The organism is Streptomyces sp. NPDC042102, assembly GCF_055582305.1.
Window position 1 is genome coordinate 857581 of the sequence record NZ_JBVJDL010000004.1, and the last position, 41344, is coordinate 898924.

The following is a 41344-nucleotide window of genomic DNA, read 5'->3' on the forward strand; positions in this document are numbered from 1 at the left end:
GCGCGGGTGCTGCTGCACGCGCCGACGGAGGGCCCGCGGGCCATGGGCGGGGAGGACGCGCGATGACCGCGATCCAGTTGCTGATCGGTCTGGCGACGCTGGTCGTCAACGCGTTCTTCGTCGGCGCGGAGTTCGCGCTGATCTCGGTCCGGCGCAGCCAGATCGAGCCGTACGCCGAGCGGGGCGACCGGCGCGCGCGCAGCGTGCTGTGGGCCCTGGAGCACGTGTCGGCGCTGATGGCGACGGCCCAGCTGGGCATCACGTTGTGCACCCTGGTGCTGGGCGTGGTGGCCGAGCCGGCCATCGCCCATCTGCTGACCCCGCTCTTCGACCTGGTCGGCGTCCCGGGCGGGCTGACCCACGCCATCTCGTTCGTGGTGGCGCTGGCCCTGGCGACGTACCTGCACATGCTCTTCGGCGAGATGGTGCCCAAGAACGTGGCGCTGGCGGAGCCGGTGCGCACCGCGCTGGCGCTGGGCCCGCCGCTGGTGACGCTGACGCGGGCGCTGCGGCCGGTGGTCTTCGCGATCAACGCCTTCGCCAACACGCTGCTGCGGCTGCTGCGGGTGGAGGTGAAGGACGAGGTCGGCGCGACCTTCTCGGACGACGAGCTGGCCCGCATCGTGAGGGACTCCAGCAACGCCGGGCTCATCGACGACCGGGCCAGCGAGCGGCTGCACGACGCCCTGGAGCTGGGCCGCCGCCCGGTCACCGATGTCGTGCTGCCCTCCGGCCAGGTGGTCTCGGCGCAGTGGGGGATCACCCCGGAGGAGCTGGAGCGGCTGTCCGCCGAGAGCGGCTTCTCACGCTTCCCGGTCGTCGACGACCAGCGGATGATCCTCGGATACCTGCACGTCAAGGACGCCCTGGACGCGCCGGCGCGCGACGAGGCGTTCCCGCTGACGGCGCTGCGGGCGATCGCCCAGGTACGGGCCGAGACCCCGCTGGACGACGTCCTGACCGCGATGCGGCGCAGCCGTACCCACCTGGCGGCGGTGCTGGGGGCGGACGGGGCGCTGGCGGGACTGGTGACCATGGAGGACGTGCTGCGCGAGCTGTTCGGCAAGCCGGCCGCCGGTTAGGGCGGTCCGCCCGGTTCCCCTCGGCTCTGCACGCCCGGGGGAACCAGGCGGTAACATCGCTGGCGCCATGGAGATGAATGCGTCTTACACCAGTTTCGTCGCGATCGGCGACTCGTTCACCGAGGGCATGTCCGACGCGCTGCCGGACGGCTCCTACCGGGGCTGGGCCGATCTGCTCGCCGCCCGCCTCGCGGCGCGCGAGCCGGGCTTCCGGTACGCGAACCTCGCCGTGCGCGGCAAGCTGATCGGACAGATCGTGGACGAGCAGGTGGACGCCGCGGCGGCGATGGGTGCCGACGTGGTGACCCTGGTGGGCGGACTGAACGACACGCTGCGGCCCAAGGTCGACATGGGCCGGGTGCGCGCTCACCTGGAGGCGGCCGTGGAGCGGCTCGCGCCCAGCTGCAAGACGCTGGTCCTGATGCGCTCCCCCGGACGCAACGGGCCGGTCATGGAGCGGTTCCGCCCGCGCATGGAGGAGCTCTTCGCAGTCGTCGAGGAGCTCGCGGCGCGGCACGGCGCGCTGGTCGTCGACCTGTACGGGGCTCCGGTGCTCGCCGATCCCCGGCTGTGGGGCGTGGACCGGCTGCACCTGACCGACGAGGGCCACCGGCGGGTCGCCGAGGCCGTCTGGCAGGCCCTGGGCCTGCCCGCGGCCGAGGACTGGCGGACACAGCTGCCGCCGGCGACGGCGCCCGGCTGGGCGGTACGCCGGGCCGACGACGTGAAGTTCGCCCGCGAGCACCTGCTGCCGTGGGTCGGACGACGGCTGACGGGCCGCTCCTCGGGGGACGGCCTCGCCCCCAAGCGTCCGGAGCTGCTGCCGTACACGCCCTTGCACTCGTAGCAACACACAACCTGGGGCGGGGCGCGGACCTGCGTAAACACACAGCCCCGGCGCAAGTAGAATCCCTACACTATTCTACCGTCCCACTGATTCTTCCTGCTCAGAGGCAATGTGAGAGACCTCTTTGGAGATCATTTCTCACAATTTCTCACACAGGGGTTTTCTGGTCACCCCCGTGGAAGTTGTCCCAAGCGGTCGCCGCGGTCCGCAGATCCTCGACGCCCACGTGCACGTACTTCCGCTTGGTGAAGCTGGCGCTCGTATGGCCGGCCCACGCAGCGAGCATGACGTCCGGCACGCCGGACACCGCGAGGTAGGTCAGGCAGGAGTGCCGCGCGTCGTACAGCCGCACCCGTCGCACCTTCAGCTCATGCATGAGCCGGTAGGCGTGCTCGCGTAGCTGCCGGGTGTTCCTCGGCACACCGAGGCAGTCGACTACGACGTAGCCGGAATCGGTGTAGCCCTCACCAGCCGCCAGCTTCTCCCGGGCCTGAAGCGCCCGGAACTTCTTCAACGCGTCCAGCACGGCGCTGGGAAGCGGCAGCACACGCTCGCCGGCCTCGGTCTTGGCGTCCTTCTCCAGCACCGTGCCGTTGCCGAGCATCGTGCGGGTGTTGACTGTCTCCAGCGTGGCCAACTTCAGGTCGAGGTCGGTCCAGCGCAGGCCGACGACTTCCGCAGGGCGGAGCCCCATGAGGGAGAGCAGCAGCGGCGCGTACAAACGGTCACGCTCGATGCCCGCGATGAACTGCTGCACCTCGGCCACCGTCCACGGCTTGGCCTTCGGCCGCTCACGCTTGTCGGTCTTCTTGTCGGCGAGGCTGACCCTCACGTACCGGGCCGGGCTCGCCGGGATCAGCTTGCGCACGACCGCGCGGCCGAGCGCCTCTCGGAGCCGGGTGAGCACGCCCTCGGCGGTCGAGACGGCGAGGCGCGTGCCGGCCGTTCCGCCGCGGCGTCGGCCAGTGGCCACGAGGGCGTCCATGAACTCCTGCACGTGGTCCTCGGTCAGCTCCTGGAGCCGGATGTGGCCGAGGCGTTCGTGCACGTGGACGAGGGCGAGGCTGTACGTGCGGATCGTCGTCTCTTCGACGTCGCGCCGCTTGTACTCCAGCCACGTGTTGAGCCACTCGCTGACGGTCAACTTGCTGGGCAGGATCAGAGTGCCGGCCGAGCGCTGGTGCTGGATTCGGGACCGCTCGTTCGCCACCTCGGTCTTGGTGTCCTTGGTGATGGTGAGCTGAATCCGCTTGCCGGTCTCGTCGCAGCCCGCGTCCACGACCGTGCGGTACCGGGTCTTGCCGTTCTTGAGCGTGATCTTCTTGATCTCAGCCACGGTCACCCCTCCCGATGGGTCACTTGTCCAGGTGGGCGAGTTCCTCGGGAAGCCGCGGAGGCCGCAGGCCGCGCATCCGCATGGTGTCGCGCGTCTGCTTCAGAGTTTCTTCGATACGGCCGCGGAGACGCGCCCGCTCTGCGCGCTCCTCCAGCTCAGTGAGCCCCATCCTGCGGGCCACGGAGGGCACGTCGAACCACTCGGAAATCTGGTCAGAATGACGGCGCCACAGGGCCACCGGCGCCGCCCCAGCTTCCCAGCCCGCTTCAGGATCCTCGTACCACTCGGGAAGACCTGTGGTCGGGTCCACGGCACCCTGGGGAATCAGGTTGTCCAGGGGAATCCGGCCTTCACCGGCGAACCAGCGAAGGGCCTCCCACGGGGAAGCAGTGGCCCCCGGCAGGAACTCGACTTCATCCGCCTCGCCGACCGGGTAGAGCAACAGCGCCGGCGGGATGCGGAGGGCCCTCGCAATCACGGCCAACTCCGCAACGCTGATGGACTGCCTCAGCCCCTTCTCGATCTTCGCGATCACAGATCGGTCGATGCCGTGCCCGACCTGCACCGTCGCGTCTGCAAGTGCCTGCGCGGTCATCCCGCCACGACGCTGACGCGCCTTGGCGATGGCCTCACCCACTCGCTTGGTCGTGAGGGCATTCCAGTCTTGTTCCATAACGGCACAGTACGAGACGCCATCGAGCACAGGCAACCCCACACACCAGCTCATGGGAAGATCATGTTCTGATTCAGAACAGATTCTTGGGGGGTTTGACCGTAGCGACTGGACTCCATGGACGGAGAGTGTCATGCTGGCCGTGTTCGGAGACGCTCAACACGTCCGAATTCATCGACCATCTCAGAACAGGAGTGGGGTCGTGACCGACCTGCCCACGCTCGATGAGGTCCGCGGATGGCCCGCCACCTGCGAAGTGACCAAGGCCGCCAAGGCGCTGGGCTGCTCCCGCGCTCAGCTCTACGCCCAGATCAAGCGGGGCGACGCCCCGGTGCGCGTGCTGACCTTCGGCACGCGTGTCCGCGTCGTCACCGCCAGCCTCGTGAAGCTGCTGGAGGCCGCCTGACCGCGTTCCAGCGCGGCGCAGACGACCTCCCATCCATCCCAAAACGGCCGAAGCCCCGGGGCTCAATCGCTGTCCAGGCGACCCCGAGGCTTCAACACAGAGAACGGATGTCTCTGATGATGACACAGCCCGCTTCCACCGCGCTCGCCCTCCGAGACGAGACCGACGACATCGTCTACAGCGGCGACGCCCTCCACACCAACCCCGCCGCTCCTGGGCCCCGCGCCATCATTTCGACCACCGAGCACTCGTTCGCTGCCGACGCCGTGGAACGCATCGCCCGCCGTGTCGAGGCCCTCGCCGCCGCCAACACGCCACCGATCACCCCGCGCGGCGCCCGCGTCCTCGAAGGCATCGAGAAGGCCAAGGAAGGCCAGCCGCAGAACTACTGCGCCTTCCTCGACCTGGTCGCCGTCGAGATCCGGCAGGCCGGCGACTCCGAGGCCGTCCTCGCACGGGTGCTGGAGATCATCACCGCAGCACGTGCCAAGGATGCGGAGGCCACCCCGGCTGCCTGCCCGGTCCACACGTGGTGCGTCGAGCACGGCGACCACGTCGAGCACACCGGCGCCACCCTCGAATCGGCCTGCACGGACGGCTACGGCGAGCAGATCCTCCCCGCGCTCCTCACCGACTGGGGCACGAAGGGCGTGACGGTCGGGTTCCTCGACCTCGACCTCACCCCGGCCGAGGCCCGCGACCGCATCGCCGAGCTGCGCGCCCACCTCGACGCCGTCGAGGCCCTCGTGGCTATCGCCGAGGCCGGCGAGTGACCACCGTCCCCACGCCCGATCGCCCCGCCACCCCGGCGGGGCCTTCGGGCGTGCTCGGGGCCTGGCCGTACACGGACCCCCTGCTGGTCCGCGGACGCGCCGAACACGCCCGCCGGGTCCTCACCCTCGGCTCGATCCGCGCCTCACTCGAAGACCAGCCATCCGCGCGCGCCGTACGAACCGCCGCCCGACGCTGGATCGCCGATGTCCTCGCTGTCGCGGAGGACGTCGTACAGAACACGCAGGAGCCCCGCACGTGATCGCTTTCAACCGGCTCGCTGACATCCTCCGCGACAGAGGCGAACCCACCCGCTACCAGGGCGGAGCCCTGCGCACCCGCGGACTCTGCCACGACGGCGACGCCCCCAACACCGTGGCCATCCGCCGCGGGACCAACGGCGGCGTCGTCATCCACTGCCACAAGTGCGACGGGAACGCCGGCTTCCTCGCCGCCATCGGCTGGACCGAGTCCGACCTGTTCGACGAGCCCCTCGAAGCCCGTGAACGGCACGCAGACGACCTCTGGTTGCCCTGCGGGCGGCACGGCCACACTCGCGTCGCCCAGTACCTCTACCGGGCCGCCAACGGGGCCGTGGTCCACGGGGTCACCCGGTGCGACCACAAGGACTTTGCCCAGTGGCGCCCCGACCCGTCCGCGCGGTCGGGGCGCCGCTGGTCCTTGAACGACGAGGAAGGCAACCGGCTGGTGCCGCTCGTCCCGTACCGGCTCCCCGAACTCCTCGCCGCGAAGGAAGCGGATCAGGTGATCTGGATCGCCGAGGGCGAGAAGGACGTCCACGCGCTCGTCGAGCGGGGGCTCGCCGCTACCTGCAACGCGGCCGGCGCCGGGAAGTGGACGAACGAGCACGCCGCGTATCTCCAGGGTGCCGACGTCACGGTGGTCGCCGATCGGGACGAGAAGGGCCGCCAGCACGCCGTAGCCGTGGTGGACAGCCTGCGGGGCGTTGCCCGGACGGTCTACGTCGTGCAGGCCCGCACGGGCAAGGATGCGTACGACCACTTCGCGGCTGGCCACAAGGACGCCGAGTTCTTGCAGGTGTGGGTACCCGTGCCGCACCCGGAAGACCCGGGGGTAGCGGCATGACGACTACTCCGGAGTGGGCCGAGGACGTCAAGGCCGAGTCCGACGCCCACACAGCCGCGGAGAACGCCGCCGAAGGCGACGAGCTCCCGAAGTCGTTCACCCCCGGCGGCTCGTTCTTCCTGCGCGCCCCCAAGACGCCCCCGGCCGTCTGGGGCATCGACGGCGACGTCCTGTGGGCCGAGGGCGAATCGCTCGTCCTGGCGGGCCCCCAGGGCGTCGGCAAGACGACCATCGCGCATCAGCTCGTCCGGGCCCGGATCGGCCTCCAGGACAGCGTCTTGGGCATGCCGGTGCAGCCCGGGAAGCGGGTGCTGATGCTCCTCATGGACCGTCCGGCGCAGGCCCGCCGAGCGGGGAACAGGATCTTCGGCAAGGACGTCGAGGACTACCTCGACGAGCACGTCGTCGTCTGGGAAGGGCCGCCGCCGTACGACCTGGCCAAGCGCCCCGAAATCCTCGCCGCGATGTGCGAGAAAGCCCGCGCGGACACCGTCCTCGTCGACTCGATCAAAGACGGCGCCATCGGCATCTCCAACGACGAAGTCGGCGCCGGATACAACCGGGCCCGACAGAAGGCGCTCGCCGAAGGCGTCCAGGTCATCGAGAACCACCACGTCAAAAAGGCCGGGACCAACGGCGGCGAGCCCAACACCCTCGCCGACGTATATGGATCCGTCTGGATCACCGCCGGAGCAGGATCCGTGATCATGCTGTGGGGTGAGGCTGGCGACCCCATCGTGTCCTTCCGGCACCTCAAGCAGCCGATGAACGAGGTCGGCCCGTTCCAGCTCCTGCACGACCACCCGACCGGCCTCACGACGGTCCGGCACCTCGTCGACCTCGTCGACATGGCGCGAATCAAGGGCACAGCCGGCCTCACCGCCACGGACGCCGCGGCAGCACTCGCGGAGACGAGCAAGCCGACCGCCCCGCAGCGGGAGAAGGCGCGGCGCAAGCTCAACAAGCTCGTCGATCAGGGCCTCTTGATCCGTGTTGAGCCGACCGGCCCCGGCGAGCCAACGCGTTGGTACCCGGGACGGCCCTATGTACCGGCGCAACAGGCTTCGTAGCCTCACGGACCCCCTCACGCACCCTCACGGTGCAAGGGGGTCATGGAACCCTCACGGACCCTCACGCAAAACACAAAAGCGCAGCTCACAGCCTCACGCACAGCCTCACGCGCCCTCACGGCCGGGGGTCTCACGTTCCCCCCTCCTCTTAAGGGGAGGGGAACGTGACCCCCCTCGGAAACGGACTCCTCATCGCCGGCCCCGCCGAACTCATCACCCTCGTCGTCGCTATCTACCGCTGCGGCCACTGCAACAGCGAAACCGAAGCCCGCACCGACGACCACGGAAACCCCCACCTCCTCATCCACCACGGACGGATGCCCCGTCCTCGAAGGCACGCTCAGCTCCATCCCCGACGCCGTCCGCGCCGTCGGCATCCCCGACACAGTTCGAGCCCACTGACCGCGCCGATCCGGTTCCCCGGCCCTCGCGCACAACACGCGCGTACACGTACGAGAGGACACCCCCCCATGCCAAACACGCCCAGCAAGCCCGGCCCCTACCCCGGCCGCGCCGAACTCGACGCCGCGAACGCCCGCTTCCGCCGCGCCGTCACCCGGCTCCTGAAGGAGGCAGTACGCCACGACCCCGACCTCATGCCGGCCCTGTCCGGGATCGTCTCCGAGGCCGCCGAGCACCTCTCCCGGCTGGCGAGCGACGCGGAGGCCGCCGAGTCCAGCAGCACCCGCAACCGGCGCGAGCTGGCCGCGGCCGAGGCCAGGCAGCGCAAGCAGTTGCAGGCCGCCGCCCGCCGCGGCAGCACCCGCGCGGCCGCCCTGCTGGTCCGCCTCGACGAGCGGCAGCGGCGCCGCGAGCAGCAGCAGGGACAGCGCGGTGTCGGCGCGACCTGACGGCCTTTGGGGCCTCGTCCGCACCGATGGTGCGGTTCTGGTCCCCCCGGCAGTGGCGGGCGAAGTGCTGCGGGCGCTGATGCGGGACCTGACCGCCCGCGTGCGGGCCGACGGAGGCGAGGTCTCCCCAACGGTCCGCCGCCTGCTGTACGCCCTGCACACGGCTGACGAGCAGCACCAGCAGGCCGGTTCCGTCCCCGGAACCTCTCCCTCACTGCCTGCCACGGTAGAGGTGACCACGCAGCAGGCGGCCGCGCTTTTGGAGTGCAGCCCCGAGTACGCACGGCGCCTGGCCCGGTCCGGCCGGCTGCGGGCTCGCCGTGCCGGCCCGGTCTGGCTCGTCGACAGCGCGTCTCTGGACGCCTACCGAAGGAGACGCCCCGAATGCTCAGCACCGACCCCCTGAGCCCCGACGAGGCTCGTACTGCCCTGGAGCAGGCCCACACCGAGACCAGGGAAGCCCGCGCCCTCGCGGAGGCCCTCGCCGAGCGCGTCCGCGACGGCGATCCGGAGGTGAGCCCCCAGCAGCTCGTCGAGGCCCAGCAGCTCGCCGAGTTCGTCGGCCTCCGCATCACAGCCGCGGAGCGCAAGCTCGCCGCCGCCCTGGACGCAGACCGGGCGGCCCGAGCCAGCACGGCGGTCGCCGATGCCCGCGCCCTGGTGGACAGCGATGACCCGGCCGGAGTGGCCGTGGCCGTCCGCGCTGTTGCCGAGGCCGTCGCGCGCCTTGCGCACCTGGCCGCGGCCCGACAGGACCGCGTGCGCGCGATCGGTGAGGCCGTGGAAGCCATCACGGACGAACTCCACCAGGACCACCCCGACGTGTCGGAGCGCCGCCGCTACATGCGTTCCCAATACGGGGTGCTCGGCGACGCCCGGGCGATCACCCTCTCGGCACCGCACGCCACCGTGACCGCCGTGACGCCGGCCGAGCTGGTGGCGGCCGCGGTGACGCTGGGCGCGCCCGACCTGGGAGCGATGGCTGATCTGCCCGCCCTCCTCGCGGCAGCAGGACCGAACGTCGCCAGGGTGACGGAGGCGGTTCCGGCTGTGGCCGAGGACTGGCGCCACACAGCCGCCGAGTGGGCAGGCCTTGACGTCGAGGCCAAGGCTCGTGCGGAACAGTTCGGCCTCGGCCCGCAGAACGTCACCGACCGCGGAGCGGCGTAGTGCACGGCGGGCAGGATCCAGCACCCGCTGCGGTCATCACAGTCGGCGGCGTGTTCCTGCCCGCCGAGGTATGCCACCCCTTGTGGCTGGCCCTGCGCGCGCACACCAACCGGCACCGCGCCGACGGCGGCCGGGTCCGCCCCGAGGTGGCCGCCGCCCTGGACGCCCTCCGAGCAGCTGGCCTCAACCACCTCATGTCCACCAACGGACATCAGGAGCGGACGCCAGCGGACATCCCTGCACCCTCGGAACGTGACCTGATCACCACCGGGGAGCTTGCCGACCGCCTCGGAGTGACCGGCCGCCACGTCCGGCGCCTGGCCGCGGCTGAGGGAGTCTCCTCCGCCGGCCGCGGCCTCTGGCACCCCGACGACGCCGAACACCTCGCCCGCACTCGCAGAGAGGCCGCCTAATGACCGTCCCGGAGAATCCGTTCGCGACCCACCCGAACGACGACCCCGACCACCTCGCCGCCCGGCAGGCCCGGGCCGAGTTCGCCGCCGCGGCGGAGCGGATTCGCAGCTCCAACGTCTGGTCCGACGACCACAAGACGGTCAAGCTGGCCGAGCTGTACGAGGCGCATGTGCGGGACATCGCAGCTGGCCTCGCACGCGTACGCGGCCGCCGCCAGGCCCGCCTGGACTACCTCCGCGGACTCGTGCCCAACGGCCCCGCTGTCGGAGAAGTCACCACCCCCGCGGACCGGGCCGTCCTCGTCGCAGCGTTCCGGGTGGCTCTCGCCGAGGTCAAGGGCGCGAAGCGGGAGCAGCACCGGCAGATGCTTGCCGAGGCCATGCGGTACGGCGACGAGGCCATGCAGCGAGCCGTACTTCAGCACGCCAACGAAAGCGGGGACCTCGCCCTGGTGGCGGACTGGGCAGCTCAGGAGCACGACGTCCCCGACTGGCGGGCCGAGGTTCTCCAGCTGGCACCCACCGCCATGGAGACCACGCAGCTGAGTGGCTGGGACTACAAGGACTTCGCGACCCCGGCCATGCCGCCGGAGGTCGCTGCCGCGCTCGCAGCCTGACTCGGCCCTACGGGGCAGGCGTCTCAGAAGGGCTCGTCCCCACTGCCTACAATCGAGATCCGGAACGTCCCGGGCGGCGATGCCATCCAGTCACTGATGTCGGGCCGGATGAATGCCCCCTCGTGCTGGCCGATGCGAACTCGGCCAGCGGGCAGGTTCACCATCTCCGCTGGCTGGCTGCTGTGCGGGACGGAAAGCGTCCCAGCCCACGAAGTGCGAAGCCCCGAAGGGTGGCTCGCCAGGTTCGCCGTGACCGGGTACTCCCGACCTACGTCCGTGATCAGTACGGCTGGACCGCTGTAGCTGTTCATGCCCGGGAACGTAGCCAGTCAGCCGGCTCCTTACACCTGGTCCGCGTCGCTATATCCAGACCGACCAGACGCTGGCTGCCGTCGCCGCGGCGAGGCCCATCAATGCCAGGGTGATCGATGCGGTGTTGTCCGCTGCCTGTCTGAGGACGGCAAGACGGGTCACCTGGTGCAGGTAGTTCACGTCGTTCCAGGTTGAGGTCGGCTGGAGGACCTGCTCCCGAAGCTCCTCCTGTGCCTCGGCGGACAACTCGCTTCGCATGATGATGTCGACGCCGCGCAGGCGCCACTCAAGATCCCGAAACTCGCGGCGCAGATGACGAACACCGCGCGTGACCCCGGCTGCTGCCACGATGCCCGCCACGATGGCCAGTGTCGCGTTGCTGACCCTGAGGCCGGCCGTTGCTCCTGCGATGAGCGGCGCGGCCACGAGCACTGCGATCCCTGCCCCGATGATGGTTCTGTCTCTCATCGGCGGAACCTACCGAGGGCACAGCCCCATTGGGAAGATCCAGTGCGCCGGGAGCAACAGCTACCGCAAGGCCGCAACCGCGCCCATCACGAGCGCGCGGGCGTCCGCGCCGTACACGGCCATCGCCTGGAGCCCAGCGAACGCCTTCTCGTAGAGGGCGATCTCGCTGGGCTGGGTGACCGTGACGCGGGCGGAGAGCAGTTCGACGGACACGAGGGTGTCGTCGTACATGTGGAACGTTTCCAGCGGCCACTGGGCGCGCTGCGGGATGCCCATGGGGATGATGCCCAGGCTGACGGACGGCATGGCGCCCACAGTCATCAGGTAGCCGAGCTGAGCGGCCATGGCTTCGGCGCCCGCCAACTGGTGGCGGAGCGCAGACTCCTCGATGAGGAGGACGTACCGGCGGCCGGGCTCGCGCAGGATCTGGTTGCGCTGCATGCGGGCGGCGACGGCCTCGGCGACGTCGTTTGGGATCTCCCGGAACTCGCTAATCGCGGTGAGCAGGCCGGTGGCGTAGCCCTCGGTCTGCACGAAGTGCGGCAGGAGCGTCGCGGAGTACACGCGGAACAGGCGGGTGGACCGGAACAGGGGGACGTAGCTGTGCTGGAGCTGCTTGAGGCCGGTGCGGGCGCGGCGGCGCCACTCCGTGTATAGCGACTCGGCGTTCTGGGACTGGGCGATGATGTCGCGGGCCTGGCCACTGGCGCCGCAGGCCTCGCACCATCGGCGGATGTCGTCCGGGGTGGGCGGCGTGCGGGCGTTTTCGATGCGGGAGGACTTGGAGTGCGTCCAGCCGCAGCGGGTGCCCAGCTCGCTGCCGCTGAGACCCGCCTCCGCGCGCAGCTCACGCAGGCGGTGGGCCACGCTGAGGCGGGCGGCCTGCGCCGCGGATGACGGGGATACCGGCATGAGCTGGGCTCCGCCTACCTGATCTCGTAGCTGTCGTGCGGGACCGCCCGCGACCAGACCGCCTCGAACGCGTCCGCGCACAGCTTGGCCGCGGCCGGGTCTTCGCTCATCTCGCCGCCGGCGGACTCCCCGTCGCCGGTGAAGTGGTTCCAGCGGATGAGCCGTCCGTCGACGAGCCAGAAGTCGTTGCCGGGCAAGGCGATGTCGCTGGCCTGTCGCCGGGCGAGCCAGCGCACGTCCTCGCCGGCTGCGACGTTGGTGAACGTCCCGTCGTACAGGAATCGGGTGTACTCGCTGACCGGCTCTGACACGATCCGGGCCCGGCGCACGGTGACGCCGCGGGCGACGGTGGCGGCGATGAGGTCAAGCCAGGGCCGCCACCACGCTGCCCGGTCGGCCAAGTCGTGGCGGTGGCCGGCTCGCCAGTCCGCGAACGGGCCGGTCTCGTAGTCGACCGCGTAGGCGTCGCGGGTCTCCAGGTGGACGACTGAGTGTTCGGCGGCGCCGAGGAGGTCGGCCCAGCTAGGGACGTTCAAGGGCATCGCAGGCCTCCCTGATCATGTGCACCATGCGCGCGGGGATCCGCACCACGGCCTCTCCCTCCGGGATACCGGCGCCGTGCCCGGGCAGTTCGAGGGCCGCGCACTCGGCCTCCAGCTCGGCGCTGGGCTTCCAGCCCTGAAGTACGAGCTCGTTGTGCTCCTCGTCAACCCACACAGTGGGGCTCTCGCCGTCGCTGCTGCTCGGGTCGATACCCACGAAACGTAGCGCCATGGTGTCCTCCGTTGCTCGGGTTGTGCACGGATGAACACCACAGTCCTGGTCGCAGGTTGAGCGGTCAAGAGGGTGTGGGCAGGGTCGTCCGAATCGGGTTGCGTCGTGAACATCGGTGCACAACCGTGGCGACCGCAGTGCTCATCTCGTCACGCTCTGATGCACCACACGCTGACGACGGTAGGGAGCATCGACATGAAAGCCCGCGCGGACGGCCCGTTCGGCCACACGGACCACCTCCTCATCGGCCGTCGCGTCGTGGACACCCGATCCCTGCGGGAGGGCGAGCTGCGGGCGGTCCTCATCGAGGACACCGGCGGCCTCACGGCGTACATCCGCGGAGATGACCACCGCGAGTTCGAGACCCCCCTCAACTGCGTCCGGGCTGCCCAGTGAGTCGCCGGGACGTGGCGGGCCAGGTCCTGTACTGGCTCGTGGCGCTCGGCGTCCTCGCCACCATCGTCATCGGCACCGGAACACGCGGGTGATCATCCAGCCCCGGGCCGTCACCCCCGGACCAGAGTTCCTCGCCGAGGTGGCCACCTCGTACGCCATGGGCGCCGACGGCTGCCCGTCCGTGATGCTGGGCCACGCCGAGGCGGACGTCCGCCGACGCGGCGGCATCGACCGGTACCTCCGCGGTATCGCCGCCGGCCTCGGGCTGCACATCGGGACCGCCTACCCGCGCACCGCCCACACTCTCCAGTACGTCGGCGGCGCCTACTGCCTGGACTACGGACACCCTGACACCGCCCTGTGCCTGCCCCAGCCGCCCCGGGACTGGCAGTTGGCGGCCGCCCGAGTTCGTGGCGCGCACGTGGGCGTGTGCCTGGACCCCGGGGTCCCGCCGTCCGCCGCCGACCGTGTGCTGACGGGACTGATCGGCTACCGCGCCGACCGCCGCGTCAGCCCGTTCCTCTGACCGCCACAGACTCCCGCCCCGCTCGCGCATTTCCCTGCCAGGACGGCGACCGGGGCGGGCTCCAGCACCTCCGCCAATCCGAAGGAGGCACCACCGCATGAGTACCACTTCTCTCACGACCACAGCCATCAAGGACCCACGCGCCCTCATCTCCCCCGAGGCCTTCACTCGCGTGCAGCGCACCGTCCTCGGCAACAACCCCGGCATGGATGTTCACCTCGCCGAGCGGATCACCGCCGAGGGCCTCGCGTTCGTCGCGACCTGCGCCGTGACCCGCGATGACGCACTCGCTCCGTCGCCGGTCGTCGATGAGGGCTGGCACGCGCTGATGCTCCACACCGCCCTGTACCGCGAGCTGTGCGACCGGCTCGGCCGCTTCGTGGATCACTACCCCGAGAGCCCCGAGGAGACCGGCGGCTTCGATCCGGAGATCATCAACCGGACCCTCGCCGCCATGGGGGCGCACGGCTACCAGCCGGACCTGGAGCTGTGGCGCGGCCCGGCACAGGAATCCATCCCGGTGACCGCCCAGACCTGGCACTCCCCGACCTGCGGAATCAAGCCCATGCCCAGTCCGCAGTGCCTGTCCGACCCGCAGCGGCCGCCGCAGCCGCCCGTGACCCCCGCCTGACCGGCGCTACGCTGCGTACCGACGGAAGGAACCACGATGCCCGAGCAGGAGTGGACAGACCCTCGGTACGCAGAGCTCGTTCAGAGCTGGCGCGAGTCACAGCAGCCGACGTCCCGTGACCCGGACGCCCGTCCGGCCCGCGGGTTCATCGTGCAGCCGCCCAGCTCGTAGCTGGCCCGCCCGCCGGCCCCGGCTTCCCTCTCGGGAGCCGGGGCCACCGGTATCCGTGGAGGTTCCTGCCGTGCTCTCCCCGTGGGACGAATACGCCGTCCGCGCCCACGCCGACCCGCTCACGCCGTTCTCCTGGACTCCGCACCCCGGACACGGACCTGGACTTGAATACCTTGATCTCGCACCGGGTGACACGGTGCTCGAACTCGGCTGCGGGCGCGGCGACCGTCTCGCGCACTGCGCGAATGCCGGGTTTCGAGCAGTCGGCGTTGACGTTTCCGCCGTCCAGGTGCACGCCGCGCGCGACCGGTGGGGGCACCTGATGAAGCTGTACCACGGCACCGCCGTGGAGTGGCTGGACGCCGGCGCCGCCAAGTTCGATGCGATCTACTCTGCCTTCGGCGCTCATTGGTTCACCGACCCAGCTGTCTTCCTGCCCGCTGCCCGGCGTCGGCTCCGTGAGGGGGGCGTGCTGGTGCTCGCACATCTGCCGCCCGGTGCAGGCGTCGGGTCGGCAGCGCACGAGGGCCAGACCGTCCTACGGTGGGAGGGTGAGGCGTACCAGTGGGCCGAGTCTTTGATCATGCACGGGTTCGTACATCCCAGTGCCACGGGCATCGGCACCCCGCGGGGAGCAACCGGGGACACCGTCGTCATCCGAGCGTGGGCGGGTCGGACGCCAGCAATGCTGTCCCCGGGCCTGCCGCCAATGTAGAGACCGCCCACGACAAACCTGCTCGACCGGCACCCGTGCAGGCAGCCGGACCCCGGGCAGCCGACGGCCCCCGACGCAGTCCGCGTGCGTCGGGGCCGTCGTGTACGGGGTACGGCAAGGCGTCCAGCGCGGCGAGGCCAGCCGCTGTCATTGCGGCGAACAGCGGCCGCGCAGCATGGGTGCTTCGGTCAGCCGGTGGCGCACGGGTAGTAGTCCGCGAACGCCTCCGCCTGCGCCAGCAGCAGCTCGCCCGCAGCCCTGAGGTCGGCGCACCAGCGCTGTGCCGTTGCGTCGTCCGCGAGCGTGTACGCCGGGCGGGCCTCCGCCACCGACTGAGCTGCGGCGCATACCTGGCGCACCGCGTCCTCAGCCTGCCTCAGCCGTGCCGCGCGCCGCAGCGCCGGTGTCTCAGCCAGTGCGCCAGTGCGGGCGAGGTCGCGGCGCACGGTGTCCTTCGAGACGCCGAGCTGCGCCGCGATCTGCCGGGTGGATGCGCCGGCCTGCGCCAGCTGGTGCGCCAACGCGCGCCGATCGTCGATGCTTGCGGGAGCGGTCACCGGGGGTCCCCCTCGCCGAGGGCCGCCAGGTCCTGAGCGAGATCCCGCAGGCGGCTGGCGTGTACGGCGTACGCGGCCGCCAGCTGCATCAACCCGTCCGCGTCGAGCGTGCGGGCGAACTGCTGCTGTTCGACGTACAGCGCGGTGCTGCGGCGCCAGGCCGGCCCGAAGGGGTCCGCGGAGAGCATCGTGACGAGGAGCGGGGTACCGCCGAAGGAGAGGGATTCCTCCGGCCCGGTGTGGGAGATGTCGGCCCGGTACTCGGGGGTGGTGTGCGGCTCGACGCACCACGGCGGGCATTCGAGGGTGACCGGACCGTGGTCGAGGGTGTGCACGGTGACCGTGCGGAACCCGGTCATCCCTCGGCCCCGGCAGCGCGGCGGAGCAGGCGGGCGTACTGACCGCGGCTGACCCCGTCCGGGACGGCCGGCGCGTGGCCGAGGAGCAGGGCCTCGGCCCGGTCGGCACGGTACGTCTGGCCGTGACAGCGGACGGCGAAGGTGAGGGCGAGCGCTTCGAGGACGCTGCGGCGCATGGGCTCGCCAGGCCGCTCCGCATTCAGCTGGGCGGCGAGGGCCAGGAGGAGAACGCGGGTGTCCGCGTCGGGCAGGGGTGTAGCGTCGCGCATGGGTCTGGACTCCTTGATCAGAAGGGTCTGGATCAAGGCCCCGGTCAGCGTTGCAGTCGCTGGTTCGGGGCCGCCCCGTCTCACACACGTCTCACAGACGACGCGGCGCGGCGGGGAATCAGACCTCTGACAGTGGAATCTGTGGACGGTATGGACGCTCCGGAGGGGCCCCGGACAGCCGGTATGCTCCCTACACGTGACAGCCAAGCCCCGCATCCCCAATGTCCTGGCCGGCCGCTACGCTTCCCCGGAGCTCGCCGTCCTGTGGTCCCCCGAGTACAAGGTGACGCTGGAGCGGCGGCTGTGGCTCGCCGTGCTGCGCGCCCAGAAGGACCTCGGAATCGAGGTCCCGGACGCGGCCCTCGCCGACTACGAGCGCGTCCTGGAGAACGTCGACCTGGCCTCCATCGCCGAGCGCGAGAAGGTCACCCGGCACGACGTGAAGGCCCGCATCGAGGAGTTCAACGCCCTCGCCGGCCACGAGCACGTCCACAAGGGCATGACCTCCCGGGACCTGACCGAGAACGTCGAGCAGCTCCAGATCCGGCTCTCGCTGGAGCTGGCCCGCGACCGTACGGTCGCCGTCCTGGCCCGGCTGGGCAAGCTGGCCGGCGAGCACGCCGAGCTGGTGATGGCCGGCCGCTCGCACAACGTCGCCGCCCAGGCCACCACCCTCGGCAAGCGTTTCGCGACCGCCGCCGACGAGCTGCTCGTCGCCTACGGCCGCCTGGAGGACCTGCTGGGCCGCTACCCGCTGCGCGGCATCAAGGGTCCCGTCGGCACCGCCCAGGACATGCTCGACCTGCTCGGCGGCGACGCCGGCAAGCTCGCCGACCTGGAGCAGCGGATCGCCGCCCACCTGGGCTTCGGCCAGGCCTTCACCTCCGTCGGCCAGGTCTACCCGCGCTCGCTCGACTACGACGTGGTCACCGCCCTCGTGCAGCTGGCCGCCGCCCCGTCCTCGATCGCCAAGACCATCCGCCTGATGGCGGGCCACGAGCTGGTGACCGAGGGCTTCAAGCCGGGCCAGGTCGGCTCGTCCGCGATGCCGCACAAGATGAACACCCGCTCCTGCGAGCGCGTGAACGGCCTGATGGTCATCCTGCGCGGCTACGCCTCCATGACCGGCGAGCTGGCGGGCGACCAGTGGAACGAGGGCGACGTCTCCTGTTCCGTGGTGCGCCGCGTGGCCCTGCCGGACGCCTTCTTCGCCTTCGACGGTCTGCTGGAGACGTTCCTGACCGTCCTGGACGAGTTCGGCGCGTTCCCGGCGGTCGTGGCCCGCGAGCTGGACCGCTACCTGCCGTTCCTGGCGACCACGAAGGTCCTCATGGGCGCCGTCCGTGCCGGGGTCGGCCGTGAGGTGGCCCACGAGGTCATCAAGGAGCACGCGGTCGCCTCCGCCCTCGCCATGCGAGAGCAGGGTGCCGAGCGCAACGAGCTGCTGGACAAGCTCGCCGCGGACGAGCGCATCCCGCTGGACCGCGCCCAGCTCGACGCGCTGATGGCGGACAAGCTGTCCTTCACCGGCGCGGCGGGCGACCAGGTCGCCACCGTCGTCTCCCGCATCGAGGAGATCGCCAAGCGGCACCCGGAGGCGGCGGGCTACACGCCCGGCTCCATCCTCTGATCCTCTTGTGTCGTCGGGGCGCCGCCGTCCGGCGGCGCCCCGCCGTCGTTCCCGCCGTCGGTCCCGCCCTCCTTCGGGAGCCAGGTGAGGGTGACGGTGATGGCGGCCTTCGCCTCGCCGTCGGCCAGCACGGCCACGGCCTTGCCGGGCTTGACCGCCAGTTCTATCCCGAAGGTGGCGCTGATCTCGTCGGGTGCGGCGGCCTCGGCGGCCCGCAGCACCGCCGTACCAAGCCCGGTCACCAGCTCGCCCAGCTGGTCCACCCGCGCGGCGAGCTGGTCCAGCGCCCCGACGTCCTGGTAGCCCACGTCCTGGTAGCTGTAGTCCTCCGGCTCCGGCAGGTCCTGCGGCGCGAGCACGCTGACCCGGGCCAGTATCTTCTGCCCGCCGGGCAGTTCGATCTCCTGGATCCTTCGTTCCATGGTCCCCCCAACCGTCGGCCCGCCCGGGGCCATTGTTCCCCCTACGGCGGATCGGTCACCGTGACCGCCGCCAGCAGTTGCGGCGAGTGGTCGGCCCCCCACCGGGCGGCGCACACGACGACCCACCGATCCTCCACCCGCCACACGTGCACGTGGTCGGTGACGCCGCTCAGCTCCCCCCACGGCTGCGCCACCTCCTGCGTGACCGCCCGCAGCCGCACACTGCCGAGGCTGAACACGTCGGCCGTCCCCCAGCGCTCGGTCAGCGCGTGCGTGAGCGCCTCGTAAGCGGCGGATGTCCGCTCGGCCTCCTCGGCCCTGCCGACCGCGTCCTCGTCCCCGAACCAGCGGCTGTCGCCCAGCTCCGCGAGGTGGTACCCGGGGCCGCTGGTGCCCACGTCGGACCTGCCCTGCACATCGGGAAAGTCACGCGTCCGGAGCCGGTCGATGGTGTCGAGATGCTCTGCCGTGGTCATGCCGTCAGTATCCAGGGGACCACTGACAACTGGCCCTGCGTCACGCGTCCCGCCGACGGACGGCGATCCAGCCGCAGGCCACCGCGGCCACCGCCCACAGCGCCAGCACGCCCAGCCCTCCCCAGTGCCCCAGGTCGCCCTGCGCGGCACTGCGTATGACCGTCTGCCCAGCCCGGTCCGGCAGATAGGGGGCGATTCCCCCGGCGGTCGCACCGACGACGAAGGGGACGACCAGGACGAAGGGTATGAGCAGGCTCAGCACGGCCGTTCCGCTGCGGAGCAGTGCCGAGAGTCCGGCGGCGAACAGGGCCATGAGCGCCAGGTAGCAACCGCTGCCGAACACGGCCCGCACCGCCCCCGGGTCACCGATACCGATGGCGCGCTCCCCCATCAACGCCTGACCGGCGAAGAACGTGACCACTCCGGTGATCTGCCCCGTCAGGAAGGCCAGCGCCCCGACCATCGCGACCTTCGACAGGTAGAACCGGGTGCGGCCCGGCACCGCGGAGAGCGTGGTGCGCAGTGCTCCGTTGTGGAACTCGACGGCGAACGCGCTGGTCCCGAAGGCGATGGCGGCTATCTGACCGAAGTTGATGCCGTAGAAGGCCGCGAGCAGCGGGTCGTCGCCCATGGCACCTTCCTCGCCCGATCCGGTGAGCGCGGCCGTCAGCGTCTGTATGCCGACGGTGGCGACCAGGACCGCTATGAGTGCTCCGAAAGTGCCGCGCAGCGACCGTATCTTGATCCATTCCGACCGCAGGACGGGTGCGGTGGGCAGAGCGGTGATCATGGTGGAGCCTCCTGGGTGGCGGGGGGGCAGGTGGTGGGTCAGCGGGTGGTGGCGGCGAACTGGGCATGGTCCGCGGTGAGGTCGAGATAGGCCTGTTCCAGCGAGGCGCGCTCGTCGGAGAGCTCCAGCAGGGCGATGCTCTCGCGGGCCGCGATACCGCCGAGGTCGGCCGCCCGTATGCCGTCGACGCTCCAGCGCCCTTCCTCGGCCGCGGTCATCTCGAAGCCGTCGCGGGCCAGAGCCGACCGGAGCCGGTCCGGGTCCGCAGTGCGCAGCAGCACCCGAGGAGCACTGCGGGCGTCGATGAATTCCTTCATGGAGGTGTCGGCGAGCAGCCGACCCCGGCCGAGCACGACCAAGTGGTCGGCCAGGGCCGCTGTCTCGGACATCAGGTGGCTGGAGACGAGGACCGTCCGGCCCTCCGCGGCCAGGGTGCGCATCAGTTCGCGGACCCAGATGATGCCCTCGGGGTCGAGGCCGTTGGTCGGCTCGTCCAGCAGGAGCACTCCTGGGTCGCCGAGCAGTGCGGCGGCTATGCCGAGCCGTTGGCGCATCCCGAGTGAGAAGGTCTTCACCCGCCGCCCGGCCGCCGAGGCGATGCCGGCCTGCTCCAGCACCTCGTCCACCCGTCGCGCCGGGATGCGGTTGCTGGCGGCGAGGACCCGCAGGTGGTCCCGTGCGGTGCGGCCGCCGTGCGCCGCCTGTGCGTCGAGAAGCGCCCCGACCTGGTGCAGCGGCTCGGTGAGGTCGGTGAAGCGGCGCCCGCCCACGGTGGCCGTGCCCGACGTGGGTCGGTCCAGGCCGAGCAGCAGGCGCATCGTGGTGGACTTCCCGGCGCCGTTCGGCCCGAGGAAGCCGGTCACCCGGCCGGGCAGAACGTCGAAGGTGAGGTGGTCCACCGCCCGGGCGGTGCCGTATTCCTTGCTCAGTTCGCGGATCTCGATGCGGTTCATGGCTCAAGAGTCGGCCCCGGCCCCACCCCCGCTCCTCCCCCGCGCGGGGGGATCGTCTCCCCCGCGCGGGGGAGACGGCGCCGAGGGGCCGGCTGCCAGGATGAGGACATGTACCGACTGCTCCGTGCCCCGCTTCAAGGGGTCACGTACACCCGCTGGTTGCACCTGCTGGTCCCTCTGCTGATCGTGGCCGTCTGGCTGTTCATAGCGCCGCACATGCCCTGGGTGCCGGCCCTGATCGTGGCGCCCTTCGGGCTGCTTCCCTGGGTCCGGATGGCCGAGGGGGTCCAGGCGCAGTTCCTGCTCACCCCCCATGAGCGGGGCCGTCACGACGGGGCGATCAGCACGGTCGCGTCGGCCCGGTGGGGCGACCGCTGGCGGACGGTGCTGTGGCTGGAGATACGGCTGGGGCTGGCGGCGCTGGCGTGGGCAGCAACGGTGGGACTGCTCGTCATGTCGGTGGAGCTGGTCCAGACGGCCGCCGGGTCCGTCCCCGAGTCGTTCACGACGCTGCCCGTGACGCCGCCCGGCTGGGCCGCCGCGTTGCTGGTCCCGGTGCCGCTGTTGCTCCTGGTGGTGATCGTCGTGCTGCTCGGTGAGGCGGTCGCCGCGATCGCCAGGCGCCTGCTGGGCCCGTCGACGGCCGAGCGGCTGTCGGCCCTCGAGGTGCGGACGGAGCAGTTGCTCGAGCGCACCCGGATCGCCCGGGAGCTCCACGACTCCATCGGGCACGCGCTGACGGTGGCCGTCATGCAGGCCGGGGCTGCCCGGGCCTCGGGCAACGCGGAGTTCACCGAGCGGGCGCTGTGCGCGATCGAGGAGACGGGGCGCGCCGCGCTGGAGGATCTGGAGCGCGTGCTGGGAGTGCTGCGCGAGACGGGCCCGCGCCCCTCGCAGCGGCCGACGCTCGCGGAGGCGGACCGGCTGCTGGAGTCGGCGCGGGCGTCGGGGGCGGCGGTCGACGCCGAGCTGTCCGGTCCACTGGAGCAGTTGCCGGGTCCGGTCACCCGTGAGGGGTACCGGATTCTGCAGGAGGCGCTCACCAATGTGCTGCGGCACTGCGGGCCTGTCCCGGTGCGGGTGCGGATCGAGATGGCGGTGGGGCGGCTGGATCTGGAGGTGACCAATCCGCTGCCCGAGGGCCCGGCGTTCGGGTCCGGCTCGGGGAGCGGGCTGCGCGGGATGCGGGAGCGGGCCGCGCTGCTGGGCGGGAAGGCCGAAACGGGGCCGTACGAGGGCAGTTGGAGAGTGCGCGCCCGGCTTCCGCTGGAGCGAATACCCTGACCGGATGCCGGTCACCGTACTGCTCGTCGACGACGAGCCCCTGGTCCGCGCGGGTCTGCGCGCCGTCCTCGAGTCCCAGCCCGACATCGAGGTGGTCGGGGAGGCCGCCGACGGGGCCGCCGTGGTCCCCCTGGTGCGGCAACTGCGGCCGGATGTCGTGGCGATGGACGTGCGGATGCCGCTGCTCGACGGGATCGACGCCACGCGGGCCGTGCTGAAATCGGTCGACGATCCGCCGAAGATCCTCGTGGTGACGACGTTCGAGAACGACGAGTACGTGTACCGGGCGCTTCGGGCGGGTGCCGACGGGTTCCTGCTCAAGCGGGCCAGGCCGTCCGAGATCGTGCACGCGGTGCGGCTGGTCGCGGAGGGTGAGACGCTGCTCTTCCCCACCGCCCTGCGCTCGCTCGCCGCCGAGTACGGCAACCGGGAGGCTCGGGAGGCTCTGGAGCAGGCGGCGCTGACCGAGCGCGAGGAGGCGGTGCTCCGGCTGATGGCCAAGGGGCTGACGAACGCCGAGATCGCCGGTCAGCTGTACGTGGGGGCGGAGACGGTGAAGTCGCATGTGAGCGCCGTGCTCGCGAAGCTGGGGGCGCGGGACCGGACGCAGGCGGTGATCACGGCGTACGAGTCCGGATTCGTGTCCCCGGCCTGAGGGTGGAGGGCGGATTCCGGCAGGTGGGGGCCGGTTCTCGCCGCCGCGGCGACTGGGCAGTACGATCCGGCTGACAGGCGCGCTAGCTGGGAGGACACACGTTGGGGCAGCTGACCGGCGGGGACCCCTCGCTGCTCCGGCGGATCAACTCCGCCGTGGTGCTGCGTGCGCTGCGCGCGGCCGAATCGCCGACGCTCACCGATCTGACCCGGGTGACCGGGCTGTCGCGGCCCACCGTCGAGGGGGTCGTCGAGGGGCTGATGGGCACCGGGCTGGTGGTCGAGGCCGCCGCGGAGGAGGGGGCGCGCCGCCAGGGGCGGCCGGCCAGGCGGTTCCGGTTCCGGGCCGAGGCCGGTCATCTGCTCGGCGTCGAGATCGGCTCGCACCGGGTCGCGGCCCTGATCTCGGGGCTGGACGGGCGGGTCATCGGCGCGGGGACGAAAGAGGTCGCCGAGACGGCTTCCGCCGACGAGCGTCTGGAGAAGGTCCGGGCGTGCGTCGCCGACCTGCTGCGGCGGGCGGGGGTACCGAGGGACTCACTGCGGGCCGTCGGGGTCGGCAGTCCCGGGATCGTCGAGGCCGACGGCACCGTACGGCTGGGCACGGCGCTGCCCGGCTGGACCGGACTGCCGCTCGGTGAGCGGTTGCGGCGGTCGTTCCGGTGCCCGGTGCAGGTGGAGAACGACGCCAACGCGGCGGCGGTCGGCGAGCACTGGAAGGGGGCCGCTCAGGACACCGACGACATGGTGTTCGTGATGGCGGGCCTGAGCCCCGGTGCCGGGTCGCTGATCGGCGGGCGGCTGCACCGCGGCTACGGCGGGGCGGCGGGCGAGATCGGCGCGCTGCACCTGCTGGGCCGCGAGGCCACTCCGGAGAAACTGCTGTCGACCACCGGGGAGCCGTTGCACCCGCTGGACGAACAGGCGGTGGCGGAGGTGTTCGCCATGGCCAAGCGCGGGGACGAGCGGGCGGTCGCCGCGCTGGACCGGTTCGTCCAGCGGCTGGTGCACGACGTGGCGGCGCTGGTGCTGGCCATGGATCCGGAGCTCGTGGTCGTCGGCGGGTGGGCCGCCGGGCTGGACGGGCTGCTGGACCCGCTGCGGCGCGAGCTGGAGCGGTACTGTCTGCGGCCGCCGCGGGTCGCGCTGTCCCGGCTGAGCGAGGCCGCGGTGGCCACCGGGGCGCTGCGACTGGCGCTGGACCACGTCGAGGAGGAACTGTTCGCCGTGGAGAAGACGGTGACGGCCCGCCGCCGCTGACACGGGGCCACCGGCATGGCCCGTCCGCACGGCCGTCGCGCGCGGGTCGGCCCCCGGCCAGCTCACGCTGAACCGGGCGGATCCGCGTCGGGCGGGGGCCTGCCGCCGGCACAGCCACCGGCACGGCCTGTCGCGCGCGGGTCGGCCCTCGGCCGGCTCGCGCCGTGCCGGGCGGGGCCGCGGCGGGCGTCGGGGTTCAGGAGGCCATGGGCTCCGTGGTGTCGTGGCTGATCTGGACGTCGCCCGAGTCGCCGAACGTCAGGCGGCAGGTGTCCGCGCGGTAGGTGGCGACGGAGACCGCGGCCGTGCCCGCGGCCGTGAAGTAGCGGGTGGTGACGAGCAGGACCGGGGCGCCCGGGAGGCGGTCGAGTTCCTTGGCGTCGTCGGCGCGGGCCGAGCCGAGCTCGACGGAGCGGTCCTGGCCTTCGAGGATCAGGTGCCCCAGCTCGCGCAGGATGGCGCGGGCACGGGCGGGGCCGGACGGGGCGTCGAGGGCGGACAGGCCCGGCACGGACGCGGCCGGGACGTAGAGCAGCTCGGCGGCGACGGCCTGGCCCTGGGTGACGCGGGTACGGCGGACCGTGTGGACGGCCTGGTCGCCGCCGGTCCCGAGCAGCTTCGCGATCGCGGCGGCGGGCACGGTCTCGGTGGCGTTCACCAGCTGCCAGCCGTCGGTGGCCTCGCCGGGCCAGCCGTGCTGCGCGTCACGGACGGCGACACCGACGCGCGGCGGGGCGACCGTCGTGCCCACGCCGCGACGGCGCTGCAGCCGGCCCTCGAGCTCGAGCTGTTCCAGCGCCTGGCGCAGGGTCGCGCGGGCGACACCGAAGCGGGCGGCGAGTTCACGCTCGTTCGGCAGGACCTCGCCCACCGCGAAGTCCTGATCGAGCGCCTCGCTGAGCACGGTCTTGAGGTGCCAGTACTTCGGCTCCGGCACCGTTTCGAGCTGCGTGGTCCCCACCCTGACTCCTCCTGCTGCCCTCGCTGCAATCGCCGTGTTCCAGCGGCAGTTCCGCGCCTTTGTTTATTAAAGGTTCCTGCACTATCCCTGCGACGATAGGACGGCGGCACCCCTTGGTCAAGACCAATCCTCGGCCCTTTGCCGGGCAGATCGGGCATACGTATCAAGCCGTTCACGGGATGTTCGCGGGCGGCTCGGCGGCTCAAAGGCTTGTGGTGGCGAGCTACCCGGCGGTAGTCATTACTGACAGCGAGTCTCACAGGTCCGCACCGACGTGACGCCGAGGAGCAGCATGACCGCCACGGTCTCCTTCACCATCGACTCCCCCCTCGGGCCCCGGCCCGCGACCGTCGCCTACGAACGCAAGGGCGCGGGCGAGCCGCTCCTGCTGCTCCACGGCATCGGGCACCACCTCCGGGCCTGGCACCCGGTGACCGACATCCTCGCCGCCGACCACGACGTGATCGCCGTCGACCTCCCGGGCTTCGGGGCCTCCGACCCCCTCCCCGAGGGCGTCCCGTACGACCTCGGGACGGTCGCCCCCGCCCTCGGCGCGCTCTGCGCGGCCCTCGGCGTCGAGCGCCCGCACGTCGCCGGCAACTCCCTCGGCGGACTGCTCGCCCTCGAAATGGGCCGCGGCAAGCTCGTGGCCTCCGTGACCGCGCTCTCCCCCGCCGGCTTCTGGTCGCCGGCCGAGCGCCGCTACGCGTTCGGCATGCTGCGCGCGCTGCACATGGGCGCCCGGGCCCTTCCGTACGCCGCCGTGCGCGGCCTCGCCGGCTCCGCCGCCGGACGGGCCGCACTGACCGGCGCCATCTACGCCCGCCCCGCCCGCCGTTCGCCCGAGGACGTGATCGCCGAGACCCTCGCGCTGCGCGACGCCACCGGCTTCGAGCAGACGCTCGCCGCGGGCGGCTCCGTACGGTTCACCGACGACGTGCCGGGCCTGCCCGTGACCATCGCCTGGGGCGCGCGCGACCGGCTGCTGCTGCCCCGTCAGGGTGTGCGCGCCAAGCACACCGTGCCCGGCGCCCGGCTCGTCCGGCTGCCCGGCTGCGGCCACGTCCCGATGAACGACGATCCCGCCCTCGTCGCCCGGGTCATCCGCGACACGACCCGGAGCCGGCCGCCGGCGACGGCGACGGCGACGGCAACCGCTACGGCCACGGCGTGAGAGCGCCACACGCCCCCCGACCGTGCGTGCACCTGGCAGCACGGCCGCGGCACCACTCCCACCCACGGCACCACACCCCGAAGGGAGCGACCACGCATGAGCACGTCTGAAAGGGCCGGAGGAGGCACGGACGACGACTACGACGTCGTCGTCTGCGGAGCCAGCCTCGCCGGCAGCGCCGCGGCGATCCTGCTCGCCCGGCGCGGTGCCCGCGTCGCGCTGCTGGAACGCCGCTCGGACCCCGCCGCGTACAAGGTGCTGTGCACCCACTCCCTGACGGCCAACGCCTACCCCGTGCTGGACGAACTCGGCCTCGTCCCCGCCCTGGAGGAGGCCGGGGCCGTGCGCAACCACGCCCGCTGGTACACCCGTTGGGGATGGATCGAGCCGAGGGCGACGCCGGAGGGCCCCGCGCTGCCGTACGGGTACAACATCCGGCGCAGCACCCTCGACCCGTTGCTCCGCTCCCGTGCGGCGCGGACTCCCGGCGTCGATCTGCTCCTCGGCCACCAGGTGACCGGGCTGGTCCGGGCAGCCGGGCGCACCGCGGGGGTGCGCGCGGCGACACCGTCCGGGGAGCGTGAGCTCCGGGCCCGCCTGGTGGTCGGCGCCGACGGCAAGGACTCGGCCGTGGCGAGGTTCGCCGGCACGCCCACCCGGCGGTACGAGAACGCGCGGTTCGGCTATCTCGCGCACTTCCGCGGTCTTCCGCTGCCCGACGGGATCAGTCACACCTGGTTCCTGGAGCCCGACATGGCCTACGCGTTCCCGAACGACGACGGGGTGACGGTCCTCACGGTGCTCCCGGACAAGAAGCGGCTGCCCGCCTTCCGGGAGGATCTGGAGGGCAGCTTCGCCGCGTTCGTCCGCGCCCTGCCCGATGCGCCGCCCATCGACGCCGCCGAGCGCGTCTCGAAGATCATCGGCCTGGTCGACTACCCGCTGCTCAGCCGCAGGCCCACCGCACCGGGCCTCGCGTTCATCGGCGACGCCGCCCTGACCAGTGATCCCCTGTGGGGCGTGGGATGCGGGTGGGCCCTGGAGTCCGCGCGGTGGCTGACCGAGGCGGTCGCCCCCGCGCTGGCCGGCCGGGGCGAGCTCGACAGGTCCCTCCTGACGTACGCGCGCACGCACCGGCGGCGGCTGAGCGGTCATCAGTTCATGGCCGCCGACTTCGCCAGGGCCCGCCCGTTCAACCCGGTGCAGCGGCTGGTGTTCTCGGCGGCGGCGCGCGACGCGTCGGTGGCACGGCACATGCACCGCTTCTCCCAGCGCCTGATCGGTCCGGGGCGCTTCCTGAGCCCCGCCGCGCTGGCCCGGGCTTCGGCCGTCAACCTCAGGCACCGCGGGGCGAGCGTGCCCCCCGCGCCCCTGGCGCCCGCGGGCCGATAACCCCGTTCCGCGCCTCTTGACAAGGGGGCTGCGGGGTGTATGCACGAGTGTCTGGCGGCTGTTCACCAGCGGTTCGCGCGCCCGACGCGGAGGACCGGTGTGCCCTCGGCACACTGGTCCGACCCGTCTCTGGAGGCCCTCCGATGCCCCTCGTCCGCCCCGACCGCAGGTCCCTGCTGCGCGGCTCCCTCGCCGTGTCCGCCGCCCTCGCCGCACCGACCGTGCTGGCCGCCCCGGCCTTCGCCCGCTCGGGCCGCCCGAGCGCGCCGTGGGGCGTCCAGTCCGGCGAGATCACCCCGTTCTCCGCCACCGTCTGGACGCGCTCCGACCGGCCCGCCCGGATGTACGTCGAGACCTCGCCCAGCGAGTCGTTCCGCTACGCCGTACGCCGCCACCACGGCCCCTACCTCGGTCCGGCGACCGACTTCACCGGCACCGCCGTCCTACGGGGGCTGCCGCCCGGCCAGCAGATCCACTACCGCGTGGTGCTCGCCGACCCCGACGACCCCCGCCGCACCGGCGAGCCCGTGTGCGGCACGTTCCGCACCACGCCCGTCAGCCGCCGCTCCGGCGTCCGCTTCGTGTGGTCCGGCGACCTCGCCGGCCAGGGCTGGGGCATCAACCCCGACCTCGGCGGCTACCGCGTCTTCGAGGAGATGCGCCGGCGCGACCCCGACTTCTTCCTGTTCAGCGGGGACACCGTCTACGCCGACGGCCCGATCCAGGCGACCGTGGCCCGCCCCGACGGCAGCGTGTGGCGCAACCTCACCACCGAGGAGAAGTCCAAGGTCGCCGAGACCCTGGCCGAGTTCCGCGGGAACTTCCGCTACAACCTGCTCGACCACAACCTGCGCGGCTTCAACGCCCAGGTCCCGGTCATCGCCCAGTGGGACGACCACGAGGTGCGCAACAACTGGTACCCGGGCCAGCTGCTGGAGGACCCCCGCTACACGGTCAAGGAGGTGGACGTGCTCGCCGGCCGCGCCAAGCAGGCCTTCTCCGAGTACTTCCCCGTCACCGACCTGCGCGGTGGCCGCACCGAGGGGCGGATGTACCGCGTGGTCCACCACGGGCCGCTGCTGGACGTGTTCGTGCTCGACATGCGCACCCACCGCAACGCCAACTCCCCCGGCCGGCAGGGCGACGACACCGTCGGCATCCTGGGTGCCGAGCAGCTGGACTGGCTGCGGCGCGAGCTGTCCCGCTCCCGCGCCACGTGGAAGGTGATCGCCGCCGACATGCCGCTCGGCATCGTGGTCCCCGACGGTTCGGCGAACTTCGAGGCGGTCGCCCAGGGCGACCCGGGTGCCCCGCTGGGCCGCGAGCTCCAGATCGCCGAGCTCCTGCGTCACATCAAGCGCCGGCGCATCACCGGCACCGTGTGGCTCACCGCCGACGTGCACTACACCGCCGCCAACCACTACGCCCCCGAGCGGGCCGCGTTCGGCGACTTCGCGCCGTTCTGGGAGTTCGTCTCGGGTCCGGTCGGTGCGGGCGGCTTCCCGCACGGCGCGCTCGACGCGACCTTCGGCCCGCGCACGGCGTTCGTCCAGTCGGCCCCGGTGGCCAACATGTCGCCGGCGGAGAATCCGCCGTACTACGGCGAGGTGGACATCGACGGCGGCAGCGGCGAGCTCACCGTCCGGCTGCGGCGCGAGGGCGGCGGCGTGCTCTTCACGCGGACCCTCCAGCCGGGCCGGGTCGGCCAGTAACCCGGGGAACCGCGGCACGGGCGGGGCCGCCGCACCGGCTCCGCCCAGCCTCGGGACACGGAAAACTGGGCGAAATCGGCCAGATGGATCCTTAACCAGTCGGTCACAGATCGTTCGTGATCACGCAACACCCCTTCGGCAGGGTGGTGCCATGACTGAACGTAACCCCGCCCCCGCACAGCGTCCCCGCCACCGCCACCACTGGCGCCGTGACCTCGTCGAACTGGCTGCCCTGTTCTGCGCGGTCGCGGTCGCCGACGGCATCGCCAATCTCGTCGTGCACGGTCCGCGCGGCCCCGTGCTGCTGGTCGCCTCGGCCGTCGCGCTCCTGGTCACGGCCGCCTTCCACACCTGGTGGGCACGGCGCCACAGCCATGCGCCGCCGCCGGAGCCGACGGCCCCCTCCGATACGGGGGCCCGCACGGCGACCGGTTCCGCCGCGCTGTGGCGGATGCGGACCACCGTACGGGACGAGCCCGGCAGCCTGGCCGCGCTGTGCACGGCGCTCGCGCGGCACGACGTGGACATCCTGACCCTGCAGACCCACCCGCTGGCGGAGGGCGGCACGGTCGACGAGTTCCTGGTGCGCGCCCCGCAGACGCTGCCCGCGGCCGACCTGATCCGGGCCGTCGCCCAGGCCGGCGGCCGGAGCACCTGGATCGAGCGCGCCGACGCCCACGACCTGGTCGACACCCCGACCCGGGTCCTGGGCCTGGCCACCCGCACCGCCCTGGACGCGGCCGAGCTCCCGCTCGCGCTGCGCCAGCTGCTCGGCCGCTGCACGATCCACTCGGTCCCCGCGACCACCCTGACCGGCCGCCCCAACCACGCCGCCGACGCCCCCGTCGAGGGTGTCCTGGAGGCCACCGTGATGCGGCTGCGCGACCCGGCCGGCGGTGCGATCACGGTGGAGCGGCCCTACCTGCCCTTCACCCCGACCGAGTTCGCGCGGGCCCGGGCCCTGGTCGAGCTCGACGCCCGCCTCGGCCCGCGCGTCCCGCGCAGCCGTGACGTGCTGACCCTGCCCGAGGGCAACGAGATCACCGTGCGCCGGGCGGACGGCTCCGACCTGGCGGCCGCCCGCGCCATGCACGACCGATGCTCCGAGCACACCCTGGGGCTGCGCTACCACGGCCCGGTCGCCGACGCCGACCGCTACCTCGGCCACCTGCTGAGCCCGCGCTTCGGCCGGACGCTCGCCGCGACCACCGCCTCCGGCAAGCTGGTCGCGCTCGGCCATCTGCTGTGGGACGGCGACGAGACCGAGGTGGCGCTGCTCATCGAGGACGAGTGGCAGCGTCGCGGCATCGGCTCGGAGCTGCTGCGCCGGCTGATCGCGATGGCCGTCGAGGCCGGCTGCGACAGCGTCTACGCCGTCACCCGGGCCGCCAACACCGGCATGGTCGCCGCGATGCGCGGCCTCGGCCTGCCGCTGGACTACCAGATCGAGGAAGGCACGCTGGTGATCACAGCGCGCCTGGACGCCTCCCCGGTCAACTCGCGTCTGCCGTACGAACTCCCGCGCGAGCGCCCGTACCGGCAGAGCTGAACTGCCATGCCGCAGCGGGGCCGTGGCCGTGCCGGGTGCGCCCGGCACGGCCCGCCCGCGCCCGCGGCGCCCGTGGCCCGCGCGTCAGGAGGCCGACAGCGAACGGTGGTGACGCGGGCGGGTCCGCCGTACGAAGATGTCCGCATGTCAGACACCCTCCACAGCAGCCGGCTGCCGCGCCGCATCGCGGATGCCTACGTCGACGAGCTCATCGTCCTCGACCCGATCGCCGGTACCTACCTCGGAGTCGCCGCCAGTTACGGCAGGCTCCCCGACTTCTCCCCGGCCGGCGCCGCCGCCCTGGCCGGACTCGCCCGCAGCACCCTCGCCGCGCTCGACGCCGCCGAGCAGCTGCCCGGCGCGGACACCGACGCCGAACGGCGGTGCGCCCGGCTGCTGCGCGAGCGCCTGACCGCCGAACTCGCCGTCCACGACGCCGACGAGCACCTGCGCGCGGTGAGCAACATCAACTCCCCCGTGCACGGTGTCCGCGAGGCCTTCAGCGTGACCCCGACGGAGACCGACGAGGACTGGGCGGCCATCGCCCAGCGGCTGCGCGCCGTCCCGGCCGCCTTCGCGGGCTACCGCGAGAGCCTCGGACTGGGCCTGGAGCGCGGCCTGTACGGCGGCCCGCGCCCGACCGCCACGTTCATCGAGCAGCTGACCACCTGGGCGGGCGAGGACGGCGAGGAGCCGGGGTTCTTCACCGGTTTCGCGCAGCGCGGCCCCGAGGGCCTGCGCGCCGAGCTGGAGGAGGCCGCGGCCACGGCCACCGCCGCGACCGCCGAGCTGCGCGACTGGATGCGGGACGTGTACGCGCCGGCCGTCGAGGGGCAGCCGGACACGGTCGGGCGCGAGCGGTACGCCCGTTGGGCCCGCTACTTCAACGGCACCGACCTGGACCTGGACGAGGCCTACGCGTACGGCTGGTCGGAGTACCACCGCCTGCTGGGCGAGATGAAGACGGAGGCCGCCAAGATCCTGCCCGGCGCGGGCCCCTGGGAGGCGCTGCGGCACCTGGACGAGCACGGCACCCACATCGAGGGCGTGGACGAGGTCCGCGCGTGGCTGCAGGGCATCATGGACGAGGCCATCGAGAACCTCGACGGCACCCACTTCGAACTCGCCGAGCGGGTGCGGAAGGTGGAGTCGATGATCGCCCCGCCCGGCGGCGCCGCGGCCCCGTACTACACCAGTCCGTCGGAGGACTTCTCGCGCCCGGGCCGGACCTGGCTGCCGACGATGGGCCAGACCCGGTTCCCCGTCTACGACCTGGTCTCCACCTGGTACCACGAGGGTGTACCCGGCCACCACCTCCAGCTCGCGCAGTGGACGCACGTCGCGGACCAGCTCTCCCGCTACCAGGCCACGGTCGGCATCGTCAGCGCGAACGCCGAGGGCTGGGCGCTGTACGCGGAGCGGCTGATGGACGAGCTGGGCTACCTCAAGGACGCCGAGCAGCGCCTGGGGTACCTGGACTGCCAGATGATGCGCGCCGCGCGGGTCATCGTGGACATCGGCATGCACCTGGAGCTGGAGATCCCCGCGGACTCGCCGTTCCACCCGGGCGAGCGCTGGACGCCCGAGCTGGCGCAGGAGTTCTTCGGCATGCACAGCGGCCGGCCGGCGGACTTCATCGTCAGCGAGCTGACGCGCTACATGTCGATGCCGGGCCAGGCGATCGGCTACAAGCTGGGCGAGCGCGCCTGGCTGCTGGGCCGGGACAACGCCCGCGCCGCGCACGGCGACTCCTTCGACCTGAAGGCCTGGCACATGGCCGCGCTGTCGCAGGGTTCGCTGGGCCTGGACGACCTGGTGGACGAGCTGTCCAAGCTCTGACCGCGTGCCGAGGGGACCTGACCGGGCCGCTCGCCCTCCCCCGTGGGGCGGGCGGCCCGGTCGTCCGCGCCGGACGAACGGGCGGGTGGCCTCAGCAGCCGCAGTCGTCCGAATCGGTCGGCGCGGTCAGCGGGTCGGCCTCGGCGCGCCGCTCCCTGCCCTGCCAGGTCTCGACCTCGAAGCCCTCGCGGATCCAGTACTCGATGCCGCCGAGCATCTCCTTGACCTGGAAGCCGAGTTCGGCGAGCGCGAGGGCGGAGCGGGTGCCACCGTTGCAGCCGGGGCCCCAGCAGTACGTCACGACGGGCACGTTCCTGTCCAGCAGCCGCTCGGCCTGCTCGGGGATCAGCGCGGTCGGCAGGTGGACCGCGCCGGGTACGTGGGCCTGGTCCCAGGCCGGGGTGGAGCGCGAGTCGACCAGCTGGAAGCCGAGGTCGGCGCCCTGCTCGCGGTGGGCGGCGAAGGCGGCGGCGACGTCGGACACGTCGGCGTGGAAGGCGAGACTGGCCGCGAAGTAGGCGGCGGCCGCGGCGGGGGTGGCCGGCGGGACCCGCAGGACGGGGTTGGCGGTGGTGGGGGCGGCGGGGTTCTGCGTCGTCGTCATGGCCAGAAATCTACGGCGAGTGATCATCTTCAGGAAGGGACCTTCCCCGGCGTATCACTTGTTGGACCGGGGATTCCCCTGATATTCCTCCCCCATGACCGACTATTCCCCGGACGCCACCGACTGGAAGATCCTCGCCGCCCTGCAGGACAACGGCCGCGCCGGATTCGCCGAGCTCGCCCGCACCGTGTCGATGTCCGCCAGCGCGGTCACCGAGCGGGTGCGCCGCCTGGAGGAGGCGGGAGTGATCACCGGGTACACGGCCGTCGTCGACCCGGAGCGGCTCGGCAAGACCATCCTCGCCCTGGTCCGGCTGCGCTATCCGCACGGCAACTACAAGCCGTTCCACGACCTCCTGGAGACCACGACGGAGATCCTGGAGGCGCACCACGTCACCGGTGACGACTGTTTCGTGCTCAAGGTCGCCGCGCGCTCGATGCGGCACCTGGAGGAGATCACCGGCCGGATCGGCGGGCTGGGCGCGGTGACCACGAGCATCGTCTACTCCTCGCCGCTCCCCCGCCGCCCGCTCAGCCCGTGACGCGGCGCAGCCCGTGACGCGTCGCAGCCCGTGCGCTCCGCTCAGTCCGTGAGGCTTCCCGTGCGGTGGCGGACCACCGAGCCGCCGCGCCGCTTGACGACCTCCAGCTGGGCCTGGACACGGGTGCGCAGGTCCGCGACGTGGCTGACGATGCCGACGCTGCGGTCCCGTTCGCGCAGCGAGTCCAGGACGTCGAGCACCTCGTCCAGGGCCGCCTCGTCCAGGCTGCCGAAGCCCTCGTCGATGAAGAGGGTGTCCAGGCGCGTCCCGCCGGCCTCGTCGGTGACCACGTCGGCCAGTCCCAGCGCGAGGGCGAGCGAGGCGAAGAAGGTCTCGCCGCCGGACAGGGTCGCGGTGTCGCGCTCACTGCCCGTCCAGGCGTCCACCACATGCAGCCCGAGCCCGGAACGCCCGCGTCCGGTGGCCTTCGCGTCGGAGTGGACGAGGGTGTAGCGGCCGCCGGACATGCGCAGCAGCCGCAGCGTCGCGGCCGCGGCGACCTGCTCCAGCCGTGCGGCCAGGACGTACGCCTCCAGCCGCATCTTGCGTTCGTTGTCGGCGGAGGTGCCGGCGGTCAGCGAGGCCATCCTGGCCACCCGGTCGTACGCCTCGCGCAGCGGCCCGAGCGCCCGCAGCTCGCCGTCGGCCTGCCGCGAGAGCCGGTCCACCTCGGCGCACCGCAGCCGGGCCGCGTCGAGGGCCGAGGAAGCGGCGCGCAGCCCGGCGGCGGCCCGTTCGGCGTGCGCCTCGGCGGCTTCGGGGTCGGCCGGGGGCCGGGCCGCGGCGGCGGCCGTGTCGGCCTCGGCGAGCCGGTCGGCCAGCGCCGCCTCCTCGGCCTGCCAGCCGTCCGCCCGGCGTTGCAGTGCCGCGTGCTCGTACTCCGGCAGGACGGCCCGCGCGGCGTCGTCGGTGGTGTCGAAGCCCGCCGTGAAGGCGGCGTCGGCGAGACGGTCGTCCGCCTCCTTGAGCCGCTCGGCGGCCGCCGCGGCCCGGCGCAGCGCCTCGGCGGCGCCCGTCACCAGGGCGACGCGCCGCTCCAGCAGCCGGGCCCGGTCGGCGACGCTCGGCGCACCGCCGCGCACCAGCGCCAGTTCCGCCTCCAGGCCGCGCTGTTCGTCGTCCAGTGCCTCGCGGCGCGAGGCGCGGGCGGCGGCACGTGCCTCGGCGTCCCGGCGCGCCTCACTGCGGGCGGTGTACTCGCGCTCGGCGCCCGCCAGCGCCTCCCGGGCGGCGTGCAGGGCGGCGGCCGCGGTGTGCGCGGCGGTGTGCCGCCGCGTCAGATCGGCGGTCAGCGCCAGCAGTTCGGCGGTCGCGGTGTCCCCGGCTGCCGTCGCGGCCTCCGCACGGGCCTCGGTGACGGCGGCCAGCCGGCGCTCGGCGGCCGCCCGCCGCTCCTCGGCCGCCTCCAGGTGGGCGTGGGCCGCGTCCTCGGCGGCCCGGTCCACGTGTCCGGGCGCCGGGCGGGCCGGAGCGGGGTGCTCCGGCGAACCGCACACCGCGCACGGCTGCCCGGCGGCCAGCGCCGCGGCGAGCTCGGCCGCGATGCCCCGCAGCCGGGCCTCCTTGAGCTCCAGCCAGCGTTCCTTGGCGGCCGCCGACTCCTCCCGTACGGACAGCAGCGCGCCCTCGACGGCCGCCGCCTCGGCGGTCAGGGCGTCCCGGCGCTGGGCGGCGGCCAGCTGGAGGCGCGCGGGTTCCAGGCGGCCGGCGAGCTGCTCGGCCAGGGTCGCGGCCTGCTGGGCCGCTTCCACCCGGTCGCGCAGGGCGGTCCGGGCGGGCTCCCAGCGGGCCAGCCAGTCGGTGGTCTCGCGCAGCAGCTCGTCGGCGGCGCGGGCCTCCCGGTCCAGGGCGGCCCGCTCGCGGCCGATCTCGGCGCTGCGCGCCTCGCTGCGGTGCGCAGCGCCGAGGGCGCCGAGATCCTCGCGCAGCCGCTGCTCGACGCCCGCGAGCTGTTCGGTCCCGGCATCGGCGAGCCGCGGCGGCAGTTCGGCGCGGGCGGCGGCCTCGGCAAGCGTGGCCGACCCGTGGGCGCGGGCGGCGGCCTCGCGCAGTTCCAGGGCGGGCGCGACCAGCGCGGCGCGCCGGGCCCGGTCCAGCAGCAGGCGTACCCGCTCGCGCTCGGGTGCGGCCTCGGCCAGCAGGGCGGCGCGGCGCCGGCCCTCGGCGTGCCGGCGCTGCAGCCGGTCGAGTTCGCGGGCGTCCTCGGCCCCGCGGCGGGCGGCGGCGTGCCGGCTCTCGGCGGCGGCCAGGGCGTACTCGGCGACGACCCGCCGCTCCCGGGTGGCGCAGCGGGCGACGGCGGCCCAGGCCCGTACCGCCTCGGCGAGACCGGGATCGCCGGGCTGGTGCGCGGGCATCCGCCAGGCGCGCAGGTCGGGGCTGTCGCCGGCGGCCTGGGCGAGCCGCTGGGCGGTGCCGAGCACCTTCTCGTCGCCGGCCCGCACCTTGGCCTCGGCGGCGCGGCGGCGCTCGGCGAGCAGGGTCTCGACGGCGGCGAACCGGCGGGTGTCGAAGAGCCGGCCCAGCAACCGGCCGCGCGCCTCGGCGTCGGCGCGCAGGAACCGGGCGAACTCGCCCTGCGGCAGCAGCACCACCTGGCAGAACTGCTCGCGGCTCATGCCGAGGAGCTGCTCGATCTCCTCGCCGATCTCCTGGTGCGAGCGGGACAGGGACCGCCAGCCGTCGTCCCCGTCCCCGGTGCGCTCGCGCAGCCAGCTCTGCGCCTTGTCCTTGGTGGTGCCCTTGCCGCGCTTCTTGGGCCGGTCCTGTTCCGGGCGCCGGGTCAGCTCCAGGCGCCGCCCGCCGAGCGTGAGTTCGAGGGTGACCTCGGTGGGGGTGTCCGGGTTCGCGTGGTCGCTGCGCAGGGAGGCGCCGGGGGCCTGGCGGGCGCCGGGCACGGAGCCGTACAGGGCGTAGCAGACGGCGTCGAGGACGGAGGTCTTGCCGGCGCCGGTGGGGCCGTGCAGCAGGAAGATCCCGGCGCCGGACAGGGCGTCGAAGTCGATCTCCTGGGGCGCGGCGAACGGCCCGAAGGCGGTGACCTTGAGCCGGTGCAGCCTCATCGGGCGCGCTCCTGGCGGGTGTCGTCGGCACGGACGTCGTCGAACGCGGCCCGCAGCACGGCGCGTTCGGCGTCGCTGGCGGCGCCGCCGCCGCGCACGTGGGCGACGAAGTCCTCGGCGATCTCCTGGTCGCTGCGGCCCTTGAGACGCTGGGCGTAGGAGCCGGCGGTCTCCTCCTCGCGGCCCTCGGGCTCGAAGACGAGGCTGAGGGCGTGCGGGAAGCGGGCGGTGAGGCGGGCCATCGGGTCCTCGGGCCGGACGGGGTCGGTGAGGGTGGCCTCGACCCAGGACTGTTCGTGCCCGGCGAGGGCGGGGTCCGTCAGCAGGGTGCCGAGGGGGCCGCGGATCCGGGCGATCGGGCGCGGTACGGGGGTGTCGACGCGTTCGGCGGTGACGGCGCCGGCCGCGTCGAGCTCGACCAGCCACATGGACTTGCGGTGGCCGGCCTCGGAGAAGGAGTACGCGAGCGGGGAACCGGAGTAGCGGACCCGTTCGTTGATCGTCTGGCAGCCGTGGAGGTGCCCGAGGGCCACGTAGTCGACGCCCTCGAAGACGGCGGCGGGGACGGCCGCGACCCCGCCGACGGTGATGTCGCGTTCGCTGTCGCTGGTCTGCCCGCCGGTGACGAAGGCGTGCGCGAGCACGACGGAGCGGGTGCCGGGCGCCCGCGCGGCGAGGTCGGCGCGCACCCGGTCCATGGCGGCCCCGAGCACGGCCTCGTGGCTGACGCGACCGGCGGCGAACTCGTCCTTGACCAGCGCCGGCTCCAGGTAGGGCAGCCCGTAGAGGGCGACGTCGCCGTGTACGTCGGCCAGCACCACCGGGTCGGCGCAGCCGGCCGGGTCGGTGCGCAGGTGGATCCCGGCCCGGCCGATCAGCGCGGCGCCGAAGCCGAGCCGGCGGGCGGAGTCGTGGTTGCCGGAGATCATCACGGTGGGCACGCCGAGATCGGCGAGGCGGTGCAGCGCCCGGTCGTAGAGCTCGACGGCGGGCAGCGGGGGCACGGCCCGGTCGTAGATGTCGCCGGCGACGAGGACGGCGTCGACCTCGTGCTCGCGCACGGCCTCGACGAGGTGGTCGACGAAGGCGGCCTGGGCGCCGAGCAGGCCGACCCGGTGGAAGGACCGGCCCAGGTGCCAGTCGGAGGTGTGCAGGAACCTCAAAACATCACTCCGACCACTCCGACCTGCACGTTTACCGCTCCTCCACCTCCAGAGACCAGCACCAGCACCGGCACCGGCAGCTCCAGAACCTGCACCGGCTCCGTGGTCGGCACCCACCACGCCCACGCCGGCCGGCACCTGATCCGCCTCGGACCCACAAGTCTGCCACCGGCGCCCGGGCCAGGTGACCCGAACCGTTCCGGGCCGGTGGAGACTCCAGGCGAAATAAACCGTTATGCCCGAAGTGCAAACACACGCGGACAGCAGTACGTCGGGCGAAGCCGGGTCGTCCGCCAGGAAGAGTTCCCTGGCCTCCGCGACCGGCAGACCGTGGGCGGCCAGATGCGTGGCGATCCCGTACTCCTGGAGGAGCAGGGCCCTGGTGTCCACATGGGGGTCGTTCGCGTTCGAGTCGAACCGCCGGTGCGCGAGACGTACCGCGACAGGCTGCCCGTCGCGCCCCTGCGCCCGGTGGACGGAGAATTCCAGCCCCTTGCCGACCGGTTCCAGGCCGGTCAGGCCCCACCGTTCCGCCAGGCCGTCCAACTCCGTGAACCGCTCACTCATCCTGTGCGCCTTGCGTGGTCGCGCTCTTCCGGGGCGTCCGGGCTCACGGGGCGTAGGTCTCCCCGCCCAGGGCGAGGGTGGCGGTGCCGGCGGTGGAGTCGGCGAGCCAGGCCTCGAAGGCGGGCAGGTCGGACTCGGGCAGGGCGATCTCGATCTCGACGGCGGCGCCGTAGCGCAGGTCGACGACGGTCCGGCCGGTGGCGCGCAGGTCGTTCTGGACCTTGCCGGCCCGCTGGTGGTCGACGGTGACGGTGGCCAGCCGGTAGCGGTGGCGGGTGACGGTGCCGAGGGCGTCCAGGGCCTCGCCGACCACCCCTCCGTAGGCACGGATCAGGCCGCCCGCACCGAGTTTCACCCCGCCGTAGTAGCGGGTGACGACGGCGACGGTGTAGCGGACGTCGCGGCGCATGAGCATCTGCAGCATGGGGACGCCGGCGGTGCCGCCGGGTTCGCCGTCGTCGCTGGCCTTCTGGACGGAGGCGTCGGCGCCGATGACGTAGGCGAAGCAGTTGTGCGTGGCGGTGGGGTGCTCCTTGCGGACGCGGGCGACGAAGTCCTGGGCCTCCTGCTCGGTGGCCGCGGGTGCGAGCGCGCACAGGAAGCGGGAGCGGTTGATCTCGGACTCGTGCACGCCCTCGCGGGCCACCGTCGCGTAACTGTCTGCCTTCACCCTCTCCACCCTAAGGGGAGGCCGGCCGGGGAATCGGACCCGTGTCCGCACCGTTGATCCGGTGTGCGGGCCGGCAGCGGGCCGGCCCCGCGAAGAGCAGGAGGCGCGCGCGTGTACGGCGACCGGGAGACCATCCGCAGGATCCTCACCCAGCACGGCGACACCTGGGCCGTGGTGGGCCTGTCCAACAACCGGGACCGGGCGGCGTACGGGGTGGCGCGGGTCCTGCAGCAGTTCGGCAAGCGGGTGGTCCCGGTGCACCCGAAGGCCGAGACGGTCCACGGCGAACAGGGCTACCCGTCGCTGGAGGCCATCCCGTTCAAGGTCGACGTGGTCGACGTCTTCGTCAACAGCGAGCTGGCGGGCGCGGTCGCCGACCAGGCCGCGGCGGCCGGGGCCGACGCGGTCTGGTTCCAGCTCGGGGTGATCGACCCGGCGGCGTACGAGCGGACCCGCGCGGCCGGCCTGGACATGGTGATGGACCGCTGCCCGGCTATCGAGATCCCGGCTCTGTGACCCCGGGCGCCGGCGCGACGGCCCCCGCTGCCGGCGGGACCGCCGAGGCCACCGGCGGGATGGAGACGGCCATGGTCATCTCCATGGGGCCGGGACCCTCGTTGCGGTAGGTGTGCGGGGCGTTCGCCTCGAAGGAGACGGCGCCGCCCGCCGGGACCGCGTACGTCCGGTCCGCGACGACCAGGATGAGCTCCCCGGCCGTGACGTGCAGCATCTCGAACGTCCCGGCCGGGTGCGGGTCCGAGGCCGTGCCCTCGCCCGGCTCCAGGCGGTAGGTCCACATCTCCAGGGGACCGCGCCGGTCGTCGCCGAGGAGCATTTGGGCGGCGCTGCCGCCCTCGGTGCTCCACATGCGCACCCCCTGCCCCGGCAGCACCACCTTCACCTGCGGGGTGCGGTCGTGGTCGAGCAGGGTGGTGATGCTGACGCCGAGCGCGTCGGCCAGTTTGACCGTGGTGCCGACGCTGGGGTTCGTACGGGCCTGCTCGATCTGGATGATCATCCCGCGGCTGACCCCCGCGCGGGCCGCCAGTGCGTCCAGCGTGAATCCGCGCTCACCGCGCCACTGCTTGAGGTTGCGGGCGAGCGCCTGGGTGAGCTCTTCGAGGTCCGACACATTCCGTCCAGTATTTTGGATGACAGAGTTCAATGGACTGCACTAACGTGCGCTGTACTCAATCGTTCATCACACTGTACTGCGAGGCCTCGCCATGACCACACTGTTCGCCCTGGCCACCGCCCTGATGTGGGGCCTCGCCGACTTCGGGGGCGGACTCCTCACACGCCGGATCCCGGCGCTGACCGTGGTCGTCGCCTCCCAGACGCTGGCCGTCGTCGTGCTCGGCGCGATCGTCGTGGGCACCGGCGGCTGGCGGGAGGCGGGCCCGCAGCTGTGGTTCGCGGTGGGCGCCGGTGTGGTCGGGCCGGTCGCGATGCTGAGCTTCTACAAGGCGCTGGCGCTCGGGCCGATGGGCGTGGTCTCGCCGCTCGGCTCGGTGGGGGTGGTCGTACCGGTCGCGGTCGGGCTGGCACTGGGCGAGCGGCCGGGTGCCGGCCAGTTCGCCGGCATCGCCGTGGCCGTCGCCGGCATCGTCCTGGCGGGCGGGCCGGAGCTGCGCGGGGCGCCGGTGCAGCGGCAGGCCGTGGTGCTGACCCTGGTCGCCGCCTTCGGCTTCGGCGCGGTCATGGCCCTGATCGCAGAGGCGTCCACCACGCTGACCGGGCTCTTCCTCGCCCTGTTCGTGCAGCGCGTGACCAACGTGGCCGTGGGCGGCGCCGCGCTGTGGGTCCAGGTCCGGCGTGGCAGCCCGGCCCTGCCCGAGGGCGCCGGCCTCGGTCTGCTGTGGGGCATGCTGCCCGCCCTCGCCTTCGTGGGCCTGGCCGATGTCGCGGCCAACGGCACCTACTCGCTCGCCGCCCAGAACGGCCCGGTCACCATCGCCGCCGTGCTCTCCTCGCTCTACCCGGTGATCACCGCACTGGCGGCCTTCGTGATGCTCAAGGAACGGCTGCGCGTCGTACAGGCGGCGGGCGCGGGCCTGGCCCTGGCGGGCACGGTCCTGCTGGCCGCCGGCTAGACCGTCTCTTCCGGATCTTTCCTGACCCGCGCCGCCCGGCACCGCACCTCGCCGCGTTGTCGAGGCACCCGAGGACGTCCAGTAATCGGGAGCCTCTCCGCCTTGCGATGCACGG

At 72.7% G+C, this 41344-nt stretch carries 48 protein-coding genes (1 of these 48 cut by a window edge); 29 read left to right on the plus strand and 19 right to left on the minus strand.

All coding sequences use genetic code 11. The features are described 5' to 3' along the window. The 3 genes from ACZ6KO_RS21885 to ACZ6KO_RS21895 form a co-directional block, all read left to right on the plus strand. Positions 1-66, plus strand: partial view of a hemolysin family protein gene (locus tag ACZ6KO_RS21885; RefSeq protein ID WP_469305654.1) — the final stretch only. It extends 1275 nt beyond the left edge of the window; 66 of the gene's 1341 nt are visible here — the last part of the coding sequence; its start codon lies beyond the left edge, outside the window; its stop codon occupies positions 64-66. Continuing rightward, entirely contained in the window at positions 63-1082 is a 1020-nt protein-coding gene (locus ACZ6KO_RS21890; RefSeq protein ID WP_469305655.1) for a hemolysin family protein, read from the plus strand. The genes ACZ6KO_RS21885 and ACZ6KO_RS21890 overlap by 4 nt, the downstream gene beginning before the upstream one ends. Before the next feature lie 67 nt (positions 1083-1149). After that, the gene (locus tag ACZ6KO_RS21895; RefSeq protein ID WP_469305656.1) at positions 1150-1929 is read left to right on the plus strand and encodes an SGNH/GDSL hydrolase family protein; all 780 of its coding nucleotides are present in this window, start codon (positions 1150-1152) and stop codon (positions 1927-1929) included. A 148-nt stretch (positions 1930-2077) separates the two neighbouring features. Here the strand turns inward: ACZ6KO_RS21895 and ACZ6KO_RS21900 are convergent, their stop codons facing one another. Next, a complete protein-coding gene (locus ACZ6KO_RS21900; protein ID WP_469305657.1) occupies positions 2078-3265 on the minus strand; it encodes a site-specific integrase in 1188 nt (395 codons plus the stop codon). 19 nt (positions 3266-3284) lie between these two features. Next, positions 3285-3938, minus strand: coding sequence for a helix-turn-helix domain-containing protein (locus tag ACZ6KO_RS21905; RefSeq protein ID WP_469305658.1), 654 nt, complete (start codon positions 3936-3938; stop codon positions 3285-3287). Between the two features lie 202 nt (positions 3939-4140). Between ACZ6KO_RS21905 and ACZ6KO_RS21910 the strand changes: the two genes are divergently transcribed. The 10 genes from ACZ6KO_RS21910 (at position 4141) to ACZ6KO_RS21955 (ending at position 10343) form a co-directional block, all read left to right on the plus strand. Continuing rightward, positions 4141-4344 carry a DNA-binding protein gene (locus ACZ6KO_RS21910; protein WP_469305659.1) on the plus strand — a complete coding sequence of 68 codons (204 nt, stop codon included), beginning with the start codon at positions 4141-4143 and terminating at the stop codon, positions 4342-4344. A 119-nt stretch (positions 4345-4463) separates the two neighbouring features. Then, positions 4464-5117 (plus strand): hypothetical protein, encoded by a 654-nt coding sequence (locus ACZ6KO_RS21915; RefSeq protein ID WP_469305660.1) that lies wholly within the window; start codon positions 4464-4466, stop codon positions 5115-5117. Next, on the plus strand, positions 5114-5377 hold the full coding sequence (locus ACZ6KO_RS21920) for a hypothetical protein (RefSeq protein ID WP_469305661.1): 264 nt from the start codon (positions 5114-5116) through the stop codon (positions 5375-5377). Before ACZ6KO_RS21915 ends, ACZ6KO_RS21920 begins: the two co-directional genes overlap by 4 nt. Then, on the plus strand, positions 5374-6222 hold the full coding sequence (locus tag ACZ6KO_RS21925) for a toprim domain-containing protein (RefSeq protein ID WP_469305662.1): 849 nt from the start codon (positions 5374-5376) through the stop codon (positions 6220-6222). The genes ACZ6KO_RS21920 and ACZ6KO_RS21925 overlap by 4 nt, the downstream gene beginning before the upstream one ends. Next, on the plus strand, positions 6219-7292 hold the full coding sequence (locus tag ACZ6KO_RS21930; RefSeq protein ID WP_469305663.1) for an AAA family ATPase: 1074 nt from the start codon (positions 6219-6221) through the stop codon (positions 7290-7292). Before ACZ6KO_RS21925 ends, ACZ6KO_RS21930 begins: the two co-directional genes overlap by 4 nt. A gap of 470 nt (positions 7293-7762) precedes the next feature. Continuing rightward, positions 7763-8143 carry a hypothetical protein gene (locus tag ACZ6KO_RS21935; protein WP_469305664.1) on the plus strand — a complete coding sequence of 127 codons (381 nt, stop codon included), beginning with the start codon at positions 7763-7765 and terminating at the stop codon, positions 8141-8143. Positions 8144-8222: 79 nt separating this feature from the next. Then, positions 8223-8549: a helix-turn-helix domain-containing protein gene (locus ACZ6KO_RS21940; RefSeq protein WP_469305729.1), complete on the plus strand. Its 327-nt coding sequence runs from the start codon at positions 8223-8225 to the stop codon at positions 8547-8549. After that, entirely contained in the window at positions 8528-9313 is a 786-nt protein-coding gene (locus ACZ6KO_RS21945; RefSeq protein WP_469305665.1) for a hypothetical protein, read from the plus strand. The genes ACZ6KO_RS21940 and ACZ6KO_RS21945 overlap by 22 nt, the downstream gene beginning before the upstream one ends. Positions 9314-9363: 50 nt before the next feature. After that, complete coding sequence (locus ACZ6KO_RS21950) at positions 9364-9726, plus strand: hypothetical protein (protein ID WP_469305666.1); 363 nt, start codon at positions 9364-9366, stop codon at positions 9724-9726. After that, positions 9726-10343, plus strand: a complete 618-nt coding sequence (locus tag ACZ6KO_RS21955) for a hypothetical protein (RefSeq protein WP_469305667.1) — start codon at positions 9726-9728, stop codon at positions 10341-10343. The genes ACZ6KO_RS21950 and ACZ6KO_RS21955 overlap by 1 nt, the downstream gene beginning before the upstream one ends. A gap of 360 nt (positions 10344-10703) precedes the next feature. Here ACZ6KO_RS21955 and ACZ6KO_RS21960 read toward each other — a convergent pair whose 3' ends face one another. The 4 genes from ACZ6KO_RS21960 to ACZ6KO_RS21975 are packed head-to-tail and all read right to left on the minus strand — an operon-like array spanning position 10704 to position 12809. Continuing rightward, on the minus strand, positions 10704-11123 hold the full coding sequence (locus ACZ6KO_RS21960) for a hypothetical protein (protein WP_469305668.1): 420 nt from the start codon (positions 11121-11123) through the stop codon (positions 10704-10706). A 60-nt stretch (positions 11124-11183) separates the two neighbouring features. After that, positions 11184-12035, minus strand: coding sequence for a helix-turn-helix domain-containing protein (locus ACZ6KO_RS21965; protein WP_469305669.1), 852 nt, complete (start codon positions 12033-12035; stop codon positions 11184-11186). Between the two features lie 14 nt (positions 12036-12049). Further along, complete coding sequence (locus ACZ6KO_RS21970) at positions 12050-12577, minus strand: DUF6879 family protein (protein ID WP_469305670.1); 528 nt, start codon at positions 12575-12577, stop codon at positions 12050-12052. Beyond that, a complete protein-coding gene (locus ACZ6KO_RS21975) occupies positions 12558-12809 on the minus strand; it encodes a hypothetical protein (RefSeq protein WP_469305671.1) in 252 nt (83 codons plus the stop codon). Before ACZ6KO_RS21975 ends, ACZ6KO_RS21970 begins: the two co-directional genes overlap by 20 nt. 195 nt (positions 12810-13004) lie before the next feature. Between ACZ6KO_RS21975 and ACZ6KO_RS21980 the strand changes: the two genes are divergently transcribed. The 4 genes from ACZ6KO_RS21980 (at position 13005) to ACZ6KO_RS21995 (ending at position 15248) form a co-directional block, all read left to right on the plus strand. Further along, positions 13005-13205 (plus strand): hypothetical protein, encoded by a 201-nt coding sequence (locus tag ACZ6KO_RS21980; RefSeq protein ID WP_469305672.1) that lies wholly within the window; start codon positions 13005-13007, stop codon positions 13203-13205. An 88-nt stretch (positions 13206-13293) separates the two neighbouring features. Beyond that, entirely contained in the window at positions 13294-13731 is a 438-nt protein-coding gene (locus tag ACZ6KO_RS21985) for a hypothetical protein (protein ID WP_469305673.1), read from the plus strand. Positions 13732-13828: 97 nt separating this feature from the next. Continuing rightward, positions 13829-14362, plus strand: a complete 534-nt coding sequence (locus tag ACZ6KO_RS21990; protein ID WP_469305674.1) for a glycine-rich domain-containing protein — start codon at positions 13829-13831, stop codon at positions 14360-14362. A gap of 241 nt (positions 14363-14603) precedes the next feature. Further along, the gene (locus ACZ6KO_RS21995; protein WP_469305675.1) at positions 14604-15248 is read left to right on the plus strand and encodes a class I SAM-dependent methyltransferase; all 645 of its coding nucleotides are present in this window, start codon (positions 14604-14606) and stop codon (positions 15246-15248) included. Positions 15249-15436: 188 nt separating this feature from the next. On the opposite strand, the gene ACZ6KO_RS22000 is transcribed toward ACZ6KO_RS21995, so the two are convergent. Genes ACZ6KO_RS22000 through ACZ6KO_RS22010 form a run of 3 tightly spaced genes read right to left on the minus strand, consistent with a single transcriptional unit; the run spans position 15437 to position 16433 of the window. Further along, positions 15437-15805 (minus strand): helix-turn-helix domain-containing protein, encoded by a 369-nt coding sequence (locus ACZ6KO_RS22000; RefSeq protein ID WP_469305676.1) that lies wholly within the window; start codon positions 15803-15805, stop codon positions 15437-15439. After that, positions 15802-16164 (minus strand): DUF6907 domain-containing protein, encoded by a 363-nt coding sequence (locus ACZ6KO_RS22005; RefSeq protein ID WP_469305677.1) that lies wholly within the window; start codon positions 16162-16164, stop codon positions 15802-15804. Before ACZ6KO_RS22005 ends, ACZ6KO_RS22000 begins: the two co-directional genes overlap by 4 nt. Further along, a complete protein-coding gene (locus ACZ6KO_RS22010; RefSeq protein WP_469305678.1) occupies positions 16161-16433 on the minus strand; it encodes a hypothetical protein in 273 nt (90 codons plus the stop codon). The genes ACZ6KO_RS22005 and ACZ6KO_RS22010 overlap by 4 nt, the downstream gene beginning before the upstream one ends. Positions 16434-16629: 196 nt before the next feature. Here ACZ6KO_RS22010 and purB point away from each other — a divergent pair, with 196 nt between their 5' ends. Continuing rightward, a complete protein-coding gene (purB, locus tag ACZ6KO_RS22015) occupies positions 16630-18063 on the plus strand; it encodes an adenylosuccinate lyase (protein ID WP_469305679.1) in 1434 nt (477 codons plus the stop codon). On the opposite strand, the gene ACZ6KO_RS22020 is transcribed toward purB, so the two are convergent. The 4 genes from ACZ6KO_RS22020 to ACZ6KO_RS22035 are packed head-to-tail and all read right to left on the minus strand — an operon-like array spanning position 18039 to position 20704. Beyond that, positions 18039-18485 carry a CU044_2847 family protein gene (locus ACZ6KO_RS22020; RefSeq protein WP_469305680.1) on the minus strand — a complete coding sequence of 149 codons (447 nt, stop codon included), beginning with the start codon at positions 18483-18485 and terminating at the stop codon, positions 18039-18041. The genes purB and ACZ6KO_RS22020 overlap by 25 nt on opposite strands. Before the next feature lie 41 nt (positions 18486-18526). Continuing rightward, positions 18527-18961 (minus strand): hypothetical protein, encoded by a 435-nt coding sequence (locus ACZ6KO_RS22025; protein WP_469305681.1) that lies wholly within the window; start codon positions 18959-18961, stop codon positions 18527-18529. A gap of 40 nt (positions 18962-19001) precedes the next feature. Continuing rightward, a complete protein-coding gene (locus tag ACZ6KO_RS22030; protein WP_469305682.1) occupies positions 19002-19751 on the minus strand; it encodes an ABC transporter permease in 750 nt (249 codons plus the stop codon). Positions 19752-19789: 38 nt separating this feature from the next. Next, positions 19790-20704, minus strand: coding sequence for an ABC transporter ATP-binding protein (locus tag ACZ6KO_RS22035; RefSeq protein WP_469305683.1), 915 nt, complete (start codon positions 20702-20704; stop codon positions 19790-19792). Positions 20705-20812: 108 nt separating this feature from the next. On the opposite strand from ACZ6KO_RS22035, the gene ACZ6KO_RS22040 reads away from it, so the two are divergent. The 3 genes from ACZ6KO_RS22040 (at position 20813) to ACZ6KO_RS22050 (ending at position 23902) form a co-directional block, all read left to right on the plus strand. After that, positions 20813-21988: a sensor histidine kinase gene (locus ACZ6KO_RS22040; protein WP_469305684.1), complete on the plus strand. Its 1176-nt coding sequence runs from the start codon at positions 20813-20815 to the stop codon at positions 21986-21988. A 4-nt stretch (positions 21989-21992) separates the two neighbouring features. Then, positions 21993-22643, plus strand: coding sequence for a response regulator transcription factor (locus tag ACZ6KO_RS22045; protein WP_401455527.1), 651 nt, complete (start codon positions 21993-21995; stop codon positions 22641-22643). Positions 22644-22744: 101 nt separating this feature from the next. Further along, a complete protein-coding gene (locus tag ACZ6KO_RS22050; RefSeq protein ID WP_469305685.1) occupies positions 22745-23902 on the plus strand; it encodes an ROK family transcriptional regulator in 1158 nt (385 codons plus the stop codon). Positions 23903-24098: 196 nt separating this feature from the next. Here the strand turns inward: ACZ6KO_RS22050 and ACZ6KO_RS22055 are convergent, their stop codons facing one another. Next, the gene (locus ACZ6KO_RS22055) at positions 24099-24863 is read right to left on the minus strand and encodes a GntR family transcriptional regulator (RefSeq protein ID WP_469305686.1); all 765 of its coding nucleotides are present in this window, start codon (positions 24861-24863) and stop codon (positions 24099-24101) included. Positions 24864-25155: 292 nt separating this feature from the next. Here ACZ6KO_RS22055 and ACZ6KO_RS22060 point away from each other — a divergent pair, with 292 nt between their 5' ends. The 5 genes from ACZ6KO_RS22060 to ACZ6KO_RS22080 all read left to right on the plus strand — a co-directional run bounded on the left by ACZ6KO_RS22060 (position 25156) and on the right by ACZ6KO_RS22080 (position 32529). After that, on the plus strand, positions 25156-26037 hold the full coding sequence (locus tag ACZ6KO_RS22060) for an alpha/beta fold hydrolase (RefSeq protein ID WP_469305687.1): 882 nt from the start codon (positions 25156-25158) through the stop codon (positions 26035-26037). 96 nt (positions 26038-26133) lie between these two features. Further along, positions 26134-27429, plus strand: coding sequence for an NAD(P)/FAD-dependent oxidoreductase (locus ACZ6KO_RS22065; RefSeq protein ID WP_469305688.1), 1296 nt, complete (start codon positions 26134-26136; stop codon positions 27427-27429). 143 nt (positions 27430-27572) lie between these two features. Further along, entirely contained in the window at positions 27573-29141 is a 1569-nt protein-coding gene (locus ACZ6KO_RS22070; protein ID WP_469305689.1) for an alkaline phosphatase D family protein, read from the plus strand. Between the two features lie 151 nt (positions 29142-29292). Then, the gene (locus tag ACZ6KO_RS22075) at positions 29293-30690 is read left to right on the plus strand and encodes a GNAT family N-acetyltransferase (protein ID WP_469305690.1); all 1398 of its coding nucleotides are present in this window, start codon (positions 29293-29295) and stop codon (positions 30688-30690) included. Positions 30691-30834: 144 nt separating this feature from the next. Beyond that, positions 30835-32529 carry a DUF885 domain-containing protein gene (locus tag ACZ6KO_RS22080; protein WP_469305691.1) on the plus strand — a complete coding sequence of 565 codons (1695 nt, stop codon included), beginning with the start codon at positions 30835-30837 and terminating at the stop codon, positions 32527-32529. Between the two features lie 91 nt (positions 32530-32620). Here the strand turns inward: ACZ6KO_RS22080 and ACZ6KO_RS22085 are convergent, their stop codons facing one another. After that, entirely contained in the window at positions 32621-33133 is a 513-nt protein-coding gene (locus ACZ6KO_RS22085) for a rhodanese-like domain-containing protein (RefSeq protein WP_469305692.1), read from the minus strand. A 94-nt stretch (positions 33134-33227) separates the two neighbouring features. On the opposite strand from ACZ6KO_RS22085, the gene ACZ6KO_RS22090 reads away from it, so the two are divergent. Further along, on the plus strand, positions 33228-33674 hold the full coding sequence (locus ACZ6KO_RS22090) for an Lrp/AsnC family transcriptional regulator (RefSeq protein WP_469305693.1): 447 nt from the start codon (positions 33228-33230) through the stop codon (positions 33672-33674). A 41-nt stretch (positions 33675-33715) separates the two neighbouring features. Here the strand turns inward: ACZ6KO_RS22090 and ACZ6KO_RS22095 are convergent, their stop codons facing one another. From ACZ6KO_RS22095 to ACZ6KO_RS22105, 3 genes are all read right to left on the minus strand, one after another. Beyond that, positions 33716-36736, minus strand: coding sequence for an AAA family ATPase (locus ACZ6KO_RS22095; protein WP_469305694.1), 3021 nt, complete (start codon positions 36734-36736; stop codon positions 33716-33718). Beyond that, on the minus strand, positions 36733-37899 hold the full coding sequence (locus ACZ6KO_RS22100) for an exonuclease SbcCD subunit D (RefSeq protein WP_469305695.1): 1167 nt from the start codon (positions 37897-37899) through the stop codon (positions 36733-36735). The genes ACZ6KO_RS22095 and ACZ6KO_RS22100 overlap by 4 nt, the downstream gene beginning before the upstream one ends. A gap of 610 nt (positions 37900-38509) precedes the next feature. Further along, on the minus strand, positions 38510-39136 hold the full coding sequence (locus ACZ6KO_RS22105; RefSeq protein ID WP_469305696.1) for a YigZ family protein: 627 nt from the start codon (positions 39134-39136) through the stop codon (positions 38510-38512). A 111-nt stretch (positions 39137-39247) separates the two neighbouring features. On the opposite strand from ACZ6KO_RS22105, the gene ACZ6KO_RS22110 reads away from it, so the two are divergent. Then, complete coding sequence (locus tag ACZ6KO_RS22110; protein ID WP_401455499.1) at positions 39248-39652, plus strand: CoA-binding protein; 405 nt, start codon at positions 39248-39250, stop codon at positions 39650-39652. Here the strand turns inward: ACZ6KO_RS22110 and ACZ6KO_RS22115 are convergent. Continuing rightward, complete coding sequence (locus tag ACZ6KO_RS22115) at positions 39630-40268, minus strand: helix-turn-helix domain-containing protein (RefSeq protein ID WP_469305697.1); 639 nt, start codon at positions 40266-40268, stop codon at positions 39630-39632. The genes ACZ6KO_RS22110 and ACZ6KO_RS22115 overlap by 23 nt on opposite strands. Before the next feature lie 94 nt (positions 40269-40362). On the opposite strand from ACZ6KO_RS22115, the gene ACZ6KO_RS22120 reads away from it, so the two are divergent. After that, positions 40363-41229 (plus strand): EamA family transporter, encoded by an 867-nt coding sequence (locus ACZ6KO_RS22120; protein WP_469305698.1) that lies wholly within the window; start codon positions 40363-40365, stop codon positions 41227-41229. Positions 41230-41344 lie beyond the last annotated feature (115 nt).

Bases quoted from the DNA above. Each gene is read 5' to 3' on its own strand.
- ACZ6KO_RS21890 (WP_469305655.1), top strand. From the start codon at position 63: ATGACCGCGATCCAGTTGCTGATCGGTCTGGCGACGCTGGTCGTCAAC.
- ACZ6KO_RS21895 (WP_469305656.1), top strand. From the start codon at position 1,150: ATGGAGATGAATGCGTCTTACACCAGTTTCGTCGCGATCGGCGACTCG.
- ACZ6KO_RS21905 (WP_469305658.1), bottom strand. From the start codon at position 3,938: ATGGAACAAGACTGGAATGCCCTCACGACCAAGCGAGTGGGTGAGGCC.
- ACZ6KO_RS21915 (WP_469305660.1), top strand. From the start codon at position 4,464: ATGACACAGCCCGCTTCCACCGCGCTCGCCCTCCGAGACGAGACCGAC.
- ACZ6KO_RS21930 (WP_469305663.1), top strand. From the start codon at position 6,219: ATGACGACTACTCCGGAGTGGGCCGAGGACGTCAAGGCCGAGTCCGAC.
- ACZ6KO_RS21935 (WP_469305664.1), top strand. From the start codon at position 7,763: ATGCCAAACACGCCCAGCAAGCCCGGCCCCTACCCCGGCCGCGCCGAA.
- ACZ6KO_RS21940 (WP_469305729.1), top strand. From the start codon at position 8,223: ATGCGGGACCTGACCGCCCGCGTGCGGGCCGACGGAGGCGAGGTCTCC.
- ACZ6KO_RS21945 (WP_469305665.1), top strand. From the start codon at position 8,528: ATGCTCAGCACCGACCCCCTGAGCCCCGACGAGGCTCGTACTGCCCTG.
- ACZ6KO_RS21955 (WP_469305667.1), top strand. From the start codon at position 9,726: ATGACCGTCCCGGAGAATCCGTTCGCGACCCACCCGAACGACGACCCC.
- ACZ6KO_RS21960 (WP_469305668.1), bottom strand. From the start codon at position 11,123: ATGAGAGACAGAACCATCATCGGGGCAGGGATCGCAGTGCTCGTGGCC.
- ACZ6KO_RS21965 (WP_469305669.1), bottom strand. From the start codon at position 12,035: ATGCCGGTATCCCCGTCATCCGCGGCGCAGGCCGCCCGCCTCAGCGTG.
- ACZ6KO_RS21970 (WP_469305670.1), bottom strand. From the start codon at position 12,577: ATGCCCTTGAACGTCCCTAGCTGGGCCGACCTCCTCGGCGCCGCCGAA.
- ACZ6KO_RS21975 (WP_469305671.1), bottom strand. From the start codon at position 12,809: ATGGCGCTACGTTTCGTGGGTATCGACCCGAGCAGCAGCGACGGCGAG.
- ACZ6KO_RS21980 (WP_469305672.1), top strand. From the start codon at position 13,005: ATGAAAGCCCGCGCGGACGGCCCGTTCGGCCACACGGACCACCTCCTC.
- ACZ6KO_RS21990 (WP_469305674.1), top strand. From the start codon at position 13,829: ATGAGTACCACTTCTCTCACGACCACAGCCATCAAGGACCCACGCGCC.
- ACZ6KO_RS22005 (WP_469305677.1), bottom strand. From the start codon at position 16,164: ATGACCGGGTTCCGCACGGTCACCGTGCACACCCTCGACCACGGTCCG.
- ACZ6KO_RS22010 (WP_469305678.1), bottom strand. From the start codon at position 16,433: ATGCGCGACGCTACACCCCTGCCCGACGCGGACACCCGCGTTCTCCTC.
- ACZ6KO_RS22020 (WP_469305680.1), bottom strand. From the start codon at position 18,485: ATGGAACGAAGGATCCAGGAGATCGAACTGCCCGGCGGGCAGAAGATA.
- ACZ6KO_RS22025 (WP_469305681.1), bottom strand. From the start codon at position 18,961: ATGACCACGGCAGAGCATCTCGACACCATCGACCGGCTCCGGACGCGT.
- ACZ6KO_RS22030 (WP_469305682.1), bottom strand. From the start codon at position 19,751: ATGATCACCGCTCTGCCCACCGCACCCGTCCTGCGGTCGGAATGGATC.
- ACZ6KO_RS22035 (WP_469305683.1), bottom strand. From the start codon at position 20,704: ATGAACCGCATCGAGATCCGCGAACTGAGCAAGGAATACGGCACCGCC.
- ACZ6KO_RS22040 (WP_469305684.1), top strand. From the start codon at position 20,813: ATGTACCGACTGCTCCGTGCCCCGCTTCAAGGGGTCACGTACACCCGC.
- ACZ6KO_RS22045 (WP_401455527.1), top strand. From the start codon at position 21,993: ATGCCGGTCACCGTACTGCTCGTCGACGACGAGCCCCTGGTCCGCGCG.
- ACZ6KO_RS22060 (WP_469305687.1), top strand. From the start codon at position 25,156: ATGACCGCCACGGTCTCCTTCACCATCGACTCCCCCCTCGGGCCCCGG.
- ACZ6KO_RS22065 (WP_469305688.1), top strand. From the start codon at position 26,134: ATGAGCACGTCTGAAAGGGCCGGAGGAGGCACGGACGACGACTACGAC.
- ACZ6KO_RS22070 (WP_469305689.1), top strand. From the start codon at position 27,573: ATGCCCCTCGTCCGCCCCGACCGCAGGTCCCTGCTGCGCGGCTCCCTC.
- ACZ6KO_RS22075 (WP_469305690.1), top strand. From the start codon at position 29,293: ATGACTGAACGTAACCCCGCCCCCGCACAGCGTCCCCGCCACCGCCAC.
- ACZ6KO_RS22080 (WP_469305691.1), top strand. From the start codon at position 30,835: ATGTCAGACACCCTCCACAGCAGCCGGCTGCCGCGCCGCATCGCGGAT.
- ACZ6KO_RS22085 (WP_469305692.1), bottom strand. From the start codon at position 33,133: ATGACGACGACGCAGAACCCCGCCGCCCCCACCACCGCCAACCCCGTC.
- ACZ6KO_RS22090 (WP_469305693.1), top strand. From the start codon at position 33,228: ATGACCGACTATTCCCCGGACGCCACCGACTGGAAGATCCTCGCCGCC.
- ACZ6KO_RS22095 (WP_469305694.1), bottom strand. From the start codon at position 36,736: ATGAGGCTGCACCGGCTCAAGGTCACCGCCTTCGGGCCGTTCGCCGCG.
- ACZ6KO_RS22120 (WP_469305698.1), top strand. From the start codon at position 40,363: ATGACCACACTGTTCGCCCTGGCCACCGCCCTGATGTGGGGCCTCGCC.